This window comes from Pseudarthrobacter sp. CC12 (assembly GCF_039907755.1).
Classification (GTDB): domain Bacteria; phylum Actinomycetota; class Actinomycetes; order Actinomycetales; family Micrococcaceae; genus Arthrobacter; species Arthrobacter niigatensis.
This window is the reverse complement of the sequence record NZ_JARDJH010000041.1, coordinates 1-41804: the sequence shown is the minus strand read 5'-3', so window position 1 is coordinate 41804 and position 41804 is coordinate 1. Positions and strand designations below refer to the sequence as shown.

The following is a 41804-nucleotide window of genomic DNA, read 5'->3' as shown; positions in this document are numbered from 1 at the left end:
CAAGCCCCACTCCACCCGGAGGTCTTCTTCATGTCACCAAACCACGCCGGGCGTCACTAACGTCTGTGGTCAATACACCTAGATGAGGGGGTACGCCATGCACGTTCCGTTCTGTTCAATCGTTCCGCCGTACATGTTGCGGCGGCTTGCGCAGCAGGATGCGCCGGAGTTCTCTTCCGCGGCCAGCGCCGCCAGGAAAGCACTGGTCCACGTCGAATCGTTCCAGGCGGCCCGTTCACAGGCTGTTCCGGCCCTTCCGCCCGGACTGCGGCAGGACAAGGCGGGGCCGGTCAAGCGGGCCATCTACGATGCCGGCGGCGAGGAAACCCTCCCAGGCAATCCTGTCCGCAAGGAAGGCGGAGCCGCCACGGGAGATGCCGCAACTGACGAAGCCTATGACGGGCTCGGATCCACTCACCGGCTCTATGCCGACGCCTTCGGGCGGGATTCGGTGGACGGCCGCGGACTGAAGCTGCACGCCACGGTGCACTTTGGCAAGCTGTACGACAATGCCTTCTGGAACGGCAGCCAGATGGTCTTTGGCGACGGCGACGGAGATGTCTTTGAACGGTTCACCAAGTCCCTGAGCGTCATAGGGCACGAACTGGCCCACGGCGTCACCCAGTACTCGGCCGGGCTTGCCTACCGGAACCAGGCCGGCGCCCTGAACGAATCCATGTCCGACGTCTTTGGCGCGCTCGTTGAGCAGCACGTGGAGAACCAAACGGCAGCGCAGGCCAGCTGGCTGATCGGGGAAGGGCTCTTCACGCCGAAGGTCCAGGGACAGGCGCTGCGGTCCATGAAAGCGCCGGGGACCGCATACGACGACGACGTCCTGGGCAAGGACCCGCAGCCTGACTCCATGGACTCCTACGTCCGGACCAGCGCAGACAACGGCGGCGTCCACATCAATTTAGGCATCCCCAACCGTGCCTTCTACCTGGTGGCGGACGCGCTGGGCGGCTACGCGTGGGAGGCCCCGGGCCGCATCTGGTACGAGACCCTGACCAACGGTTCCCTGCCACCGTCGGCAACCTTCAGCGTCTTCGCCCGTGCCACGGTGCGTGCCGCCACGGACCTGTTCGGTTCCGGGTCAACGGAGCATGACGCCGTAGGGGCGGCGTGGGAAACTGTAAAGGTCAAACTTTAACCGTTGCCCCGGCGCCCCCTCCATCGGCTCCGGGTCCGGATGGAAGCCCAGGGGCCAGGCCATGAAGATCAAGGTGGAACGCACGGGCGGAATCGCGGCGATCACGCGGGTATGGACGGTGGACGCCCGGACAGACAGCGACCTCAGCCAGTGGCAGCCCCTCGTCGAGGCTTGCCCGTGGGATGCGGTTCCCAGCACCCCACGGGCAGCAGCGGCGGCCTTCGCGCCGCCCCAGCCGGACCGCTTCATCTACTCCATCACCGCAGGGCAGCGCAGGGCTGCCCTCCCCGAACAAGCCCTCACCGGACCCTGGCGCATCCTTGTTGACACCGCGCGGGCCGCCGCGGAGGAAGCCGGCGAACCGCTTCCCGGTGCTGGCAGCGGCCCTGCCTGAGGGCGGCCGGCGGCCCGGAGCCGAAGGAGGCGGTTCCCCACGGCAGTAGACTGTCTGCAGCCATGACTTTTCATATCTCCTATCCCGCTGAGCTGCCGGTTTCCGAGCGCCGCGAGGACCTGATGGCCGCCATCGCCGCCAACCAGGTGACCATCATTGCCGGCGAAACCGGCTCCGGAAAGACCACCCAGATCCCCAAGATGTGCCTGGAGCTGGGGCTGGGCGAGCATGGCCTTATTGGCCACACCCAGCCGCGCCGGCTGGCAGCGCGGACGGTAGCGGAGCGCATCGCGGAGGAGCTCGGCGTCGAGATCGGCCAGGAAGTAGGCTTCCAGGTCCGTTTCACGGGCGAGGTCAGCAAGGCGACCAAGGTCAAACTCATGACCGACGGCATCCTGCTCGCCGAGATCCAGCGGGACAAGCTGCTGCGGAAGTACAGCACCATCATCATTGACGAGGCCCACGAACGCAGCCTCAACATCGACTTCATCCTGGGCTACCTCAAGCGGGTCCTCCCCCAGCGGCCCGACCTGAAGGTCATCATCACCTCGGCCACCATTGATCCCGAACGGTTCGCCCAACACTTCGGCACCCCGGAAGACCCGGCCCCCATTGTTGAGGTGTCCGGCCGGACCTACCCGGTGGAAATCCGCTACCGCCCCCTCTCGCAGCCGAAAGAGGATGAAGAAGACGCCTCGGACGATGAACTTGAAGAGGACCGGGATCCGCTGGACGCCGTCTGCGATGCCGTGGACGAGCTTGCCGCCGAAGCCCCGGGTGACATCCTGGTGTTCTTCTCGGGTGAGCGCGAAATCCGGGACGCCGCAGAAGCATTGCAGGCCCGCATCCAGTCCAACCGCAGGCTGGCAAACACCGAGATCCTTCCGCTCTTTGCGCGCTTGAGCCTGCAGGAGCAGCACAAGGTGTTCCATCCCGGCAGCAAGCGCCGGATCGTGCTGGCCACCAACGTGGCGGAGACGTCCCTGACGGTTCCCGGCATCAAGTACGTCATCGATACCGGCACCGCCCGCATTTCCCGGTATTCGCACCGCACCAAGGTCCAGCGCCTGCCCATCGAGCGCGTCTCGCAGGCATCGGCCAACCAGCGTTCGGGCCGCTGCGGCCGTGTTTCCGACGGCATCGCCATCCGCCTCTACTCCGAGGAAGACTTCGAATCACGGCCCCGGTTCACCGACCCTGAGATCCTGCGGACCAACCTCGCAGCCGTCATCCTCCAGATGACGGCCATGGGCGTGGCCAGGGGTCCCAAGGACGTCGAGGACTTTCCCTTCGTCGAACCGCCGGAAACCCGCGCCATCAACGACGGCGTCACCCTCCTTCGCGAGCTTGGCGCCCTGGCACCCCCTCGAGCCCACGGCACCGGCACCAAGCCTGAAGCAGCCGCCGGCCGGGGCGGAACCACGGGCGGCGGCCTGACCGCCGTCGGGCAGAAACTTGCCCAGCTCCCCGTGGATCCCCGCCTGGGCCGCATGATCGTGGAAGCGGGAAAGAGGGGCTGTGTCCGCGAAGTCATGGTGCTGGCGGCCGCGCTCACCATCCAGGACCCGCGCGAACGGCCAACCGACAAGCAACAACTGGCTGCGGAAAAGCACAACCGCTTCCGGGACGAAAACTCGGACTTCACCGGCTACCTCAATCTTTGGAACTACCTGCAGGAGAAGCAGCAGGAGCTGTCGTCATCGGCTTTCCGCAGGCTGTGCCGGACCGAGTTCATCAACTACCTGCGCGTGCGGGAATGGCAGGACCTCTTCACCCAGCTGCGGCAGCTGGCCCGTCCGCTGGGGATCACGCTGGACAACAAGCGCCTGGCGGATCCCGTGGGCAACCACGACGGCATCCATATCAGCCTGCTCTCCGGACTCCTGAGCCACATCGGCATCCTGGACGAGCGCAAGCGCGAATATGCCGGCGCCCGCGGCAGCCGCTTCGCGATCTTCCCCGGATCGGCGCTGTTCAGGAAGTCCCCCACGTTTGTCATGGCGGCCGAGCTGGTGGAGACCAGCCGGCTTTGGGCCAGGGTGGCCGCCAAATTCGATCCGGTATGGGCCGAACAGGTAGCCCCGGACCTGGTGAAGCGCAGCTACAGCGAACCACACTGGTCCACCAAACAGGGCGCAGTCATGGCCTATGAAAAGGTCACCCTCTATGGCGTTCCGATCATCGCCCAGCGGCGAATCAATTACGGCCGGGTGGATCCGGTGGTTGCCCGTGAATTGTTCATCAGGCACGCCCTGGTGGAAGGTGACTGGCGCACCCACCACAAGTTTTTCCACCGCAACCGGGCGCTCCTGCACGAGGTGGAGGAACTTGAGGCCCGCATGCGCCGGCGGGACCTGCTGGTGGATGATGAGACGCTGTTCGAGTTCTACGACGCCAGGATCGGCCCCGATGTTGTCTCCGAACGGCACTTCGACAAGTGGTGGAAGGACGCCCGGCGGGAGGACCCGGACCTCCTGTATTACGACAAGTCGCTGCTGCTCAGTGACGACGCCGAGGACCTGGACGAGTCCGCCTACCCCAAGACGTGGCTGCACAAGGGCTTCGAGCTTCCACTGACATACGAATTCCACCCGGTGGCACCTGGGTCCGCGCCCGACCCTTCCGACGGCGTGACGGCCGAGGTGCCCGTCCTATTCCTGAACCAGCTCGACGACGCCCCCTTCCGCTGGCTCATCCCGGGCCAGCGGGTGGAGCTGGTAACCGCCCTGATCAAGTCGCTGCCCAAGCAGGTCCGCAAGAACTTCGTCCCGGCGCCCGATGTTGCCCGGCAGGCCGTTGCCGTGCTCGAGTCCGATTTCGATCCCGCCACGGACGAACTGGAACCTTCGCTGGAACTGGCGTTACGGCGGATCCGCGGAGCGGTCATCCCACCCGGCTCATGGAACTGGGACGCCGTTCCCCCGCACCTGCGCGTCAGTTTCAAGGTGGTGGACAGCAAGGGCAAGGTCTTGGGCGAAGGCATGGACCTCGTCGGCCTCCAGGAGCAGCTGGCGCCCGCCACCCGCCGTGCCATCGCCGAGTCTCTTGGTGCCACCCCCGCCTCCACCGTGCGGGGCGGCGGCAGCACTGCGCAGCGCCGCAACGGCAAGGCGTCCGACGCCGGGTCACCGGCCGGTCAGCAGGGCACCGGAGTGCCGGGCAGCGCGGGTTTCGTCGAGCAGGACGGCCTGACCGAATGGACCGTCGGCACCATTGAGCGCCAGGTGAGCAGCATGGTCAAGGGCCACACGGTCACCGGATATCCGGCGCTGGTGGACCAGGGAACGTCGGTGTCCCTTCGCGTGTTCCAGACGGCCGGGGAACAGCTCGACGCCATGCGCGGCGGTGTGATCAGGTTGCTGGCCCTGCGCGTTCCGGCACCGGACCGCTATGTCCTGGAGCACCTGAGCAATACCGAGAAACTCACTTTCAGCCAGAACCCGCACGGCTCGGTGGCAGCCCTGATCGCCGACTGCGCACTGGCGGCCATCGACAAGCTCACCCCTGCTGAACTCCCCTGGGACCGCAAAACCTTCGATGCGTTGTATGAGGTGGTGCGCGCGGAACTGATCGACACGGTCTTCTCCGTCACCGCCGTCGTCGAGCGTATCCTGGCCAGCACACGGCGGATCGAAAAGCAGCTTAAGGGCACCACGAGCCTCGCCCTGATCAGCGCGCTCAACGACATCAGGAGCCAGCTGGAGCAGCTCGTCTATCCAGGTTTTGTGGCACGCACGGGCTACGCCCAGCTCAGCCAGCTGCCACGGTATCTTGCAGCGATCGAGAAGCGGCTGGAGCGCCTGCCCGGGAACGTCCAGCGCGATGCCCTGAACATGGCGGTGGTGCAGCGGCTCGAGGACGACTATGACGATGCCGTGTCCGCGTTGCTGCCCGGACGACGTGCCGGGCAGGAGTTAACCCAGGTGCGCTGGATGCTTGAGGAGCTCCGGGTCAGCCTCTTCGCCGTCGAGCTGGGAACTGCCTACTCCGTGTCCGAGAAGCGGATCCGGACCGTGCTCAACAAGGCCTTGGCCCCAGCCTGAGCGGCCCCCCGTGTGCCCTGCCCTGGGTGCCCGGCCTGCAAGGGCCGGGCACCGCGCAGCAAGCCGCCGTCAGGCCGCCGGAACGGATTCGCCGTAACCGGCCGCCCGGAGCCCTTCGCGCAGCTTCTCGGCGTTGGCGTCCAGCACGGCGGGATCCGGGTTCTGGTCCGCTGAGCCGAAGTCGAAGTCGGCCATGCTCTGCGACGGCCATACGTGTACATGCAGGTGGTTGACTTCGTAGCCCGCCACGATCAGACCGGCACGCCTGGCGCCGAAGGTATCCACCTGGACCGCACCGATCCGCCGCGCCACTTCCATGACCCGGGCCAGGGTCTCCGGCGACGCGTCGGTCCAGCGGTCCACTTCTTCGGTGGGGACCACCAGGGTGTGGCCGTCGGCAAGCGGGCCGGTGGTGAGGAACGCCGCAACGTCGTCCTCGCGCCAGACGAACCGGCCGGGAATTTCGCCCTTCAGGATCTTCGTGAACAGCGTGCTCATGCGTCTGCCTCCTCGGCTGCTGCCTGCAGCGTGCTGGTGTCCAGCACGAACCGGTACTTGACGTCCCCAGCGACCATCCGGTCGTAGGCTTCATTCAGCTGGCCGGCGGCCACCACCTCGATGTCGGCAACCACGCGGTGCTCCGCGCAGAAGTCGAGCATTTCCTGGGTTTCGGCGATCCCGCCAATCAGTGATCCCGCGTAGGCGATGCGGCGCCGGATCAGTGCACCCGGATTGACCGGCGGCATGGCGTCGGAGGGCAGCCCCAGCTGGAAGAGTGCTCCGTCCACGCGCAAGGTGCGGAAGAAGGGGTTCAGGTCGTGAGGTGCCGCGACGGTGTCGATAATGAGATCGATGGTGCGGTTCGCGGCGGCCATGGCTGCCTCGTCCCGGGACAGGACAACATCGTCCGCCCCAAGTTCCAGGGCGGCCGCAACCTTCGATTCGGAGGTGGTGAACACCACCACTTTTGCCCCCATGGCCTTTGCCAGCTTGACGGCCATGTGGCCGAGCCCACCCAGCCCCACGACGCCCACGACGTCGCCTTCTTCGACGTCGAAATGCCGCAGCGGCGAGAAAGTGGTGACACCGGCGCACAGCAGCGGCGCGACGGCGGCAGGGTCCAGCGAGTCCGGGACACGGAGGACGTAGCGGCGGTCCACGACGATGGACGACGAATAGCCGCCCTGGGTGATGGCGTCGCCGTTGCGCCGGTCCTTTGCGCCGTAGGTGCCGGTCATGCCGTTTTCGCAGTACTGCTCAAGGCCGTCCAGGCAGCTCTCACATTCCCGGCAGGAGTCCACCATGCACCCAACGCCGACGCGGTCGCCCACGGCGAAGTCGGTGACGTTCGAACCGGTCCTGCTGACCGTTCCCACGATTTCGTGGCCGGGGACCAACGGGTAAGTCTGGCCGCCCCACTCTCCACGGGTGGCGTGGACGTCCGAATGGCAGAGCCCGCAGAACTCGATGGCGATCTCCACGTCGTCCGGCTTGGGGGCGCGCCGGGCGACTGTCAGCGGCACCAACCCGCTGTCGCCGGACACGGCGCCGTAGGCGGCAGCGCGAATGCCGACTTCGGAGCCTGCGGGTGCGGGTGGGATGGGATTGGCTAGGGGCGGTGGTACCGGACGTCCTGGTGTCATAGTGCGACGCTACCCCCGGCTCCACCGGAGTTTCCACCCGGGCCCGGGCCGGTTCCCGGTTCCGGGCCCGTGGCCACCGGCAGCTCCGGGCGGTTTGACCACTCCGAGAAGGAGCCCGGGTAGAGGGCAGCGGAGAACCCGGCCAGTTCCAGCGCGGCCACCTCGTGCGCGGCCGTGACGCCGGAGCCGCAGTAGACAGCTGCCGGCCGGCTGTCCTGGACCCCCAGCGATTCGAACCTCCTCCGCAGCTCCGCCGCCGGCAGGAACCGCCCGGAACCATCCACGTTCGCAGCGGTCGGAGCGCTGACGGCTCCGGGGATGTGGCCGGCACGGGGGTCGACGGGTTCCACCTCGCCCCGGTACCGCTCCCCCGCCCTTGCGTCGAGCAACAGGCCGCCCTGCGGCCAGGTGGCGGCAGCACCGCCGTCGATTACGGGCATCTGCCCGCTGCCCAACTCCACGTCGCCGGGAACAGGATGGACCGGTCCCGCCTCAAGCGGCAAGCCTGCGGCACGCCAGGCGCCCAGGCCGCCGTCGAGCAGGTACACCTCCGCCAGCCCGGCGTCGCGCAGCATCCACCACACCCTTGCCGCCGCCATGTTGGCGCTGTCATCGTAGGCAACCACGACGTCACCATTCCGCAGGCCCCACCGGCGGGCCGACTCCTGGAAGCGCGCGCGGGACGGCAGCGGGTGGCGCCCCCGGTCCGGAACGGCCGGATCCGCAAGCTCCGTGGCCAGGTCAACGAACACGGCGCCCGGCAGGTGCCCGGCAAGATAGTGGTCGTGGCCATGCGGGTCGCCCAGCGCCCAGCGCACATCCAGCAGCACCGTCCGGCGCCCGGCGGCGAGCCTGGCTTCAAGGCCGGGGACGTCAATCAGCGGATTCATGGAGCTCCTTCTGCAGGATCCGGGCCGCCTGCCGGCGCAGGCAACGGTCCAACTCTAGACGGGCAAATCCGGCTGCGCGGGTAGGCTGGTGCGGTGAAGATCGAGGGCAGCACCGGCACGGGCAGCGGCGGAACGGACCGGGACTGGGCGGACCGGGCCATCCGCACCATCATGGCGGAGAACAACCGTTCCGCGGACACCCATCTCTACTCGGTGGCGCTGCCGGAACATTGGGGCATCCAGCTGTACCTCAAGGACGAGTCCACGCACCGGTCAGGCAGCCTCAAGCACCGGCTGGCCAGGTCGCTGTTCCTGTTCGGCCTGGTCAACGGCTGGATCAGGGCGGACACCACCATCGTGGAAGCCTCCAGCGGAAGCACCGCCGTTTCGGAGGCGTACTTCGCCCAGCTGCTGGGCCTCCCGTTCATCGCCGTCATGGCGCGCACCACCAGCCCGGAGAAGATCGCCCTGATCGAACAGTTCGGCGGCTCGTATTTGCTGGTGGAAAACGCCTCTGACGTGTACTCGGTGGCCGAAGACGTGGCAGCCACCTGCAACGGGCATTACATGGACCAGTTCACCTACGCCGAGCGGGCGACCGACTGGCGCGGCAACAACAATATCGCCGAATCGATTTTCGGCCAGCTGGACCTGGAGCCGCACCCGGTGCCTGAATGGATCGTGGTAGGCGCCGGCACCGGTGGAACGAGCGCCACAATCGGCAGGTACCTGCGCTACCACAGCCATCCCACCAGGCTGCTGGTGGTCGACCCGGAAAACTCCGCTTTCTACCCCGGCTGGCTGGGGGAATCAGCCGGAAAGCCCACTGGCCTGCCGTCCCGGATCGAAGGCATCGGCCGGGCGCGGATGGAGCCAAGTTTCATTCCCACCGTCATCGACAGGATGGTCCAGGTGCCGGACGCGGCGTCGGTGGCCGCGATGCGGCACCTGCGGTCCTATGCCGGACTGCACGCCGGGCCGTCTACCGGCACCAACCTCTGGGGTGTGTGGCAGACAATTTCCGGCATGCTCTCGGAGGGCCGCCGGGGAAGCATCGTGTCGTTGATGTGCGACGGCGGCGAACGCTACGCGGGCAACTACTGGAACCAGGACTGGCTGGCTTCCCAGGGGCTGGATCCGGCGCCGCATGAAGCAGTAATCAGCCGCTTCCTGGACACCGGGGACTGGACCGGCTAGACCTCCACGGACTCGCCTGGTGCAAGGTGCCGGTACTCCGTGCCGTACTTGGCCCCGATCCGCTTGACATGCCCCTCAACGATGCCCAAACCGGTGTCGTTGAGCAGCCCGTCATGGATCTGGAACGCCCGCGGCGCACGCACGCCGATCACAAAGTCCACTACCTCGGCGGCCTTGCTCCAGGGCGCGTGCAGCGGCACCAGGAGTGTCTGGACCTGGATTCCGTCCGGGATGACGAAGGAATCCCCTGGGTGGTAGAGATTCTGGTCCACCAGGAAACCGATATTGGCCACCATGGGAATTTGCGGGTGGATCAGGGCATGCTGGCCGCCGAAGCTGCGGATCTCGAAGCCCGCCGCCTGGAAGGACTGGCCGGGTTCCACGGTGTAAATGCGGTCCGCGGCGCCTGGAGCATCCTCGCGCAGTTGCTGTGCCACGCCCGCGGGAGCGTGGAGCTCGAGGTCCGGGTTGCCGTGCAGGGCTTCCACCACGGCCTTGGTGTCCAGATGGTCGGCGTGTTCGTGGGTTACCAGGACAGCCTGCGCTCCGGGCAGCGCCTCTGCGGTTTCGGAAAAGGTGCCTGGATCGAGGACCAGGACCCCGCCCTCCTTCTCGAGCCGGACACAGGCGTGGGTGTATTTGGTCAGCTTCATGGACGCCAGCCTAGGGTTCGTACCGGAACGCTGTCCATGAAGTTCAGGCTGGTAATCTTGATGTTTGCCCCCAAGGAAGCGAGTTCGTCCATGCCGATCGGCGTCAAGGCTGATTCCGCCGCCCCGTCCCCGGCGGGAGGCGGCAAGGAACAGCGGGTTACCAAGCAGCGCAAAGCCGTCAGTGCTGCCCTGGACCGCCTGGATGACTTTGTCAGCACGCAGGAGCTCTACCGGATCCTGCAGAACCAGGGCGTGTCGGTTTCACTCGCTACTGCGTACCGGATCCTGCAGTCCCTCGCTGATGAGGGCCTCGTTGACGTGCTGCGCAACGGCGACGGCGAGGCCGTGTACCGTCGCTGTGCGGTGACCGCACACCACCACCACCTGCTCTGCAGGAACTGTGGAAAAGCTGTTGAAGTCGAAGCCCCGGCCGTAGAGACCTGGGCTGTTCGCACAGCTGCCGAGCACGGATTCACCGAAGTGGACCACACCGTGGAAATTTTCGGGCTGTGCCCGGACTGCACCGTCCTTAAGGCTGCCGGGAAGCTGTAAGCACACGCCCGTTGAGGCCACGGGTCTCGCGCACGGACCCGATGGCACGGCACACCACATAAATCAGGAACGACAACGTGGTGACATAGGGGCTGATGGGAATCCGGCCGCCCAGGGCCAGCAGGATTCCACCCACCGTGGCGGACACTGCGAAGACCACGCTGAGGACCACCGCCACCGCCGGCGAGGAGGTGACCCGGAGCGCGGCGGCCGCGGGGGTGATGAGCAGGGCGAGCACCAGCAGGGCGCCAACCACCTGGATGGACAGGGCCACACTGACGCCCAGGATGATCATGAACACGATCGCCAGGCTGCGGACGGGCACTCCACGGGCCTCGGCGAGTTCGGGATCCACGCTGGCGAAGTTCAGCGGGCGCCAGATGGCCACCAGCACGAGCATGACGACGACGGCCGTCACGGCGAGTGCCTGCAGCTGGACGGTGTCCACGGAGACGATTTGGCCGGTCAGCAGGCCGAACTTGTTCGCGGCACGGCCCTGGTACAGGGACAGGAACAGGATTCCCAGGCCCAGCCCGAACGGCATGATGACCCCGATGATCGAGTTCTTGTCCCGTGCACGGACCCCCATCAGCCCCAGCAGGAGCGCCGCCGCCACCGACCCCACCAGCGAGCCAAAGACCACGTCCGCCCCGACCAGCAGGGCGAAGGCGGCTCCGGCGAAGGAGAGCTCGGAAATGCCGTGGACGGCGAAGGCAAGATCACGCTTCATGACGAAAGTGCCTACCAGTCCACCAAGGAGCCCCAGGATGGCCCCCGCCCAGATGGAGTTCTGGACCAGGACCAGCAGTTCGCCGTAGTTGTCGAAATTGAAGATGGCCCCCAGGATGCTGTCCGCGTCCATTACGCCACCTCCCCTGCCATCGTGTCCGCCTCCGCGTGGTGGTGATGGGTGGTGGCGTCGGGGAGGCCGACCACCACGATCCGGCCATTGGCGCGGATCACCTCCACATGGCTGCCGTAGAGATCCGACAGGACTTCGGTGGTCATGACCTCGTCTGGCGCCCCGACGCGGAACCGTCCCCCGGCCAAGTAGAGGACCCGGTCCACATATTCGATGATCGGATTGATTTCGTGGGTAACGAAAACGACGGCGCTGTTGTGTTCCCGGCTTTGCTTGCTGATCAGGGCGCTGACTGCCTGCTGGTGGTGCAGGTCAAGGGACAACAGCGGCTCGTCGCAAAGCAGGACCTGGGGATCGGTGGCCAGGGCCTGCGCCACTCGAAGCCGCTGCTGCTCGCCGCCGGAAAGCTGCCCAACCGGGACGTTGGCGTAGTCGGAGGCTCCCACAAGCTCAAGGAGCTGGTCCACCTGGCGGCTGGTCCTGGCCGACGAGAGCCGGATACCCCAGCGGTGGCCGTCCACTCCGAGTGCCACCAGGTCCCGGGCCCGCATGGGCGTGTCAGGTGCAAAGGATTTCTGCTGGGGAATGTAGCCGATCAGGCTGCTGCCGCGCTCCACGGGGTGCCCGCCCAGGGCCGCTTCGCCCGAGTGCAGCTTCTGCAGGCCCAGCAGGACCTTGAGGAAGCTGGTCTTGCCGCTGCCGTTGGGGCCGAGCACCGCGAAGAACTCACCTGGCCTGATGTCGAGGTCGAGGTCCTCCCAGAGCGTGCGCTGGCCGAACTTGAGGCACGCCCCTTTGAGGCTGACGACGGATTTCACCTGTTTGTCTCCAGAACCTTGCCGATGTTGTTCACATTGTCCGTCATCCACTGCAGGTAGGTCTTGCCTTCAGGCAGTGTCTCCGTGAAGTCCACGACGGGAACTCCGGCGTTCTCGGCTGCTTTCTTCAGCGCTTCAGTCTGGGGACCTTCCGTCTGGGCGTTGTAGGCGAGCAGGCGGACTCCTTTGGATCCCACCAGGTCCGTGGCTTCCTTCAGAACGGCGGGAGGAACGTCGGTGCCCTCCTCAATGGCCGCCGTGTACTGTCCGGGCGTCGCGTTGTCCAGCCCCGCGTCCGCCAGCATGTACAGCGGTACCGGCTCGGTGACTGCCACCGTGCCCCCGCCACGGGAGGCCTTCATGGCATCGAGCCGGCCGTGCAGGGCAGACAGAGAGGACTTGAAGGAGTCCGCGTTTGCGGTGAAGGTTGCGGCAGAGCCGGGATCCAGGGCTGCCAGCTTTCCGGCGATGCCGTCTGCGAGCCGCTCCATCGCAGGAAGGCTGTACCAGACGTGCTCGTTGAGGTCACCGTGGTCGTGGCCATCGTGCGAGCCGGCCGCGTCCGTGCCGGCCGGTTGCGGTGACGGGGCAGCGTCGCCGGGATGGGCAAGGCCGGAAACGTCGACGGCGGTCAGCACCGAGGCGCTGTCAAGCTTGCTGCCCTCCACCAGGGTGTGGATGAAGTCGTCGTATCCCCCGCCGTTCTCAATGACAAGCCTGGCTTTGGACACCGCCAGCCGGTCCTGGGCGGTTGCCTCGTAGGAGTGCGGATCCTGGCCTGCATTGTTAATGATGGCGGTCACCTTCACCTTGTCCCCGCCGATAGTCCGGGCGATGTCACCGTAGACGTTGGTGGACGCCACCACGGCGATCCCCTGGGCCGGGTCGACGGTTTGCGAGGGCTGGGGACTGCAAGCACTGAGCAGGAGGCCAACACCCGCGAGGGCGGCAAGGAAAGAGCTGGCAGCGGCTGGACGGCGCACGGAAAACCTCAGTTCACGCAGGATGGGGGGACAACACTGCCAGCCTATACCTAAATGCGAATGATTCCTATTTAGGTTCGGTTGCCCGGGACCGCGAGGGGGCACCCCTTGCCGGATGGCAGGGGGCACCCCCGGGCCTCAGTTGCCGTTCGGCTGTCCCAGGCGGCGGATGCCGGTGGCCTGCGTTGCATCGCGGATTTCGCCGACCAGTTGCTCGATCACGTCCTCCAGGAACAGGACCCCGCGCGTGGTGCCGTCCGGCCCAATCACGCGCGCAAGGTGGGAACCCGTGCGCTGCATGACGGACATGGCCTTCTCGATCTCGTCGCCCAGCGCCAGGTTTGCCAGTGACCGGACCCGGCTTTCCGCGATGGGCAGCTCGTAGGCGGACTCCGGGATGGACAGCACGTCCTTGACATGGAGGTAGCCGTACAGCATGTCCTCATCATCCAGCATGGGGAACCGGGAGAAACCCGTACGGCTCACGGCCTTCTCGAACTCCACGGGCGTGGTGGAGGCGCCCAGCATGACCAGGTTCCCGATCGGGACCATGATGTCCTCCGCGGTGTGCTCCGAGAACTCGAGCGCTCCGGTAATGAGCCCGGCGTCGTCGTCCACGAGCCCGTGGCGGGTGGATTCCTGGACGATCGACTGGACCTCCTCCAGGGTGAACGAGGACGTGACTTCGTCCTTGGGTTCGATCCGCATCAGTTTGAGGATGTGGTTGGCTGACCAGTTCAGGACCGAGATCACGGGATGCACCAGCCGTGAGACGAACAGCAGCGGCGGCGCGAGGAAGAGTGCTGCCTTGTCCGCCACGGACACCGAGATGTTCTTGGGAACCATCTCGCCAAAGGTGACGTGCAGGAAAGTCACCAGCATCAGGGCCACGGCGAAGGCTGCAACATCAGCCGCTTCCGCCGGCAGGCCCACCGTTTCGATGGGGACGGCCAGCAGGTGGTGGATGGCCGGCTCGGCCACCAGCAGGATCAGCAGCGAACAGACCGTGATGCCCAGCTGTGCACAGGCCAGCATCAGGGACACATTTTCCATGGCGCGCAGGGTGGTCTGGGCGCGCTTCGAGCCGGTATCGGCCAGGGGTTCGATCTGGCTGCGGCGCGCGGACATGATGGCGAACTCGGCCGCCACGAAGAAGGCGTTGCCCAGCAGGAGGACGCCCAGCCACAGTATTCCCGCCCAGTCACTCATGGCTTGCTCCCGTTGTCGGCATCCTGCGCAGCGGGTTCGCCGGCGGGATGGAAACAAATGCGGTCGATCCTGCGGCCGTCCATCCTGGTCACGCTGAGTGTGCCGCCGTTCACCGGGACAGTGTCGCCTACGGCCCCGATCCTGCCGAGTTTGCTCATGACGTAGCCGCCCACGGTTTCATAGGCAGCTTCGTCGGGAACGCTGAGGCCTGGAATCTGTTCGGACAATTCGTCGGGACGGAGAAGCCCCGGGAAGTACCAGTCGCCGGAGGCGCTTTGCAGGAGACCCGGGCGGACTTTGTCGTGTTCGTCCGCCACTTCGCCGACAATTTCCTCCACCAGGTCCTCCAGGGTGGCGATGCCGGCGGTTCCCCCGTACTCGTCCAGCACGACGGCAAGCTGCAGGTTTCCCTCCCGGAGCTCGGCCAGCAGCGCGTCCAGATGGATCGTTTCGGGCACACGGAGCACCTCTGTCATGATGGCGCCCGCTTCAAGGTTTTGCCGGCGGTCCCATGGAACGGCAACCGCCTTCTTGACGTGCACCAGGCCGCGGATGTCGTCGGCCGACTCACCGATGACGGGGAACCGCGAGTAGCCGGTCCTGCGCGCAGCATCCACGATGTCGGAGACGGGCTGGTCGGCGTCGATCGTCTCCAGCCGGATCCGGGGCGTCATGACGTCCGCAGCCGTCCGGGTGGAGAAGTTCAGCGTGCGGGCAATGAAGTTCGCCGTCCCGGCATCGAGCGTTCCCATGGCAGCGGACCTGCGGACCAGCGAGGCCAGCTCTGCCGGCGTCCGTGCCCCGGAAATCTCCTCTTTGGCTTCCAGGCCGAACACGTTCAGCACCTTGTTCGAGAATCCGTTGAGCACCAGGATCGCCGGCTTGAAGATGGTGGTGAAAACAAGCTGGGGGCCGGCCAGGGCACGGCCCACGGGAAACGCGAGGGCGATGGCCATGTTTTTCGGTACCAGCTCGCCCAGGAGCATGGACAGCAGGGTTGCCAGCACCATCGCCAGGATCAGGGACACGGATTCCACCGCGACGTCGGGAAGTCCGACGGCGACCAGCGGCCCACGGAGGAGCCGGCCAACCGAGGGTTCCATGACGTAGCCGGTGAGCAAAGTGGTCAGCGTGATGCCAAGCTGGCAGCTGGACAGCTGGGTTGACAGGGACTTGAGGCAGGTGAGCAAAGGCACCGCGCCCGTATCGCCGTCGTCAATGGCGCGCTGGACGGTGGCCTGGTCCAGGGCGATGAGGGAGAACTCGACGGCCACGAAGAATCCCGTACCGGCGATCAGCAGCAGGCCTGCTGCAAGAAGGAGCCACTCCATTCAGCATCCCGCCTGGGGCGGGGAGGTCGCCGGAAACGCGGCCGGCGACGGGGTGGAAAAGAGGGTGGAAAAACTGTTTCGTCCCGGCGGAGGATGATCGGCAGATACCGACGCTTGCTCCGTGCGGGTTGCGGCAAGCTGGGCCGTGGGCTGGTGATGGGCGCGTTGTCGGGGTTTGCCGGCTCTGGGGGCGGACTGCGCGGCGCTGCTCTTCAAGCTCCGCTGACAGCGCCCAGGCCGGCACCTAGATTTACTGTCCATAAGAATTTCAGTCTACAGGAGCAGCCCCCCGGCCGGACGCCCGGGAACGGGCCGGAGGCGCGCATTCCGCCCGCCTCGGAAACCCCTCTGCCGGCGGTCCTGCGCACCCCGCCGGCCGCCATATTTGGGCCCCGGTTCGTCACTTCATGACTTGAGTCACCCTTATTGGCAGTTAACACGGAATGCTCACTAGACTTGCAAAGGTCCGGGTTCAGCGGACAGAGACTGGTTCGAACGTAGTGCTGAAGCACCGGGGGGCCAAAGAGAAATCAAACTCATGGAAGAGGCGTATTTCAAGTGCCAGAGCAGCCAAGCCACCGTCTACCAGAGGAATTTGGCGGAAACGAGTGGCTCGTTGACGAACTGTACGAGCAGTACCAGCAGGACAAGAACGCCGTGGACGCCAAGTGGTGGCCGCTGTTTGAATCCTTCGACTCGGGCAACGGTTCTTCTTCCAATGGAAATTCCTCGCATGCCGCCAACCCTCCCACCCGGGAACTCCCCGTCGTAAAGCAGGCTCCCGCCGCACCGGCATCGTCGCCGGCCGCGGCACCCGCTGCGCCGGCCGCCGCCGCTGCCCCGGCGCCTGCCGCACCGGCAGCAGCCCCCGCCCCCGTCAAGAAGGCCCCCGCCACGGAAGCGCGCGACGGCGGCAAGAAGACCGAGGCCGGCACCGGCTCGCAGCCCATTCCGGCGCAGCTGCCCAAGAACGTCAAGGCGCCCACCGCGCCCGAGGAAGACGTCGTCTCCGTCCTTCGTGGACCGGCAAAGGCGATCGCCACCAACATGGTCACCAGCCTGCAGGTGCCCACCGCCACCAGCGTCCGCGCCATCCCCGCCAAGCTGCTCATCGACAACCGTGTGGTCATCAACTCCAACCTGGCCCGTGCCCGCGGCGGCAAGGTTTCCTTCACGCACCTGATCGGCTACGCCGTCATCCGCGCCCTGTCCCAGTTCCCCTCCATGAACGTGTACTACGACGAGGTGGACGGCAAGCCCGTCGCGGTCCAGCCCGCCCACGTCAACTTCGGCATCGCCATCGACATGCCCAAGCCCGACGGAACCCGGCTGCTGATGGTCCCGAACATCAAGAAGGCCGAGACCCTCAACTTCGCCGAGTTCTGGCACACCTACGAGGACCTGATCAAGCGGGCACGCAACGGCAAGCTCACCGCCGAGGACCACCAGGGCACCACGGTGTCCCTGACCAACCCGGGCGGCATCGGCACCGTCCACTCGGTACCGCGCCTTTCCAAGGGCCAGGCTGCGATTATCGGCGTCGGCGCCCTCGACTACCCCGCAGAATTCCAGGGCGCCAGCGAAAAGATCATCGCCCAGAACGCCATCAGCAAGGTCCTGACGCTCACGTCGACCTACGACCACCGCGTCATCCAGGGTGCCGGCAGCGGCGAGTTCCTCAAGCTGGTCCACCAGCTGTTGCTGGGCGCGCAGAACTTCTACGACGAGATCTTCGAAGCCCTCCGGATTCCCTACGAGCCCGTCCGCTGGAGCCCCGACCTGCAGGTGGATCCCGCCGACGAGATCAACAAGGTGGCCCGGATCCAGCAGCTGATCCACTCGTTCCGCGTGCGCGGCCACCTCATGGCGGACACCGATCCGCTGGAGTACGTCCAGCGCAAGCACCCGGACCTCGACGTCCTCACCTACGGTCTTACCCTCTGGGACCTGGACCGCGAATGGCCCACCGGCGGGTTCGGCGGCAAGCCGATGCTGAAGTTCCGCGACATCCTTGGTGTCCTGCGTGATGCCTACTGCCGCACCACTGGCATCGAGTACATGCACATCCAGGAGCCTGCCGAGCGCAAGTGGTTCCAGGACCAGCTGGAGCACGCCTACTCCAAGCCCAGCCGCGAGGAACAGCTGCGGATCGTCTCCAAGCTGAACGCAGCGGAGGCCTTTGAGACCTTCCTGCAGACCAAGTTCGTGGGCCAGAAGCGCTTCTCCCTCGAAGGCGGCGAGTCCCTGATTCCGCTGCTCGACGCCATCCTGTCCGACGCAGCCGACGACGGCCTGGACGAGGTCGCGATCGGCATGGCCCACCGCGGCCGCCTCAACGTCCTGACGAACATCGCCGGCAAGACCTACGCCCAGGTGTTCCGCGAATTCGAGGGCACCCAGGATCCGCGCTCCGTGCAGGGCTCGGGCGACGTCAAGTACCACCTGGGCACCGAAGGCACCTTCACCTCGGACAACGGCAAGGAAACCAAGGTCTACCTCGCCGCCAACCCGTCACACCTTGAAGCAGTGGACTCCGTCCTCGAAGGCATTGTCCGCGCCAAGCAGGACCGGCTGGACCAGGGCGAATCGTTCCCCGTCCTGCCCATCATGGTCCACGGCGACGCCGCCTTCGCCGGCCAGGGAGTTGTGGCTGAAACCCTCAACCTGTCCCAGCTCCGCGGCTACCGCACGGGTGGAACCATCCACATCGTGGTCAACAACCAGGTGGGCTTCACCACCGCCCCGTCGTCGTCGCGGTCCTCCACGTACTCCACGGACGTGGCCAAGATGATCCAGGCGCCGGTGTTCCACGTGAACGGCGATGACCCCGAGGCTGTTGTCCGCATCGGACAGCTGGCCTACGAATTCCGGCAGCGCTTCCACAAGGACGTTGTCATCGACATGGTGTGCTACCGCCGCCGCGGCCACAACGAGGGCGACGACCCCTCGATGACCCAGCCGCTGATGTACAACCTGATCGAAGCCAAGCGCTCCGTCCGCAAGCTGTACACCGAGTCCCTCATCGGCCGCGGCGACATCACCGAGGAAGAAGCCGAGCAGCTGCTCCGCGACTACCAGGAACGGCTGGAGCGTGTCTTTGCCGAGACGCACGCTGCGCAGACGTCTCCCATCCCGATTGTCACCGCAGACTCCGCCGCTGTGTCCGATATCGAACGGCCCAAGGCCCAGCAGTCCGATTCCAGCGTCAGCGCTCCGGCCTCGACGGCCATCAGCGCCGAGACCCTGGCCCGGATCGGCAAGGCACACGTCGAGATTCCCGACGGCTTCACGGTCCACCCGAAGCTGAAGCAGCTGCTGGATAAGCGCGAACAGATGTCCCGCGAAGGCGGCATCGACTGGGGCTTCGGCGAGATCGCGGCCTTTGGTTCGCTGATCATGGAAGGCGTCCCCGTGCGCCTCGCCGGCCAGGACTCACGGCGCGGCACCTTCGTGCAGCGCCACGCCGTCTTCCACGACCGCGCCAACGGCAAGGAATGGCTGCCCCTGGGCAACCTTTCGGACGACCAGGCCAAGCTGTGGATCTACGACTCGCTGCTGTCCGAATACGCCGCCATGGGCTTCGAATACGGCTACTCCGTGGAACGCCCCGACGCCCTGGTCCTCTGGGAGGCCCAGTTCGGTGACTTCGTCAACGGCGCCCAGACCATCATTGACGAATTCATTTCGTCCGCCGAACAGAAGTGGGGACAGCGTTCCTCGCTGGTCCTGATGCTCCCCCATGGCTATGAAGGCCAGGGCCCGGACCACTCCTCGGCAAGGATCGAGCGGTTCCTGCAGCTGTGTGCCGAGGACAACATGATCGTGGCCAACCCGACCACGGCGGCCTCGCACTTCCACCTGCTGCGCCGCCAGGCGTACAGCCGTCCGCGCAAGCCGCTGATCATCTTCACGCCCAAGCAGCTCCTCCGCCTGAAGGCAGCCGCTTCCTCCGTGGAGGACTTCACCACCGGCACGTTCCGGCCCGTCATCGGTGACCATGAGCAGCTGCCGGCCACCGCCGTCGAACGCGTGCTCCTGGTCTCCGGCCGCCTGTACTACGATCTGCTGTCCACCCGGCAGAAGACCGGTGACAAGACCACTGCGATCGTCCGCGTGGAGCAGCTTTACCCGCTGCCGCAGGCCGAGATCGAAGCGGAGCTTGCCAAGTACCCCAACGCCGAGGTGGTGTGGGCCCAGGATGAGCCGGCCAACCAGGGACCCTGGCCGTTCATGGGGCTGCACCTGCCCGAAGCCCTCGACCGGCGCGTGCGCCTGGTGTCGCGGCCGGCCTCGGCCTCCACGGCAGCCGGTTCCATGAAGCGGCACGCCGCAGAGCAGGATGTCCTGCTGAAGCAGGCATTTGCCCGGAAGTAGGCAGTAAGGCTGCCCGGCCGGAGTCGAAATACCAGACTCCGGCCGGGCAGTTCTGTTTAATGGACTGACAGCGCCTCCCCGAGCCTCCGCAAGGCGGCGGCAACGATGGCAGCGGCCGTATCGAAGTAACCCGTACCGAAGTAAAGAGGAACGCGTGGAAGACAGGAAGCTGCGGATCGCAGCTGTAGGAGACGAACTGCTGGCCGGACTGGGCGATCCCCGGGCCCTTGGCTGGCTGGGCCGCGTCCTGGCCCGCACTCCCCAGGACGGCATGCTCCTGGAAAGCTACGCCCTCCCCTGCCCGCAGGAAGGTACTGAAGGTTTGGCCGCACGGTGGCTGGACGAGGCCGGGAGGCGCTTCAGCCCGCAGGCGGAGAACCGGCTGGTGATCGGCCTCTCGGGGCGCGACATCGAGTTCGGCCTCTCCACCGCGAGGAGCCGCCTGAACCTGGCCAACATCCTGGACTCGGCTTCCCAGAACCGTATCGAGGTGTTCGTTGTGGGTCCTCCCCCAACGCTCGACCCCGCGCAGAACCGGCGGCTGGATGAACTGAACACGGCCTTCGCGGATGTGACCACGCGCCGCAAGCACCTCTACGTCGACACCTTCTCCCCGCTGCTTAACCACGAACAGTGGCGCCAGGACCTGGCGGCAAACGGAGGCACGCCCGGCCAGGCCGGGTATGGGCTCATGGCCTGGCTGGTGCTGCACCGCGGCTGGTTCCAGTGGCTGGGGATGGACGCCCCCCAGTAGCCTTTCAGGACCTGTTTTTGACCCTTCCGCCCGGCGGCGTTACGTTGGAGGATCAACGCGATATATCGCTTCTTTGGAGGGGACCATGCCCGGAGGGAACTGGACCGTCACAGGCCCGCAGAGCATTGACGTCGACGCCGTGACGTCGCTGAAGCTGGGCCTGGTCAGGGGCAGCTTCACCATCACCGAACACGATGACCCATCGGTCCGTCTCCAATTCTCGGAGGTCCATGGCGACCCCGTAGCGGTGTCCCTGAACGGCGGGCGGCTGGAAGTGCGGCATCAACTTCACGGCGCCCAGGGCTGGTTCAAGAACCTCATGGAGACTGTCAACCACAACAGCGACAATGCCGCGGCCGTCACTGTGGCAATTCCCCGTGGAGTGGAGGTGGAGGCCGGGACTGTGAGCGGCGAGGGCCTGGCGTCCGGCATTTCTGCCCACGTCCGGCTCAACACCGTGTCCGGCGCGGTCACGGCGGAGGACACCTCCGGAGAACTTCAGGTCAATACCGTCAGCGGCCAGGTGTCAGTCAGGAACCACCGGGGCGTCCTGACCGCCAAGAGCATCTCCGGCGAGGTCACCGCCTCCGGCCATTTCACGCACGTGCGCACCAATACCGTCAGCGGGCACCTTGACTTCAACCTGCTCGGTTACACCCAGGATTTTGGCTCCAATTCCGTGTCCGGAGACCTGACCATAACCCTGCCTGCCGACGTCGGGGTTGACATCGTGGCGAAGTCCGCAGGCGGAGCGGTCATCCTGGACGGCAGCCAATGCCTCCCCACCAACGGCAAAGTGGAGACCATTGCAGGCCCTGACATGCAACTGATGCTCGTCAGGACCAATTCGCTGTCCGGCAAAACCACCATCATCCACGCTCCCGGCCCCGTTGGCGCCGAGGGGGACGCGGAACGCTGAGGCTGCGCCGCGCGCCCCACCCTGCCCGGGCAGTCTCGATGAATACGGCCAAGCGGCCCGGCCGCAGGTCATCCGAAGTTTCCCGGTTCGCGGGCCGCCGGATCATGTGGGAGACTGGAGGGCAGCTCTTTTGAGTACAACATTAAGGAGGCCAGCTATGAGCAAGCGTGCACGCAAGCGTCGTGACCGTAAGCGTGGCGGCGCGAACCACGGGAAGCGCCCCAACACCTAGGCACATGCCAGGAACTACGGTTCAAGCGAAGGACCCCGCAAGCCAGTCGGCTTCCGGGGTCCTTTGCTGTTTGCGGCCCTGGCGGGCACGGGGCGCCGGTACTACGCCTCGACGGGACGGATGGCGTGTATCCGGTCCAGGATGGCGTTCTTCAGGTTGTCCGGAGCGGACTCCTTGCAGGAACGCTTGACCATGTTGCGGATGACGCATTCGAGGTCGTACTGCTCCGTGCATTCAGGGCAGTCATCGAGGTGGTTCTTGATTTCGGTAATATCTTCGCGGGTCAGTGCCCCGTCGAGGTACTCATAGATGCGTTGCATCCGGGTATCGTCGCAGTCGCCCAATCCCTGGCAGTCGCTCATTTCCTGTTCTCCTGTGCTTTGCTTCCTGCCGCATCCGACGCATCAGCGGCCGTTTTGAATCCCCGCTCGGCGGCGTATTCCGCGAGCATGTCCCGCAACATTCGGCGGCCGCGGTGGAGCCGGGACATCACGGTGCCGATGGGCGTATTCATGATGTCTGAGATTTCCTTGTAGGCGAAGCCCTCCACGTCAGCGAAGTAAACCGCCAGCCGGAACTCCTCCGGAATGTCCTGGAGCGCCCGCTTGACGTCCGAATCCGGAAGGTGGTCCAGTGCTTCTGCCTCAGCCGAACGTAGTCCGCTCGACGTGTGCGACTCCGCCCGGGCCAGCTGCCAGTCCTCTATGGTGTCCGAATTTGACTGCAGCGGCTCGCGCTGCCGCTTGCGGTACAGGTTGATGTACGTGTTGGTCAGGATCCGGTAGAGCCACGCCTTGAGGTTGGTGCCCGGCTTGTACTGGTGGAAGGCCGAGAAAGCCTTGGTGTAGGCCTCCTGGACCAGGTCCTCCGCGTCCGACGGGTTCCGCGCCATCCGCATCGCCGCAGAGTAGAGCTGGTCCACATACTGCATGGCGTCCCGCTCAAAGCGCAGGCGGCGCTGTTCCACGGTCTCCGCGGCAACGTCCAGCGTGCTGTCCTCGGCATCCGCTGCTGCGGCCGGTGGTTCGGTTGCTGCCTGCCCGGCAGGGAGCGGCGCTGCGCCTGCCCTGCCGTTCAATTCGCCGGGGGACGCCTCATACATGGCCGCGATGGCCGGATCCAGGGTACTCATTGCCTTCAAGTCTACTGTCAGGCGCCCCGCCGGGGGCATGCCGTACTCCGACGGCTCGGCGGCAAGCTTGTCCACTTCCACCGGTCCCGCCTGCCTGGTTCCGTCCAACACCTTCCGCAAGGCCAACTCCGCTCTGTATCGGGTGATTGATCGCCAGGGCCCACGTCGCGGACCCAGTCGACATAACCCCCTCCCGCGGGCAAATATTCCCCAAAAGTGCAAGACTAGGACCGACTCCGCCGCTTGCCGCGGCTCGTCCATCCAGGAGGAAATCCATGCCCTTTGTCCGCACCCTCGCCAGGCCCATGCTCGCCTCCAGTTTCATCCTTGCCGGACTGGACAAGCTCAAGAACTCCGACGACACCGCCCAGCAGCTCTCACCGCTGCTGCGCAAGGCTGCAGCCTCGCTTCCCTTCCAGACGAACGAGAAGACCCTGGCCCGCGTCATCGGCGGTACCCAGGTGGGCGCCGGCGTCCTGTTCGGCCTTGGCAAGTTTTCCCGGCTCTCGGCCGGCCTGCTCACCGTCGTTTCCCTCCTGAACACCTTCGTGGAATGGCGGAGCGCGGACATCAGCAGCAAGGAAGGGCGCGAGAACCGCAGGAACCAGCTGCTCAAGAACGTCTCCCTGAGCGGGGGTGCCCTGCTCGCCTCCGTGGACACGGCAGGCAAGCCCGGACTGGCCTGGCGCGCCGAGCACCTTGCCGCCGACGCGCGACGGAACGCCTCGCACCTGGCCGCCGACGCCCGCAGGACCACCACCAAGAAGCTGAACAAGGCGGACAAGGCTGTACGCCGCGCCGTCGAACACGCCGCGGGAGCCTAGGCACGAATGACCGCATCAGCTGCCACCCGGGAATCCGGAACACCTGTCCAGTACTGGGCCGCGCCTTTTGCGGCCCGGCCCGTCAATGCAACCGTGACGGTGCCCGGATCGAAGTCCCTGACCAACAGGTACCTGGTCCTGGCCGCCCTGGCGGACGGACCATCGCGCCTTCGGGCTCCCCTGCACTCCAGGGACTCCGCGCTGATGATCGATGCACTGAGGCAGCTCGGCGCCACCATCAGCGAAGTGCCCGGCGACGGCGCCTTTGGTCCTGACCTGGAAGTTGTTCCGATCCCGGCGTCAGCGGCGCCATCCACCACCAGGATCGACTGCGGGCTGGCCGGCACCGTCATGCGGTTCGTCCCACCACTTGCGGCGCTCCGCAGCGGAGCCAGCGTGTTCGACGGTGATCCGCACGCCCGGAAGCGTCCCATGGGAACCATCATCGAAGCCCTCAAAGCTTTGGGCGTCGCGGTTTCCGCCGAGGACGGGAGCACGCCGTCGTCCCTTCCCTTCGTGGTGGAAGGGACCGGCGCGGTCCGGGGCGGCCACCTGGTGATCGATGCCAGCGCGTCGTCGCAGTTCGTCTCCGCCCTCCTGCTGGTGGGAGCAAGGTTCGACGACGGCCTGCACCTTGAGCACGTCGGGAAACCGGTGCCAAGCCTGGACCACATCAACATGACGGTGGCTGTCCTCCGCGGCGCCGGCGTCTCCGTGGACGATTCGGTCCCCAACCACTGGGTGGTGGCCCCGGGACCCATACAAGCCTTCGACCAAAGAATCGAACAGGACCTCTCCAACGCGGGGCCGTTCCTGGCAGCGGCCCTGGCATCGCAGGGCACCGTCCGCATCCCCAACTGGCCCACGGAAACGCAGCAGGTGGGCGACCTCTGGCGCGGCATCCTCACCCGGATGGGAGCCACGGTCACCCTGGAGGACGGACTCCTGACCGTCACCGGCGGCCCCGAAATCAAGGGTGGCGACTTTGCCGACACCAGTGAACTGGCTCCTACGGTCGCGGCACTCTGTGCCCTTGCCACGGGGCCTTCCCGGCTCAGCGGAATCGCCCACCTTCGCGGGCACGAAACTGACCGGCTCGCCGCCCTGGTCACCGAGATCAACCGGCTCGGCGGCGACGCCGAGGAAACCAGCGACGGCCTGGTCATCCGGCCAGCCCCGCTGCACGCCGGCGTCGTCCACAGCTACGCCGACCACCGCATGGCCACTGCCGGGGCAATCCTGGGCCTCTCGGTAAGCGGCGTCCAGGTGGAGGACATCGCCACTACCGCCAAGACCATGCCCGACTTCCCGCAGCTGTGGGCCGGCATGCTGGCCCAGGCTGCTCCCGAGGTACCGCGGCCGGAAGAGCCTGGCAGTGGCGCGGAGCACTGACTCCTGGGACGAATCCGACGTCCGGATCCGCCCCAGCAAGAAAGGTTCCCGTCCCCGCACCAAAGACCGGCCCAGCCATGACGACGCCGTTACCGGGCGGATCATTACGGTTGACCGCGGCCGGTACACGGCAGTGGTGGGCGAGGACTCGGACAACGAGCGCATCGTCATCGCAGCGCGTGCCCGTGAACTCCGCCGGTCACCTGTCGTTGCGGGAGACTTCGTATCGCTCGTGGGGGACGTGTCAGGCGCGCCGGACACGCTGGCCCGCCTGGTGAAAATCCAGGACCGCCACACCCTCCTGCGCCGGAGCGCCGACGATACCGACCCCGTGGAGCGGGCGGTGGTGGCCAACGCGGACCAGCTGGTCATCGTGGTGGCGGCTGCCAACCCGGAACCCCGCACCGGGTTCATCGACCGTGCCCTGGTGGCTGCCTACGACGCCGGGATCGAGCCGATCCTGCTGGTCACCAAGGCCGACGTCAAGGACCCCGCCGAGCTCCTCTCCAATTACACGCACCTGGACTTCCCGGTGATCATCAGCAAGACCGCCGACGCTCAGGCTTCCGGGATCGACGCGCGCTCTGACGACGGCCTCTCCGCCCGGCTGGACAGCACTGCGGTGGCGGCCCTCCGCGCCCACCTCGACGGCAGGGTCACCGTGATGCTGGGGCACTCCGGCGTGGGCAAGTCAACCATGGTGAACGCGCTGACCGGTGCCGAGCGGGCCACCGGCGGCGTCAACGCCGTAACCGGACGTGGCCGCCACACGTCGTCGTCGGCCCTGGCCCTGCGCCTGGCTGACGCGCCGGCCGGAAGCTGGATCATTGACACCCCCGGTATCCGTTCCTTCGGACTGGCCCATGTGGACCCGGACCGGATCCTGCGCTCCTTCCCGGACCTCTCCCCTGGCATCGAAAACTGTGAACGCGGGTGCAAGCACACGGCAAACGCGGTGAACTGCGGCCTCGACGACTGGGTGGCAGGCGGGCACGCAGGTCCCACCGGCCCGGCACGCCTGGCGTCGCTCCGGCGCCTGCTCGGCACGGATCCGCGCATGGAAGCACAGGAAACCAAGGAGCTCGGCAGCGTCAACTGACGCGTTCTCCCGGCAGAAGCGTCCGCAGACGGTAGTTTGTAACCATGATCCAACCCGCTTCGAGCTACAACGATGACCTGCGCCTGGCCCATGTCCTGGCCGACTCCGTGGATGACCAGACCATGAGCCGCTTCAAGGCCCTGGACCTCCACGTTGAGACCAAGCCGGACCTGACGCCCGTCACCGACGCCGACAAGGCAGCAGAGGAAGCCATCCGCGGCCAGCTCTCCCGCTCCCGGCCCCGCGATGCCGTCCTGGGCGAGGAGTTCGGCAGCACCGGGCACGGTTCACGGCGCTGGATCATCGATCCCATTGACGGGACAAAGAACTTTGTCAGGGGCGTCCCGGTCTGGGCCACCCTGATCGCCCTGGTGGACGAAGGCGAACCCGTGGTGGGCGTGGTCAGCGCCCCGGCCCTCGGCAAGCGCTGGTGGGCGGCAAAGGGCATGGGCGCCTACATGGGCAGGTCCCTGGCAGCTGCCACCCGGCTGCGCGTCTCCAACGTGTCCAGCCTCTCCGACGCCTCCCTCTCCTACTCCAGCCTGAGCGGCTGGAAGGAACGCGGCAACCTCGACGATTTCCTCGGGCTGACCGAGGACGTCTGGCGGACCCGGGCATACGGCGATTTCTGGTCGTACTGCATGGTGGCAGAGGGCTCCGTGGACATCGCCTGCGAACCGGAACTCAACCTCTACGACATGGCTGCGCTGGTGCCGATCGTGGTCGAGGCGGGGGGCCGGTTCACCTCCCTCGAGGGCGAGGACGGACCGTTCGGCGGGAACGCGCTGGCCACCAACTCAATCCTGCACTCCGAGGTCCTGCACCGCCTCAACCCTTACCTGGACGATCTGCTGTAACTGCCACGGTTTGCCCGCTTGGACGAATATTGCGACGCCGGACACCTCCAGAAGGAGGTGTCCGGCGTCGTTTATTCGATATTGCGTAATAAAGCCCTTAACAATTGGCCCGGCTTCCAGCCTGGCCGCCCCATGTCCTACGCTTTTATTCAGGTCACGAGTGCCAGCGCAAAACCCCGGTTTGCTGGCCGGCAACCCTCCATTCGCGGCGGGGTGCCCCGGGTGACGACCAGGCCGGTCCGGAGTGGATGCGGCAAGCGCGGATTCCGTACGCCGGAGTCCTGTACACAAGTGAGGTCTCTGTGACAACTGCCACCGTCTCCCCCAAACCCGTCACCGAATCCGCCGTTGCTGCCGAACGCCGTGCCGCCGCCGGCCGCCCGCTCGCTGCAGTCACCGGGGCCGAAATCCAAGCACCACTGATAACCGGCGGCCACGTGCGGTACGCCAACCTTGATTACGGGGCATCGGCCCCTGCACTCTCCGTGGTGTCCGCTTACCTCAACGAGATCCTGCCCTACTACGCCAGCGTCCACCGCGGCGCCGGGTACGCCTCCCAGATCAGCACCTCCGTGTACGAGAACGCACGCAGCATCGTCCGGGACTTCGTGGGCGGCCGGCCGGACGATTCGGTCATCTTCACCCGGAACACCACCGATTCGCTGAACCTCCTGGCGGGCTGCCTGCCCCGGACGGACGGACGGCCCGCCGGTGACGTCCTCTACCTGGACATCGAACACCACGCCAACCTCCTGCCGTGGCAGGGCGTCCCGCACCGCAGCATCGTTGCCGCGGACACCATCGCCGGCACCCTTGACGCGGTCCGCGCCGAACTCGAACAGGGCGGCGTCAGCCTCCTGGCCGTCACCGGCGCCTCCAACGTCACCGGCGAGATCCTCCCCATCCGGGCCCTGGCCGCGCTGGCCCACCAGCACGGCGCCCGGATCGTGGTGGACGCGGCCCAGCTCGCGCCGCACCGCCGGGTGGACATCAGCGCGGACGACGTCGACTACCTCGCCTTTTCCGGCCACAAGCTGTACGCGCCGTTCGGCGCAGGCGTCCTGGTAGGCCAGCCTGACTGGCTGGATTCCGGCGTCCCGCACCTCGCCGGCGGCGGGGCGGTCAAGGAAGCACGGCTCGACGGCGTCAGCTGGGCCACCGGGCCGGCCCGCCACGAAGGAGGCTCGCCGAACGTCCTCGGCGCCGCCACCCTGGCACGCGCCACGCAGGTCATCGCCGAACTCGACCAGGACAGGTGGCATGCGCACGAGTCCGCGATCCGCTCCTTCCTGGTGGAGGGCCTCCAGGGCATCGACGGCGTCACCGTCCACCAGATCTTCAAGGACACCAATCCGGAAACGGACACCATCGGCGTGGTCAACTTCTCCGTCGAGGGCTACGACGCAGGGCTGGTGGCCGCCTACCTTTCCGCAGAGCACGGCGTGGGCCTGCGGGACGGACGCTTCTGCGCCCATCCCCTGCTGAAGCGCCTGGGCCTGCCGTCCGGCTCCCTCCGGGCGAGTTTCGGCGTGGGCTCGCGGCTGGAGGATGCTGAACGCCTCCTTGCCGGTATCCGGGCTTTGCGCAGCAACGGACTCGGGTGGGACTACGTGGTGGACGCAGGCCGCTGGGTGCCCGCCAACGACTTCCGCACCTACCCGCACTGGGCACCCAATACCCCCGGGACGGCCGGCGCGGCCCCCTGCCTCGACGACTAGCGGGGTAACGGCGGCTGCCTGCCGGCACCGGCCATGCGGTAAATTCGAAGGACATCCGCAGGCAGGACCGGAAGGAGGCCACGCGTGGTTCGGGGTGGCCCCAGGCTTGATCACGGCCGGCGCACGGAGCTCGGGCAGAGCTTCCAGGACGGCGGCCGCCACTACCAGCGCGTCCGCCCCGGCTATCCGGCGGAATCCGCACGGTGGCTGGTGCCTGCCGGGGCCCGTGACGCCCTGGACGTCGGGGCGGGTACCGGTAAATTCACCGCCTTGCTGCTGGCCATGGGACTGGATGTCACCGCCGTCGATCCTTCTGCGGACATGCTTGCCCAGCTGAAGACCCACTGCCCGGCCGCCACGGCTGCGGCGGGGACGGCCGAGGCCACAGGCCTTCGGGATGCGGCCTTCGACGTGGTCACCGTTGCCCAGGCGTGGCACTGGTGCGATCCCCTCGCTGCGAGCACCGAACTGGCTCGCGTCCTGCGCCCGCACGGAACCCTGGGCCTGGTCTGGAACCAGCTGGACACCTCTGTCCCCTGGGTGCACCGGCTCTCCCGGATCATGCACGCCGGCGACGTCTACCGGCCCGGCCACAAGCCCGTCGTCGGGCCCGAATTCCACGGGCTTGAGGGGCATGTGACGCACTGGCAGGACCGGGTGACCACCAGTGACCTGATGGAGCTCACCAAATCGCGCAGCTACTACCTGCGGGCCGGTGAGGCGACGCGGGCGAAGGTCCTTGCCAACCTCGACTGGTACCTGCACGAACACCTGGCCCATGCTCCGGGGCAGGAACTCGACCTCCCCTACCTGACGCTGGCCTGGCGCGCCGCCAAGGCCTGACCCGGGGCCGCCCCTGCCGGACCGGCCAAACCGGTAGGCTTGGACCTGTGAAGACCAGCGCGCCCTCCTCCTCGATCGAGGACTACGTCAAGGTCATCTATTCATTCACGGAATGGCAGGACAAGCCCATCACGTCCTCCCAGCTGGCACAGCGGCTGGGCGTGGCGAATTCCTCGGTGTCGGAGATGGTCCGCAAGCTGAAGGACCAGGGGCTGGTGGACCACAAGCCCTACAGCGCAGTCACCCTGACCGAGTCCGGCCTGCGCCTGGCCCTGTCAATGGTCCGGCGCCACCGGCTCATCGAGACCTACCTCGTCCAGCGTCTTGGCTACAGCTGGGACGAGGTCCACGATGAAGCCGAACAGCTGGAGCACGCGGTCTCGGATACGTTCATCGAACGCGTCGCAGCCAAACTCGGAAACCCGGAACGGGACCCGCACGGCGATCCCATTCCCACCGCGGACGGCCAGGTGCTGATGCCCAGCGCCCATCTCCTCGCCGGGCTGGACCAGGGGCACAGCGGAAAAATCACCCGTATCAGCGATGACAATCCTGAGCTCCTGCGGTATCTCGCCGCCCAGGACATCGATCTCGACGCCGAGGTTGAGGTACTGGGTCGGCGCCCGTTCGGCGGTGCACTGATGGTGCGCATCGCCGGCCCCGGCGGCACCCGCGACTTCGACCTTGCGGATGAGATCGCCTCGGCGTTGTGGGTCTCCACCGAAACGCCCCACCCCGGCTGCATCCTGGGAAGCTGAATCACCGGCGCACCGCCGATTTGGCCGCCTCCCGTATCGTGGAACGTGATGATCAGCAGACGCGACGCAGCAATAACCCTGGATGTTCCCCTTGAGATGGCGCAGCGCCATGGCCTGCCGAAGTGGATGTCTGAGGCCGAGCTCCGCAGCATCCTGGACAATCCCCCGCCCTGGCTGGTGCAGTCACGGGCCAACCGCACCGGCAAACGGCCCGTCTGGGTGCACCTTGAGTGCGCCGTGTGCGGGTACGAGGAGGCTGCCCGGCCCAAGAAGTGGTGGCCGGACTTCACCTACGTGGTGTGCGGGCACCACGCGCCGTCCGAGGTTCCCCCCGTGCGTCCCGGGTGCGTGCGCAGCGAGTACGACGGCGTGGGGACGCGTTTCGTAGGCATCGCTGACGTGGAAGCCCCCCAGGTCAGCCCCTAGCCTTTCGTATGTGCCTGCCCATGGTGCCGGCCCGCCGTCGGCCGTTATCCAGCTCCGTTGGCCGTCATTTCCTCCGGAACCGCCGTCAGGTGGCGTTCTGCGCCATCGCGCAGCACGGCAAGGTTGAGCGGCTGGCCGATGGCATCGGCGAACAGCAGGCGCTGCAGGCTTTCGGCGTTGCTGACCGGGCGGCCCCCGGCCGTGACGATGACGTCCCCTGCCGACAGGCCTGCCTTGTCTGCAGGCGACCCGGGCAGTACCTCTACGACGCGGAGCCCTTCACGCAGCCCGGTGCGGATCACGGCGCTGGATCCGAGCTGCATCGGGGTACTCACCAGGCCCAGGTACGCGCGGCGCACCCTTCCGTCTGACAACAGCGCGGAGATGATCCTGCGGGTGGTCGCGTTGATCGGAATTGCCAGTCCCAGGCCGGCTCCGGCCACTGCGGTGTTGATGCCCACGATCCTGGCGTGAGTATCCGCCAAGGCACCGCCGGAGTTGCCGGGGTTCAGTGCCGCATCGGTCTGGATGACGTCCTCGATGACCCGCCGGTTACCGCCCGACCAGACTGGAATGGCCCTGCCCAGCCCGCTGACCACCCCCGCGGTCACCGAACCGGCCAAGCCCAGCGGGTTGCCCACGGCCACCACCAGCTGCCCGACCCGGAGGGATTCCGCCGCGCCGAACACGGCGGGCCGGATTCGCGGCCGCGAACCGTGCACCACCGCAAGGTCGGACAAGGGGTCCGCGCCAACGAGTTCCAGCTCCATCCTGCTGCCGTCGCCGAAGACCGCGAAGCCGTGCCGGGTGCCGGCCACCACGTGGGAATTGGTGAGCAGGTAGCCGTCCTCGGTGAAGAGGACGGCCGAACCTGCGCCCACCCGGGCCCGGCCATTGCGGCGCTGCGCCGTCATCTCGATTGCTGCCACGTGGGGCGTCACGGCAGCTGCCACCCGCATCACTGTTTGCGAGTACGAGTCCAGGACATCGTCATTGTCCGCTGTTATTGGTACCTGCGCCTGGTCCATGGCGCACCTCCGGCTTTGAGTGCCGCTTCCGGCTGTTCCGTGCCCTCTGGGGCCCTTACGGGAATCAACGGTGAACGGCCTGGATCCAGTCCCGTCGCGGCTACGCCTTGGGTGAACGCCCCAGCAGTGCACACCCGCGCTCCAGGCCCTAGGATCGGTACCATGGCTGATTCCGCTGGTGGGTCTCGAACAGAAGTGCTGAATCCCGATGAATGCTGGCGGTACCTTCGGTCCTCATACATCGGCCGGCTGGCAGTCATCAATGGTGACGTTCCCGAGATTTTTCCGGTCAACTTTTCCGTTGCCGGGGAATCGCTGGTGTTCCGTACCGCGCCCGGCACCAAGCTGCGCGCCCTGCTCAGCGGCGCAGTCGCGGCACTCGAGGTGGATGGACTGAACCCTTACGCCACGGAAGTCTGGAGCGTGGTGGCTAAGGGCAAGCCGGAAGAATTCGATGGGACCCGGATGACGCTCCCCGACTCCGATGCCGACCGCGAGCCGTGGGAGCCCGGGATCAAGGACCACCTGGTAGCTTTGACCCCCACGGAGCTCACCGGACGGCGGTTCGCCGTCAGGTCCCGGACACGGTGGTGGCCGCCGGTGGACTTCTCCGCAGACTGGCTGTAGCGGTGTCCGGATTCACGCCGTGATGATCACTTTGAGGGCCTTGGTTTCGGCAGCCCGGGAAAAGGTGTCGTAGGCGTCAAGGAACTGACCGAAACCAAAATGGTGCGTGGCGAATTTCTCCGCCCTGATCTTTCCCTGGGCCACCAGCTTGAGCAGCATGGGCGTCGTGTTGGTATTCACCAGCCCCATGCTGATGCTGATGTTTTGGATCCACAGGTTTTCCAGGTGCAGCTCCACGGGTTTTCCATGCACCCCGACGTTCGCCACCGAACCACCGGGCCGTACGATGTCGGTGCACATGCCAAATGTTGCCGGCACGCCAACAGCTTCAATGGCCACATCGACTCCCTGTCCCCCTGTCAGGGCCAGGACCTGTTCCTTCCAGTCACGGCTGCCTGACAGGACCGTGTCCGTGGCGCCAAACTCCTTTGCCTTCTCCAGGCGGTTGGCGTCCAGGTCGATGGCCACCACCGTAGCGGCGCCGTACAGCCCTGCTGTGGTGATCGCCGCCAGTCCCACCGGCCCGGCACCGACCACGGCCACGGTGTCGCCGGGCTTTACCCGGCCGTACTGGACGCCGATTTCGAATCCCGTGGGGAGGATATCGGAGAGCATGACGGCCTGTTCGTCGCTGACGCCGGCAGGCAGCAGGTGCAGGGAATTTTCGGCATAGGGCACCCGGACGTACTCCGCCTGGGTACCGTCAATGAGGTGCCCGAAGATCCATCCCGTGCCTTCCTGGCCCTCGCCGCCCAGGCAGTGCGAGTAGAGTCCGGCCTTGCAGTTGGCACAGTGGCCGCAGGACTTGATGCACGAGATGATGACACGGTCGTTCACGTTTAGCCCCGTCACGGAAGGCCCGGTTTCCACGATGGTTCCCACCCCCTCGTGGCCCAGGATCCGGCCTTTTTCGACGGCGGGCACGTCACCTTTGAGGATGTGCAGGTCGGTACCGCAGATGGTGGTGGTATCGATTTTGACAATGACGTCGCCGGGTTGCTGGATCCGGGGGTCCGGAACATCCGTCCATGACTTGTTGCCGGGTCCGCCGTAGACGAGGGCTTTCATGCGTTTCTCTTTACTGTGGGGGACGGCTTTTCGAGGGTTTGCCGGCCGGAGCGCTCGGATTGCTGAGGGATGGGTTGGGAGCCGGCGGCAGCTGCTGCCAGTGGATTCACGGCCTTCAGTTTGGCCAGATGCAGGCTTCCAAGCACCAGGAAGAGCCCCGAGAGCCCAAGTGCGGGAAGGAAGGCGGCCAGGCTTGGTTCTGCACCGAAGAGGGGTTTGACCAGTTCACCCGCCGCCAGGGAGAAGATGAGGGTGAAGCCGAGGACGTACAGGGCCGGGAGAAGCAGCAGACCCGTACGGTGGTTCCGGTACGTGAGGAAGGCAAGGATCAGGAATCCGGGCATGATGAAACAAAGGTCCAGGATGAAGATCGAGTAGAGGGAATCGATTTGTTCGCCGCTCCGCATGAGGGGCAGGAGCATGCCAATCCACAGGGGGTAGAAGATGAGCGGCTGAAGGATGGCGCCGGCTGCTGAAGCAATCCTGGGTGCACGAGAAAGGGAGACGGATGGCGCGTCGCGGGCCACGGTGGCCCCGGCGGTGACCAAGGCCCAGAATGACAGGGCGAAGACTGCCATGTAGAGCAGGTACAGGCCGTTGTAGGTCCGCTCAATGACATAGATCCCGTAGGCGTAGAAGAGGTAGCCAAGGAGTCCCAGGGCCACGATCTGGAATTTGGCCCTCTGGGGCTTTGCCGCATACGACAGGTACAGCAATCCGAGCCCGGCCGCCACTGACAGCAGGTCCTGGGAGTAGGCGCCGGGGACCAGGTCGGGGGCCACCACGCCATTGTAGATTCCAGGGCGCCAGACCCCGGTTGCCGCAGCAGCCAGCGCCAGCAGTCCGGCGACGGCCCACAGCACGCGGTTGAGGAACAAGTGCGTCAGCATGGCCACCTCCCGCAGGAAGATCAGGGTTTCCCGGGTGTTCCCACAGCGTCCCATTGGGCCGCCCCGGGCCCAAGGGCCATTGGTCCTGCCCTTGACGCCGGGCCTTTGTGCCCTTTCCCGATGCCGAAGAGTTGCCTACGCTGTGCCCTATGACTGACAAATCAAACGTACCCGTGCCGGAAATCCTCGACCCTGAAGAGTGCTGGGACCTCCTGGGCCAAACCGGGGTGGGACGGCTCGCCGTCATCGCCGATGGCCACCCCGACGTGTTTCCCGTCAACTTCAAGGTTGATGGTGACACGCTGGTTTTCCGCACCGGGTCAGGAACCAAGCAGCAGGCCATCCAGTCGGATGCCACGGTGGCCCTGGAAGCAGACGCCGTCAGTTCGCAGTTCGGGCTTGCGTGGAGCGTCGTCGTTAAGGGCAAGGCTGCCGAGACAACACCCACTGGACCCGACCTGGATGACATCCGGCGCGCCTTGTTCCCCTGGCAGGGCGTGGGCCAGGAGTACTTCATCCGGATTACACCGGAGTCGGTGACGGGCAGGCGTTTCACGATGAACGCCCCGCTGCTGTGGCAGGCCCCGCTGGACGAGGCAACCCGCGCCGGTCTCGAGTAGGCGGCCCGGACCGGCAGGTGCGCAGGTTCCAGGCAGGAGATCCAGTGCGTGCATGGTGGGTAGGCGAGCCCGGTCCCATGTCCACCCGCCCGCTGGTCCAGGGGATCCGTGCAGTTCCCAGGCCTGCGGCCGACGAGATACTGGTGGACGTGACCGTCTGCGGTGTGTGCCGCACCGACCTCCATCTCGCCGAAGGTGACCTCTCCCCGCGGCGCCCCCACGTGGTGCCGGGGCATGAAGCTGTCGGAGTCGTCGTCGAAACCGGAGCGGATTGTTCCCGTTTCGCGGCAGGCGACAGGGTTGGCGTGGCGTGGCTGGGTGGCGTATGTGGCAGCTGTGCTTACTGCCGCCGCGGCGACGAGAATCTGTGCAGGTCACCGGTGTTCACGGGCTGGGACAGGGATGGGGGCTATGCCGAGCAACTGGTTGTCGCGGAGGATTTCGCCTACCCGGTGCCAGCTGGCTTCACTGACGAACAGGCCGCGCCGCTGCTGTGCTCGGGGATCATCGGATACCGGGCCCTGAAGCGTGCGGCCCTGCCCGTTGGCGGGCGCCTTGGCATCTACGGTTTTGGCAGCTCCGCGCACATCACCGCCCAGCTTGCCATCAAACAGGGTGCCTCCGTGTTTGTCATGACCCGGTCTGACAGTGCCCGGTCCCTCGCCAGGAAGTTGGGAGCCGACTATGCGGGGGACGCTTATGACGAGCCGCCGGTACCCCTCGATTCCGCGATTCTTTTCGCACCGGTGGGAGAACTTGTCCCGGCTGCGCTGCGCGCCCTGGACAGGGGTGGAACCCTCGCCATCGCCGGAATCCACCTGAGCGACATCCCGGCCCTCAATTACAGCACGGAACTCTTCTACGAACGTCAAGTGCGGAGCGTAACAGCCAATACCCGGGCTGACGGGCATGAGTTCCTGACTCTCGCAGCCAGGCTGTCCCTGGCCCTCACCACGACGACCTACCCGTTCGACGCAGCAGACAGGGCCCTCGACGACCTGGCCGCCGACAGGATAACCGGTTCAGCGGTCCTCCGGGTCCGGGCGGAACGGTAGGCTCTGCCCAACAGGTCCCCTGCCTCATCCTGCCTCATCCAAACAGGACAGCGGCCGCCTCGTACCGTGCTTCAGGGACCACCTTCAGTTCTCCCAGCGCTTCCCCCAGGTCAACATTGACTATGTCCGTACCACGCAGCGACACCATGGTGCCCCATCTGCCGGCGGCTGCCGATTCGACAGCGGCCAGCCCCAGCCTGGTGGCAAGGACCCGGTCGAAGGCCGTGGGTTCGCCGCCACGCTGAATGTGGCCCAAAACGGTGGCGCGCGTTTCGATGCCGGTCCGTGTCTGCAGTTCCCCTTCGAGCAGCAGGCCGATCCCTCCCAGTCGCGGCCGCCCAAAAGTATCCAGGCCACGGGGTGCGTAGGGTGCTTGGTGACCCTCGGGAGCGAAGGCCTCGGCCACCACCACAAGGGGAGCCCGGCCTCGGTCCCGGGCTGACAGTACCCACGAACATATTTGGTCCAGGGACACCGGATGTTCAGGTATCAGGATGGCGTGCGCGCCCGACGCCATGCCGGAATGCAGTGCTATCCAGCCGGCATTCCTGCCCATGACCTCTGCGACCATGCACCGGTGGTGCGATTCGCCAGTAGTCCGGAGGCGGTCGATGGCTTCGGTGGCAGTCTGGACCGCGGAATCAAAGCCGAAGGTGTAGTCCGTGGCACCGAGGTCATTATCGATGGTCTTTGGGACACCCACCACATTGATGCCCTGCCCGCACAATTCCCGGGCAGCTGCCAGTGTCCCCTCTCCCCCAATGGCAATCAGGCCGTCCAGTTCGTGGCGCCGGACGCAGGCGCGGACACCTTCGATCCCCTTCCCCACCAACGGATTGGTCCGGGACGTGCCCAGGATGGTTCCGCCCAGGCGGGAGATACCGCGGACACTCGTCCGGGGCAAAGGAAAAACGTCCTGCTCCAGGACACCCCGCCACCCGTCCCGGAACCCGATGAATTCGTAGCCATGCGCCACGTCTCCGCCCAGCACGGCTCCCCGGATGACCGCGTTGACGCCGGGGCAGTCACCGCCGCTGGTGAGGATGCCCAGCCGCTTCACGGCACCACCACCCCCGCAGCGCGGGCAGGGAGCGGGAAGTGCCGGGTCTGCCCGGCGGGAAGGAACACGTCATTGCCATGGACCCGTACCTTGATGGGGCCGGCGTCACCTGGAGCGGAGGCGATACTCATATCCCCGCCCTTGAGATGAATGCGGAGGCGGTGCCCCCGGTAGAGGACCTCAAAAGCAACGGCCCGCAGCCCGGTGGGGAGGTTGGGGGCAAACAAGATGGTGTCGCCGCTGAACCGCAGCCCCGCAAAACTGCGCTGCACTACGTCGATGGTTCCAGCCATCGCGCCCAAATGGATGCCCGCGCGCGTGGTGCCATGCTGGGTATCGTCGAGGTCGGCGTCGAGCGCTTCCCGGAAGCTGTCCCACGCCCGGTCCGCGTCCAGGCCGGCCAGGACCGATGCGTGCGCAACCCGGCTCAGCGTGGAGCCGTGGGCCGTCCGGGCAAGGTAATACTCGATCGTCCGGTTGAGCTGTTCGTGCGTGAACCCGTAGCCCAAGCGCTGCAGCACGGTGACCAGCCCATCGTGTCCCAGGAGGTACGGGAGCATCAGGACATCCGCCTGCTTCGCCAGTTTGTAATGGTTGGTGGCGTCGTCTTCTGCCTCGAGGATCAGGTCCAGCCGCTCAATGTCGCCATAGGTGTCCCGGTAATGGTCCCAGTCAAGTTCCTGCAGATCCCCGTAACCAGCAAACTGGCTGATGACGCCGTCGCTGTGAAAGGGCACGTACATGAAAGTCCCCAAACGCTCCCACCCGGCGGCTTCGGCATCCGTGACGCCAAGGCGGTCCATCAGCCCCGCGCGCTCGCTGCCGTGCAGGAATGAGAGGATGCCTGCTGCCTGGGAACAAACCCAGGCGGCCATGACGTTCGTGTACGCGTTGTCGTCCAGGCCCGGTTTGTCACGGTCCGGGTAGCCAGTATGGTATTCATCCGGTCCCACCACGCCCCGCACGTGGTACCTGCCGCCTGTCTCGTCGTACTCCGCCAGGGAGCAGAAGAAGCGGGCAACTTCAACCACCAGCTCAGCACCCTTCTGCAGGAGCCAGATCTTGTTCCCGGTGGCCTGGAAGTACTGCCATGCGTTGAAGGCGACGGCCAGGCCGGAGTGCACCTGCAGATGCGAATAGTCCCGGACCCATCTGCCGGACCTGTCGTTGTACAGCCATTTCGGGGTTTCCTCGCTCCCGTCGCTGCCGCTTTGCCAAGGAAACTTTGCTCCCTCCTGCCCGGCCAACGATGCTGCATGCCGGGCCGCGGGCAGCCTGCGCCACCGGTAGTCGAGTACCGACCGGGCAATATCCGGAGTTCGTGAAGTCAGCACCGGAAGGACAAACAGCTCATCCCAAAAGACGTGGCCGCGGTAGCCCTCCCCGTGGAGTCCGCGTGCCGTCACGCCGGCATCCAGTTCGGCCGTGTGGTGGGTCAAGGTCTGCAGCAGGTGGAAGATATGCAGGTTAAGGACCATGCGCACGGGCAGCGGGGCGTCAATCTCCACCAGGAAAGGTCGGAGCTCACGCCGCCAGGCCTCCTCGTGGGCGGCGAGCAGCACATCGAAATCCCCGGGCGCGCGCTCAAGCACTGAACGGGCACCCGTTTCGGGCGAGGAGATGGCACGGTCGCGGGAGGTCACCACCGCCACTGACTTGGTGATCCGCGCCGTGGTACCGGTTTCAAGGAGAACCGGCAGGGTCTGGAAATGGAAGGCTCCGATCGCGCCCCCGGTAACGTGTGCGGCGGCCGGCGAGACCTGCGTCCGGTAGGCCACGGCGATGCGGATGAGGCTTTGGGTGGTTTCAACCTCGACGACGGAGGTACCGTCAGGACGCACCTCCGGGTCCGGGCGCTGAGGGGCCGTCTTGTCGGCCAGGTGGACATCGGAGCCCTGGGCACGTTCGGGGAGGTTCGCGTTGCGGACTCCGGCGTCAATTCCGCTGCGGACCTCCACCATGCCGCTCCAGCCCAAGGCCGTGATCGCCGTCTGAAGGACCAGCAGGTGAGGCTCGGCCATGGATGCAAATCGTGTCTGCACCACCTCCAGGCGCCGCCCGTCGGCACCTTCCAGCAACAGCCTTCGCTCCAGCACCGCCTTTTTGAGGTCCAGGACCCTGCGCTCGCGGACGACGTACAGCCCGCCCGCAGACCACCATTCCTGCCCGGCCAGGCGCAGGTCAAGCGGAAGGCAGTTGGGCGCGTTGACCATGTGTTCTTCCAACAGCATCTCGTCGGCGGACTTCGCCCTGACCCGGTTGTAAATGCCGGCGAGGTACATGCCTGCGTAGCTGTACGGACCGCCCTCGGGGGCCGCTCCACGAACGCCCAGGTAGCCGTTGCCCAGGGTGGTCAGGGCCTCCCGGTGTCCTTCGTGCCCGGCGTCAAAACCTTCAAACACAAGGTGCCAGGCATTGCCGATCACCTGGCCCAAGTCCAGCTCGCCCACATCGTTGAGGACAGTGTCCGCCCCCGCGGCTTCAAGCTGCCGGCGGTTCCCGGCCCGGTCGATTCCCACCACCAGGCCAAAACCGCCGCGCCGCCCGGCCTCGACACCAGCGGCCGAATCCTCAATCACCACGGCATGTGACGGACTGACGCCAAGCCTTGCTGCGGCAGCCAGGAAGACGTCAGGGGCAGGCTTTCCCTGCAGCCCAAGCGCTGCCGCCGTCGTCCCGTCCATGACGACGGTGAAGAGATCCTGGACGCCCGCTGCTTCCAGGACCGATGCCGCGTTTCGGCTCGAGGTGACAACGGCCATGGGCACTGCAGCCTCGGTGAGCCGGCGCAGCAGCTGCAGGGTCCCGGGGTAGCTTTGGACCCCGTCCCGCCGGAGGTGTTCCAGGAACAGCTCGTTCTTCCACTGGCCCAGGCCGAATCCTGTCCAGGCACCGGCTTCATCTGTTTCGTGCCCCTTCTCAAGAAGCACTCCCCTGGCTGCCAGAAACCGCACCACTCCTTCCTCGCGCGGCATGCCGTCGATATAGGTGAGGTAGTCGGCCCTGCTGAGCGGGGCACGGTCGGTGCCCCGCGGAATCCTGGGGTCGTGCAGGATCCGGGCGAACGCGTCCTTCCACGCTGCCTGATGCACCAGTGCCGTGTTGGTGACCACCCCGTCCAGGTCGAAAATGACGGCGTCAAACGGTGGCTTGGCAGCGGCAGCGGCGGTGGGCGACGCAATCATAGGACATTGCTACCAGCAAGCAGGACTTCAGCAAAGGGCCGATGGGCCCTCCACCCGCTAAGCCGTGTCCCTGGCCGCCGTCTCCCCTACATGGTTCCACCATGTCAGCGGTGATGTGATGACGAAGCGCCGGCCTGTGACGGAGGTGGGGACGATGCGGACGAAGTGGTCCTTCTCTCCCGCCTGCCAGGGAAACAGCGTCAGGGCGGCTCCCGCCAGGAGTTCCTGGGTGGGCTCCAGGATGACGGCCTTGCCTTTGACCAGCACGCTCCAGGCTTTTGAGTCGTCGTGGCCGTCTGCTTCAAGCGCGACGGCGAGTGGTCCCCCGGCGGCCCGCAGCTTGGTTCCTTCCCCGGTGCGGAAGACAACTGACTGCTGGTCCACTTTGTAATTTACGGGGAAAACTTCCGGATATCCGTCCACCAGCACAGCCAGGTGGCCAACAGACACTCCATGCAGGAGGTCCCAGCACGTGGCGGCGTCCAGGACTTCAGTGGGCAGTTGCGCCGGGTCGTTGTGCATGCCTTGACGATAAGGGCGGGGCCGGCCGACCCGCTAGAGCCCTTAGGCCCTGCCGGCATTCCCGGTGCGGGCGCCCCGGTATCCGGGCAGCCGGGCAAAGAAAAACACCCCGGTCAGGAGACCGGGGTGTTTTTCGATGACTCGGCCCATCCGCAAAGGATGTCCCGATTCATCTCGGGGGTGGAGATGGGGGGAATTGAACCCCCGTCCGATGTCGTGTTGTCAGGGCTTCTCCGGGCGCAGTTTGCGTCGGATTTTCTCGGCCCCAGCCATGCTGCAAACAGCTGGCTGATCCGGGCCCAGTCACCTAAAAGTCCCGTTTACTCCGATGACGGGAGTAAACAGCAGTGGCTATCTAAATGACGCCAGGATCCGGGGCGATAGCAACCTCGGGCTGACGGACTGTCTTACTGCTTAGGCAGCAAGAGCGAAGTCAGTGCGCTTAGAATTGGCACTTATTGGTTTGCAGACAGCGTTTACGAGATAAATCTGCATCCTCGGCCCGCTTCACCTGTCGCGACTAACATCGTCGAAACCGATCATCCCCGTATTTTGTTACCAAACCGGCTGGCACGCCTGCCGGACTACCCATACTAACGCATACCCGCCCGAAATAATTCCTAGCTGTAATTCCCACGGACGTTGTGAACAGCGTGGCGTGATGTAAAGGGCGAGGGCCGCCGGTATCGATTTGGG

General features: G+C 66.0%; 36 protein-coding genes, 1 other RNA gene and 1 riboswitch. Of the genes, 19 read left to right on the top strand and 18 right to left on the bottom strand.

The window, feature by feature from the left end; genetic code table 11:
- The first annotated feature begins 97 nt into the window (after nt 1-97).
- From PV772_RS20030 to hrpA, 3 genes are all read left to right on the top strand, one after another.
- Entirely contained in the window at nt 98-1150 is a 1053-nt protein-coding gene (locus tag PV772_RS20030) for a M4 family metallopeptidase (protein WP_347887333.1), read from the top strand.
- Nucleotides 1151-1211: 61 nt separating this feature from the next.
- Nucleotides 1212-1544: a protealysin inhibitor emfourin gene (locus PV772_RS20025; RefSeq protein ID WP_347887332.1), complete on the top strand. Its 333-nt coding sequence runs from the start codon at nt 1212-1214 to the stop codon at nt 1542-1544.
- Nucleotides 1545-1606: 62 nt separating this feature from the next.
- Nucleotides 1607-5587, top strand: a complete 3981-nt coding sequence (hrpA, locus tag PV772_RS20020; protein ID WP_347887331.1) for an ATP-dependent RNA helicase HrpA — start codon at nt 1607-1609, stop codon at nt 5585-5587.
- 69 nt (nt 5588-5656) lie between these two features.
- On the opposite strand, the gene PV772_RS20015 is transcribed toward hrpA, so the two are convergent.
- Genes PV772_RS20015 through PV772_RS20005 form a run of 3 tightly spaced genes read right to left on the bottom strand, consistent with a single transcriptional unit; the run spans nt 5657 to nt 8120 of the window.
- The gene (locus tag PV772_RS20015) at nt 5657-6085 is read right to left on the bottom strand and encodes an HIT family protein (protein ID WP_141160035.1); all 429 of its coding nucleotides are present in this window, start codon (nt 6083-6085) and stop codon (nt 5657-5659) included.
- Nucleotides 6082-7230: an NAD(P)-dependent alcohol dehydrogenase gene (locus PV772_RS20010; protein ID WP_347887330.1), complete on the bottom strand. Its 1149-nt coding sequence runs from the start codon at nt 7228-7230 to the stop codon at nt 6082-6084. The genes PV772_RS20015 and PV772_RS20010 overlap by 4 nt, the downstream gene beginning before the upstream one ends.
- Entirely contained in the window at nt 7227-8120 is an 894-nt protein-coding gene (locus tag PV772_RS20005) for a sulfurtransferase (protein ID WP_347887329.1), read from the bottom strand. Before PV772_RS20005 ends, PV772_RS20010 begins: the two co-directional genes overlap by 4 nt.
- A gap of 93 nt (nt 8121-8213) precedes the next feature.
- On the opposite strand from PV772_RS20005, the gene PV772_RS20000 reads away from it, so the two are divergent.
- Nucleotides 8214-9317: a PLP-dependent cysteine synthase family protein gene (locus PV772_RS20000; RefSeq protein WP_347887328.1), complete on the top strand. Its 1104-nt coding sequence runs from the start codon at nt 8214-8216 to the stop codon at nt 9315-9317.
- Here PV772_RS20000 and PV772_RS19995 read toward each other — a convergent pair.
- The gene (locus PV772_RS19995; protein WP_141160032.1) at nt 9314-9970 is read right to left on the bottom strand and encodes an MBL fold metallo-hydrolase; all 657 of its coding nucleotides are present in this window, start codon (nt 9968-9970) and stop codon (nt 9314-9316) included. The two genes, PV772_RS20000 and PV772_RS19995, sit on opposite strands and share 4 nt — an antisense overlap.
- A gap of 90 nt (nt 9971-10060) precedes the next feature.
- Here PV772_RS19995 and PV772_RS19990 point away from each other — a divergent pair, with 90 nt between their 5' ends.
- A complete protein-coding gene (locus tag PV772_RS19990; RefSeq protein WP_141161536.1) occupies nt 10061-10522 on the top strand; it encodes a Fur family transcriptional regulator in 462 nt (153 codons plus the stop codon).
- Here PV772_RS19990 and PV772_RS19985 read toward each other — a convergent pair.
- The 5 genes from PV772_RS19985 to PV772_RS19965 all read right to left on the bottom strand — a co-directional run bounded on the left by PV772_RS19985 (nt 10500) and on the right by PV772_RS19965 (nt 15725).
- A complete protein-coding gene (locus tag PV772_RS19985; RefSeq protein WP_347887327.1) occupies nt 10500-11384 on the bottom strand; it encodes a metal ABC transporter permease in 885 nt (294 codons plus the stop codon). The two genes, PV772_RS19990 and PV772_RS19985, sit on opposite strands and share 23 nt — an antisense overlap.
- A complete protein-coding gene (locus PV772_RS19980; protein WP_141160030.1) occupies nt 11384-12202 on the bottom strand; it encodes a metal ABC transporter ATP-binding protein in 819 nt (272 codons plus the stop codon). The genes PV772_RS19985 and PV772_RS19980 overlap by 1 nt, the downstream gene beginning before the upstream one ends.
- On the bottom strand, nt 12199-13185 hold the full coding sequence (locus PV772_RS19975) for a zinc ABC transporter substrate-binding protein (RefSeq protein WP_347887326.1): 987 nt from the start codon (nt 13183-13185) through the stop codon (nt 12199-12201). Before PV772_RS19975 ends, PV772_RS19980 begins: the two co-directional genes overlap by 4 nt.
- 138 nt (nt 13186-13323) lie before the next feature.
- Nucleotides 13324-14394, bottom strand: coding sequence for a hemolysin family protein (locus tag PV772_RS19970; protein ID WP_141160028.1), 1071 nt, complete (start codon nt 14392-14394; stop codon nt 13324-13326).
- The gene (locus PV772_RS19965) at nt 14391-15725 is read right to left on the bottom strand and encodes a hemolysin family protein (RefSeq protein WP_347887325.1); all 1335 of its coding nucleotides are present in this window, start codon (nt 15723-15725) and stop codon (nt 14391-14393) included. Before PV772_RS19965 ends, PV772_RS19970 begins: the two co-directional genes overlap by 4 nt.
- A gap of 558 nt (nt 15726-16283) precedes the next feature.
- Here PV772_RS19965 and PV772_RS19960 point away from each other — a divergent pair.
- The 3 genes from PV772_RS19960 (at nt 16284) to PV772_RS19950 (ending at nt 21772) form a co-directional block, all read left to right on the top strand.
- Nucleotides 16284-20099, top strand: a complete 3816-nt coding sequence (locus tag PV772_RS19960; protein WP_347887324.1) for a multifunctional oxoglutarate decarboxylase/oxoglutarate dehydrogenase thiamine pyrophosphate-binding subunit/dihydrolipoyllysine-residue succinyltransferase subunit — start codon at nt 16284-16286, stop codon at nt 20097-20099.
- A 154-nt stretch (nt 20100-20253) separates the two neighbouring features.
- Entirely contained in the window at nt 20254-20853 is a 600-nt protein-coding gene (locus tag PV772_RS19955; RefSeq protein WP_141160025.1) for a GDSL-type esterase/lipase family protein, read from the top strand.
- Nucleotides 20854-20938: 85 nt separating this feature from the next.
- Nucleotides 20939-21772, top strand: coding sequence for a DUF4097 family beta strand repeat-containing protein (locus PV772_RS19950; protein ID WP_347887323.1), 834 nt, complete (start codon nt 20939-20941; stop codon nt 21770-21772).
- A gap of 333 nt (nt 21773-22105) precedes the next feature.
- Here the strand turns inward: PV772_RS19950 and rsrA are convergent, their stop codons facing one another.
- Together rsrA and PV772_RS19940 are read right to left on the bottom strand one after the other, a co-directional pair.
- A complete protein-coding gene (gene rsrA, locus PV772_RS19945; protein ID WP_141160023.1) occupies nt 22106-22366 on the bottom strand; it encodes a mycothiol system anti-sigma-R factor in 261 nt (86 codons plus the stop codon).
- A complete protein-coding gene (locus tag PV772_RS19940) occupies nt 22363-23136 on the bottom strand; it encodes a sigma-70 family RNA polymerase sigma factor (RefSeq protein WP_246839658.1) in 774 nt (257 codons plus the stop codon). The genes rsrA and PV772_RS19940 overlap by 4 nt, the downstream gene beginning before the upstream one ends.
- A gap of 275 nt (nt 23137-23411) precedes the next feature.
- On the opposite strand from PV772_RS19940, the gene PV772_RS19935 reads away from it, so the two are divergent.
- The 8 genes from PV772_RS19935 (at nt 23412) to PV772_RS19900 (ending at nt 31053) form a co-directional block, all read left to right on the top strand.
- Entirely contained in the window at nt 23412-23960 is a 549-nt protein-coding gene (locus PV772_RS19935; protein WP_141160022.1) for a DoxX family protein, read from the top strand.
- Nucleotides 23961-23966: 6 nt separating this feature from the next.
- Entirely contained in the window at nt 23967-25352 is a 1386-nt protein-coding gene (aroA, locus tag PV772_RS19930) for a 3-phosphoshikimate 1-carboxyvinyltransferase (RefSeq protein ID WP_347887322.1), read from the top strand.
- Nucleotides 25336-26451, top strand: a complete 1116-nt coding sequence (rsgA, locus tag PV772_RS19925; RefSeq protein ID WP_141160020.1) for a ribosome small subunit-dependent GTPase A — start codon at nt 25336-25338, stop codon at nt 26449-26451. Before aroA ends, rsgA begins: the two co-directional genes overlap by 17 nt.
- A gap of 44 nt (nt 26452-26495) precedes the next feature.
- Nucleotides 26496-27308 carry a histidinol-phosphatase gene (gene hisN, locus PV772_RS19920; protein ID WP_141160019.1) on the top strand — a complete coding sequence of 271 codons (813 nt, stop codon included), beginning with the start codon at nt 26496-26498 and terminating at the stop codon, nt 27306-27308.
- Between the two features lie 152 nt (nt 27309-27460).
- Nucleotides 27461-27574, top strand: a riboswitch (SAM riboswitch).
- Nucleotides 27575-27610: 36 nt separating this feature from the next.
- Nucleotides 27611-29026: an aminotransferase class V-fold PLP-dependent enzyme gene (locus tag PV772_RS19915; protein ID WP_347887321.1), complete on the top strand. Its 1416-nt coding sequence runs from the start codon at nt 27611-27613 to the stop codon at nt 29024-29026.
- Between the two features lie 84 nt (nt 29027-29110).
- A complete protein-coding gene (locus tag PV772_RS19910; protein WP_347887320.1) occupies nt 29111-29869 on the top strand; it encodes a class I SAM-dependent methyltransferase in 759 nt (252 codons plus the stop codon).
- Between the two features lie 47 nt (nt 29870-29916).
- Nucleotides 29917-30627, top strand: a complete 711-nt coding sequence (locus PV772_RS19905) for a metal-dependent transcriptional regulator (protein WP_347887319.1) — start codon at nt 29917-29919, stop codon at nt 30625-30627.
- A 48-nt stretch (nt 30628-30675) separates the two neighbouring features.
- A complete protein-coding gene (locus PV772_RS19900) occupies nt 30676-31053 on the top strand; it encodes a hypothetical protein (RefSeq protein ID WP_347887334.1) in 378 nt (125 codons plus the stop codon).
- Between the two features lie 44 nt (nt 31054-31097).
- On the opposite strand, the gene PV772_RS19895 is transcribed toward PV772_RS19900, so the two are convergent.
- A complete protein-coding gene (locus PV772_RS19895) occupies nt 31098-32081 on the bottom strand; it encodes a trypsin-like peptidase domain-containing protein (RefSeq protein ID WP_141181852.1) in 984 nt (327 codons plus the stop codon).
- Between the two features lie 162 nt (nt 32082-32243).
- On the opposite strand from PV772_RS19895, the gene PV772_RS19890 reads away from it, so the two are divergent.
- Entirely contained in the window at nt 32244-32708 is a 465-nt protein-coding gene (locus tag PV772_RS19890; protein WP_141181853.1) for a pyridoxamine 5'-phosphate oxidase family protein, read from the top strand.
- A gap of 12 nt (nt 32709-32720) precedes the next feature.
- Here the strand turns inward: PV772_RS19890 and PV772_RS19885 are convergent, their stop codons facing one another.
- Both PV772_RS19885 and PV772_RS19880 read right to left on the bottom strand, forming a co-directional pair.
- Nucleotides 32721-33776, bottom strand: coding sequence for a zinc-dependent alcohol dehydrogenase family protein (locus tag PV772_RS19885; protein ID WP_347887318.1), 1056 nt, complete (start codon nt 33774-33776; stop codon nt 32721-32723).
- Nucleotides 33773-34720 (bottom strand): hypothetical protein, encoded by a 948-nt coding sequence (locus tag PV772_RS19880; protein WP_347887317.1) that lies wholly within the window; start codon nt 34718-34720, stop codon nt 33773-33775. Before PV772_RS19880 ends, PV772_RS19885 begins: the two co-directional genes overlap by 4 nt.
- 95 nt (nt 34721-34815) lie before the next feature.
- On the opposite strand from PV772_RS19880, the gene PV772_RS19875 reads away from it, so the two are divergent.
- Together PV772_RS19875 and PV772_RS19870 are read left to right on the top strand one after the other, a co-directional pair.
- Entirely contained in the window at nt 34816-35286 is a 471-nt protein-coding gene (locus PV772_RS19875) for a pyridoxamine 5'-phosphate oxidase family protein (RefSeq protein ID WP_141160011.1), read from the top strand.
- A 44-nt stretch (nt 35287-35330) separates the two neighbouring features.
- Nucleotides 35331-36341, top strand: coding sequence for a zinc-dependent alcohol dehydrogenase family protein (locus PV772_RS19870; RefSeq protein ID WP_347887316.1), 1011 nt, complete (start codon nt 35331-35333; stop codon nt 36339-36341).
- A 34-nt stretch (nt 36342-36375) separates the two neighbouring features.
- Here the strand turns inward: PV772_RS19870 and PV772_RS19865 are convergent, their stop codons facing one another.
- The 4 genes from PV772_RS19865 to ssrA form a co-directional block, all read right to left on the bottom strand.
- A complete protein-coding gene (locus tag PV772_RS19865) occupies nt 36376-37401 on the bottom strand; it encodes an ATP-dependent 6-phosphofructokinase (protein ID WP_347887315.1) in 1026 nt (341 codons plus the stop codon).
- Nucleotides 37398-40586 carry an HAD-IA family hydrolase gene (locus PV772_RS19860; protein ID WP_347887314.1) on the bottom strand — a complete coding sequence of 1063 codons (3189 nt, stop codon included), beginning with the start codon at nt 40584-40586 and terminating at the stop codon, nt 37398-37400. Before PV772_RS19860 ends, PV772_RS19865 begins: the two co-directional genes overlap by 4 nt.
- Before the next feature lie 57 nt (nt 40587-40643).
- On the bottom strand, nt 40644-41108 hold the full coding sequence (locus PV772_RS19855) for a pyridoxamine 5'-phosphate oxidase family protein (protein ID WP_141181858.1): 465 nt from the start codon (nt 41106-41108) through the stop codon (nt 40644-40646).
- Nucleotides 41109-41286: 178 nt separating this feature from the next.
- Nucleotides 41287-41655: a transfer-messenger RNA gene (gene ssrA, locus PV772_RS19850) on the bottom strand.
- Nucleotides 41656-41804: the final 149 nt, after the last annotated feature.

Excerpts from the sequence above, each read along its gene's own strand:
- PV772_RS20030 (WP_347887333.1), top strand. The coding sequence starts at position 98 with ATGCACGTTCCGTTCTGTTCAATCGTTCCGCCGTACATGTTGCGGCGG.
- PV772_RS20025 (WP_347887332.1), top strand. The coding sequence starts at position 1,212 with ATGAAGATCAAGGTGGAACGCACGGGCGGAATCGCGGCGATCACGCGG.
- hrpA (WP_347887331.1), top strand. The coding sequence starts at position 1,607 with ATGACTTTTCATATCTCCTATCCCGCTGAGCTGCCGGTTTCCGAGCGC.
- PV772_RS20015 (WP_141160035.1), bottom strand. The coding sequence starts at position 6,085 with ATGAGCACGCTGTTCACGAAGATCCTGAAGGGCGAAATTCCCGGCCGG.
- PV772_RS20010 (WP_347887330.1), bottom strand. The coding sequence starts at position 7,230 with ATGACACCAGGACGTCCGGTACCACCGCCCCTAGCCAATCCCATCCCA.
- PV772_RS20005 (WP_347887329.1), bottom strand. The coding sequence starts at position 8,120 with ATGAATCCGCTGATTGACGTCCCCGGCCTTGAAGCCAGGCTCGCCGCC.
- PV772_RS19995 (WP_141160032.1), bottom strand. The coding sequence starts at position 9,970 with ATGAAGCTGACCAAATACACCCACGCCTGTGTCCGGCTCGAGAAGGAG.
- PV772_RS19990 (WP_141161536.1), top strand. The coding sequence starts at position 10,061 with ATGCCGATCGGCGTCAAGGCTGATTCCGCCGCCCCGTCCCCGGCGGGA.
- PV772_RS19985 (WP_347887327.1), bottom strand. The coding sequence starts at position 11,384 with ATGGACGCGGACAGCATCCTGGGGGCCATCTTCAATTTCGACAACTAC.
- PV772_RS19970 (WP_141160028.1), bottom strand. The coding sequence starts at position 14,394 with ATGAGTGACTGGGCGGGAATACTGTGGCTGGGCGTCCTCCTGCTGGGC.
- PV772_RS19965 (WP_347887325.1), bottom strand. The coding sequence starts at position 15,725 with ATGGAGTGGCTCCTTCTTGCAGCAGGCCTGCTGCTGATCGCCGGTACG.
- PV772_RS19950 (WP_347887323.1), top strand. The coding sequence starts at position 20,939 with ATGCCCGGAGGGAACTGGACCGTCACAGGCCCGCAGAGCATTGACGTC.
- rsrA (WP_141160023.1), bottom strand. The coding sequence starts at position 22,366 with ATGAGCGACTGCCAGGGATTGGGCGACTGCGACGATACCCGGATGCAA.
- PV772_RS19940 (WP_246839658.1), bottom strand. The coding sequence starts at position 23,136 with ATGAGTACCCTGGATCCGGCCATCGCGGCCATGTATGAGGCGTCCCCC.
- PV772_RS19935 (WP_141160022.1), top strand. The coding sequence starts at position 23,412 with ATGCCCTTTGTCCGCACCCTCGCCAGGCCCATGCTCGCCTCCAGTTTC.
- aroA (WP_347887322.1), top strand. The coding sequence starts at position 23,967 with ATGACCGCATCAGCTGCCACCCGGGAATCCGGAACACCTGTCCAGTAC.
- hisN (WP_141160019.1), top strand. The coding sequence starts at position 26,496 with ATGATCCAACCCGCTTCGAGCTACAACGATGACCTGCGCCTGGCCCAT.
- PV772_RS19900 (WP_347887334.1), top strand. The coding sequence starts at position 30,676 with ATGATCAGCAGACGCGACGCAGCAATAACCCTGGATGTTCCCCTTGAG.
- PV772_RS19895 (WP_141181852.1), bottom strand. The coding sequence starts at position 32,081 with ATGGACCAGGCGCAGGTACCAATAACAGCGGACAATGACGATGTCCTG.
- PV772_RS19890 (WP_141181853.1), top strand. The coding sequence starts at position 32,244 with ATGGCTGATTCCGCTGGTGGGTCTCGAACAGAAGTGCTGAATCCCGAT.
- PV772_RS19885 (WP_347887318.1), bottom strand. The coding sequence starts at position 33,776 with ATGAAAGCCCTCGTCTACGGCGGACCCGGCAACAAGTCATGGACGGAT.
- PV772_RS19880 (WP_347887317.1), bottom strand. The coding sequence starts at position 34,720 with ATGGGACGCTGTGGGAACACCCGGGAAACCCTGATCTTCCTGCGGGAG.
- PV772_RS19875 (WP_141160011.1), top strand. The coding sequence starts at position 34,816 with ATGACTGACAAATCAAACGTACCCGTGCCGGAAATCCTCGACCCTGAA.
- PV772_RS19860 (WP_347887314.1), bottom strand. The coding sequence starts at position 40,586 with ATGATTGCGTCGCCCACCGCCGCTGCCGCTGCCAAGCCACCGTTTGAC.
- PV772_RS19855 (WP_141181858.1), bottom strand. The coding sequence starts at position 41,108 with ATGCACAACGACCCGGCGCAACTGCCCACTGAAGTCCTGGACGCCGCC.